This window comes from Streptomyces sp. NPDC058812 (genome assembly GCF_042744565.1).
In the GTDB taxonomy this organism is placed as follows: Bacteria; Actinomycetota; Actinomycetes; order Streptomycetales; family Streptomycetaceae; genus Streptomyces; species Streptomyces thinghirensis.
In genome coordinates this window covers 110,909-166,265 of record NZ_JBHYOB010000001.1, presented here as the reverse complement: position 1 = coordinate 166,265, position 55,357 = coordinate 110,909, and the positions used below count along the sequence as shown (strand labels likewise).

Sequence of the window (55,357 nt, the reverse complement as noted above, 5' to 3'; positions counted from 1 at the left end):
ATGCGCTCGCCCGCCGACGCCGGCCGGCTGGAGGAATTCGCCCGGGACATCGGCGCCCGCGTGGACCTGGTGACGGCCGCCTCGGGCACGGTCCGGCTGCCGGAGGGCGTACTGGAGAAGGGACAGGACCTGGTCGCCCGGTACGAGACGCGAACCGCCGAGCCGGGCCCGGCCCACCCGTCCGGCTCCGCCGCCGAGCCCAGCCCGGCCCGCCCGTCCGGTTCCGTCGCGCGCGTCGACCTGCGCTGGCCCGGCGGGCTTCCCGACGGTGGACGGCACGGGTTCACGGCCGCCCAGCGCCGCAGGCTGGAGATCGCCCTGCCCGGCATGGCCGAGCGGATCGCCGAGGCGCTGCCCACCGGCGCCCGCCGCGTGCTCGTCCTGGGCTTCGAGGAGCTGATGTACGCCCCGCTGCGCCTTGCCCACACGCTGGAGCAGACCACCGACGCCGACGTGCGGTACTCCACCACCACGCGCTCTCCCGTCCTCGCGGTCGACGACCCCGGCTACGCGATACGCACCCGCCTGGTCTTCCCCGCACACGACGACCCGGCCGACGGCCCCGGCGAGCGCTACGCCTACAACGTCGCGGGCGCCGGCTTCGACGCCGTCGTCGCGGTCGTCGACTCGGCCGCCGACACCCCCGCGCTGCACGCGCCCGACGGACTGCTGGCCCGGCTCGCCGCCCATGTCCCGCACGTCCTGCTGGCGGTCGTCCCGTCGTATGTCCCAGGGGACCCGCACGCCCCGCACGCCTCCGAAAGGCCCTCCATGCTGCCCGAGCCCCTGCGCGGCCCCGACTTCTCCTCGTACGCGCCCGACGAGGTCGGCTGGCTGCTCCAGGACCTCTCGGACGTGACGCTGGAAGCACCGACCGAGGAGCGCGAGGAGGCGATCCAGAGCGGCGGCGCGCACTACGCGGAGTCGCTCCCCGTGGAGTACCAGCCCAGCGAGCAGTACCAGGAGCTGTTCCACGCGGCGCTGGAGACGTCCGCGACCCGGCTGGCCCGCGCGGTCGGCGCCGTCACCGAGATCGTGCTCGCCGAGCGGTCGCCCCGCCCCGTCCTGGTCTCCCTCGCCCGCGCGGGCACACCCGTCGGTGTTCTCATGCGCCGCTGGGCGCAGTTCCGTCATGGTCTCGACCTCCCTCACTACGCCGTGTCGATCGTCCGCGGCCGCGGCATCGACGCCAACGCGCTGCGCTGGCTGGCCGACCGTCACGACCCCGCCGACGTCGTCTTCGTCGACGGCTGGACCGGCAAGGGCGCCATCACTCGCGAACTCGCCGCCGCCCTGAGCGACTTCGAGGTCTCCGACGGCGTCACCGGCTTCGACCCGGAGATCGCCGTGCTCGCCGACCCCGGTTCCTGTGTACGCACCTACGGCACCCGCGACGACTTCCTCATCCCTTCCGCCTGCCTCAACTCCACCGTCTCCGGCCTGATATCCCGTACCGTGCTCCGTGCCGACCTGGTCGGTCCGCACGACTTCCACGGCGCGAAGTTCTACCGCGAACTCGCCGGCGCCGATCTGTCGCCGGACTTCCTCGACGCCGTCTCCGCCCGCTTCCCGGACGTCACCGACACGGTCGACGCCCAGGCCAAGGAGCTACTCTCCGCCGACCGCACTCCCACCTGGGAGGGCTGGGCCGCCGTCGAGCGCATCAGCGAGGAGTACGGCATCCACGACGTGAACCTCGTCAAGCCCGGCGTCGGCGAGACCACTCGCGTGATGCTGCGCCGCGTGCCGTGGAAGGTCTTGGCCCGGGCAGGCGCCGGGGCCGATCTCGACCATGTACGCCTGCTGGCCGAACAGCGGGGCGTACCCGTCGAGGAGGTCGACGACCTCCCCTACACCTGTGTCGGACTGATCCACCCCAAATACACGCGGGGCGCGACCGGCGCCGACGGCAAGGCGGTGGCGCTCTGATGCCGGTTCTCGTCGCCAGCGACCTCGACCGCACGCTCATCTACTCGGCCGCCGCACTCGGACTGACCATGCCCGATCTGCGGGCACCCCGGCTGCTGTGCGTCGAGGTCTACGAGAGCAAACCCCTCTCCTACATGACCGAGACGGCGGCCGGGCTGCTGACCGACCTCGGTGACTCGGCGGTCTTCGTGCCGACCACGACCCGGACCCGCAAGCAGTACCAGCGCATCAACCTCCCCGGCCCTCCGTCGAAGTACGCGATCTGCGCCAACGGCGGTCACCTGCTCGTGGACGGCGTCTCCGACCCCGACTGGCACGCGCGGGTGACCGCACGGCTGGCCGACGAATGCGCCTCGCTGGCCGAGGTCCGCGATCACCTGATGAACACCGCCGACCCGCTGTGGGTGCGCAAGCACCGGGTCGCCGAGGACCTCTTCGCCTACCTCGTCGTCGAGCGCGAACTGCTGCCCGAGGACTGGGTGAAGGAACTCGCCGTGTGGGCCGAGAACCGCGGCTGGACCGTGTCACTCCAGGGCCGCAAGATCTACGCGGTCCCCAAGCCGCTCACCAAGAGCGCCGCCGTGTACGAGGTCGCCCGCCGCACGGGCGCCGATCTCACCCTCGCCGCCGGCGACTCCCTCCTCGACGCCGACCTGCTGCTCGCCGCCGACCGGGGATGGCGCCCCGGCCACGGGGAACTGGCCGACTCCGACTGGACGGCTCCGGCGATCAGCGCCTTGCCCGAGCGCGGCGTGCTGGCCGGTGAGCGGATCCTTCGGGAGTTCCTGCGCGCGGTGAGCCCGGCTCGCTGACCCCTCCGTCCGCGCCCCCGGCACCGGCCCCGCCCCGGGTGTCGGGGCGGTCGTCGCCATCGGCCGGCGGCCGTATGTCCTGTCCGCGGTCGCGGCCCCGGCCGCGCCTGCGCTGGCCGCCCCCCGGCCGCATCAGACGCATTCCGATGAAGACCAGCAGTGCCAGGGCGGCGATCGCGAGGATCACCTTCGAGTACGTGGAGGCGATGCCCGAGACCTCGGACCAGTTGTCCCCCAGCGCGTAGCCCGCGAGGACGAACACGGTGTTCCAGATGGCGCTGCCCAGCGTGGTCAGCGCGAGGAAGACGGGCAGCCGCATCCGCTCCACACCCGCCGGTACGGAGATCAGACTGCGGAAGATCGGGATCATCCGGCCGAAGAACACCGCCTTGGTCCCGTGCTTCAGGAACCAGGCCTCCGTCTTCTCTATGTCGGACACCTTCACCAGCGGCAGCCTCCCCGCTATCGCCACCGTGCGGTCCCGGCCGAGCAGCGCGCCGACCCCGTACAGCGCGAGGGCGCCGATCACCGAACCCGCCGTCGTGCACAGCAGGACGGCGATCAGGCTCATCCGGCCGGAACTCGCCGCGAACCCGGCGAGCGGCAGGATCACCTCGCTCGGCAGGGGAGGGAAGAGGTTCTCCATAGCGATGGCGAGGCCGGCGCCCGGTGCGCCGAGCGTGTCCATGAGGTCGTTGATCCACTGCGGTGCCGCACCGCTGTCCGCGGCCGTCTGCGCTGCGATGGCTGTCATGACGACCACGCTAGAAAATCGCAGCTGAAGGGAGACTGAGGAAGACCGCAGGATCGACTGCGGTGTACCGCAGGCGGGAATTGCGGTTTTCCGCAGTGTGCGCCGCTGCCGCGCCCGGCTAGCCTCGCGATCATGCGAGACATGGCGCGACGCGTAGTGCGGTGCGGGGTGGGCCTCATCATGGGGACCGCCGCGGCCGCCGTCGAGCTGCTCTTCGCCCTGCTGGCCGGCGCGGCCCTGCTGCCGGTGGCGGCCTGGCCGGCCGGGCGACGTGCCGTACTGCGCCCGGTCCTCGCGGGCGCGCGGAGACTGGCGGAGTTGGAACGGGGCAGGCTGGCGATGTGGCTGGACCTCCGTGTCACGCCCGCGTACGAGGACGTGCGGGCGCTGCGGTACGTGGCCTGCCACTGGGCCCTGGGCGTCCTGGGTGGGGTGGTGATGCTGACCGCCGCCATCGGCCTCGGGTACGGCACCTTCGGGATATACGGCTGGCTCCTGCTGGACGGCATACGCAACCCCGGTTCGTTCGTCCTCGGCAGTCTCGGAGGCTTCTTCCTCGTGTTCCTCGCCGTGCAGGGAATATTCGGCGTGGTCGGACTGGAAGGGCAGCTGGCGCGTCACTTCCTCGGCCCCCGCCACCAGGAGGAGCTGGAGCGGCGGATCGCCGAGCTGTCCGCCAGCCGCGCCGCCGTCGTCGACGCGGTGAACGACGAACGCCGCCGCATCGAGCGGGACCTGCACGACGGCGTTCAGCAGCGTCTCGTCGCCCTCGGCATGCTGCTCGGCCGGGCCCGGCGCAGTCAGGACGCCGATCGTCGGGACCGGCTGCTGGGCCAGGCACACGACGAGAGCCGTCGCGCCCTGGACGAGCTCCGTGAGGTGGCCTGGCGGATCTATCCGACCACGTTGGACGAGGCGGGGCTGCGCGCGGCACTGGAGACGGTCGCCGAGCGGGCGTCCGTGCCGGTGGGGGTGGAGTACGACCTGGCCGAGGAGCCCGAGCAGGCCGTGGCGACCGTCGCGTACTTCGTCGTCTGCGAGGCGGTCACGAACGCGGTCAAACACGCGGCGCCGACCCGGATAAGCGTCGCCGTCAGAGCGAAGGAGGAACGGATGTTCGTGAGCGTCCAGGACGACGGCTGCGGCGGGGCGAACGCCGCCGGCAGCGGACTGTTCGGGCTCGCCCGGCGAGTCGCGGCTCTCGACGGCAGCCTCAGTGTGGTCAGTCCGCCGGGCGGGCCCACCCTCGTGGCCGCGGAGCTGCCATGCGGGTGATCCTCGCCGAGGACTCGACCCTGCTGCGGGAGGGGCTGGTGCGGCTGCTGGCGGAGGAGGGGCACGAGGTGCTCGGAGCCGTCGGCAATGCCGAGCTGCTGCTGAAGGCGGTCGCGGAGGACCCGCCGGACGTGGTCGTCGCCGATGTCCGGATGCCGCCCACACACACGGACGAGGGCCTGCGCGCGGCCCTGGAGATACGCGAGCGCTGGCCGGAAGTCGGGGTGCTGGTGCTCTCGCAGTACGTCGAGAAGCGGTACGCGACGGAGTTGCTGACCGGTGAGACGGAAGGAGTGGGTTATCTGCTCAAGGACCGGGTGGTCCAGGTCGACGAGTTCCTGGACGCGCTGGAGCGGGTGGCCGCCGGGCGCGCGGCCTTCGATCCGGAGGTCGTCCGTCAGCTGCTCGGCCGCACGACACACACCGACCTGCTCGCCCGGCTCACCGCGCGCGAGCGGGACGTGCTGGCCGAGATGGCGCAGGGCCACACCAACGCGGCGATCGCGCGGCGGCTGCACATCTCCCAGAGCGCGGTGGAGAAGCACATCAACGCGATCTTCGACAAGCTGGAGCTGACCGGGGGTGAGGGCTATTCGCGCAGAGTGCTGGCGGTGCTGCGCTATCTGGGGAGCTGAGCGGGGATGAAGGGGCCGGAGGCAGCCGAGCGAGGCCGAAGCGCCGGCGCAGTCGCACCGGCGCGGGCAACCACCTGGGCCGGTGGGTCAGCCGCAGCAGCCTCCGCCGCAGCAGCCGCCTCCGCCACCCGATGAGGGTGCCGGGGCCGACGCGGAGGCCGACCCGCCGACCGCGACCGTCGACAGCAGCTTCACCGTGTCGTCGTGGCCCGCCGGACAGGCGGCGGGAGCGGAGGACTCGGCCATGGGGCGGCTCATTTCGAAGGTGTCGCCGCAGCTCCGGCAGCGGTACTCGTAGCGAGGCATGCGCACAGGTTAACCGGCCCGGCCCGGCGGCCCGGCGCGACGGCGAAAAACCGGTCGGGCCCAGAGCCTGATCACCGGCAGTCGCTCGGTGGTCAGTGGCCGGCCCCGCGCTCCTCCCGGATCCGGGTGACCACGCCGGCCACCGTCTGCCGGACCGCTTCGGTCTCCGTGAGGAAGTGCCAGTAGTCGGGGTGGCGGCCCTCCAGCGTGGTGATCGCCCGTTCCAGCCGGGCCACGGCGTCGTCCAGCGGACGCGCGTGACGGGGGTCGGGGGTGTTGCGGCCCGCCATGGCCAGGCGCTGGGCGTCACGGATGGCGAAACGGGTGCGCTGGATCTCCTGCTGGGGGTCCTTCTGCACGGCGTTCAGCTGCCGCAGCCGGTCTCCGGCGGCCGAGACGGCCTCGTCGGTGGAATTCAGCAGCGCTCGCACCGTCGACAGGAGGGTGGTGGCGTCGGGCCACCGCTGTTCGTCGCGGGCCGTCTGGGCCTCGGTCAGTTTCCGCTCGGCCTGCCGGACCGATTCCGTGGCCTGGTCCGGCACCTGCTGGAGGTCCTGCCAGCAGGCCGCGGTGAATCGCCGCCGCAGCTCGCTCAGTATCGGTTCGACCTGTTCGGTGCGGGTGGTCAGGGCCTGGGCGCGGGTACGCAGGGAGACCAGCCGGTGGTCGGTCTCGGCGGCGTGCTCGGGCAGCCGCTCGGCCTCGGCACGGACCGACTCGGCCTCTCGGGTGACCCGTTCGGCCCGCTCGAGGGTCTGTGGCACGCCGTGCTGTCCCGCGCCCTGGTTCAGCCGGGTCAGCTCCGGACCGAGGGCGGCGAGCCGGGCGGCGAGGTCGTCCGCCTTCAGCCCGGCTTCCCGCGCGGCGTCCAGGGCGTTGGAGGCGGCGAGCAGGGCCTGCCGGGCGCGTTCGACGGTGGGCGCCAGCCGGGCCAGCTGGGTCTCGGCCTTGCCGAGCAGGGGGCCGAGGCCGTCGGCGAAGCGGTCCAGTTCCTGCCTGACGCGGCCCAGCTCGTTCTTGGCGGCGGTCAGTTCGCTGCGGGCGCGGGAGGCGGCCGACGCCTCCAGGTCGTCCCGGTCCAGGTCGTGGGCGTCGACGGCGCCGATGTACTGGTGGCTGACCTCGTCGATCCGCCGGCCGAGCGCCTCGAAGTCGGTGACCGCGCGCCGGGCGGCGGGGGAGGCGTCGACGGCCGCGATCGTCTCTATCGAGATCCGCAGGTCGCGTTGAGCGGTGTCCAGGTCGTAGAAGGCGGCCGCCGCGTCGTCCTTCGCGGCCTGCGCCTCCGCCCGCTGGTTCTCGGCCCGCCCGCCGAACCAGCGCCGGGTGCCGCCCCCGGCGAACGCGGCGGGCAGCGCGAGCACGGCGAGGAGCGGTAGGCCCACGAGGAGGAGCACGTCACGGCCCGCGCCGGACGCGCGACGGCCGCGGGAGCGGTGCGGCAGGCGCTGCGCGCGCGCCACCATCGACGAGTACGGCTGCGATGGTGTCGCCGTCACATCCCTCTCCCGTGTCGTCCGTCCTGCCCGGGTTCATTCTCCCACCCGTAAGGGACGAACACACGGGCCGGTCAGTTCGCGGTTCGGACCGTGACTTTGCCGTCACCGGTCCGGGCGTTCACCACATGGCTGCTGGCGTCGTCCCGCGGCACGGACACGTCGACCCCGCCGTCACCGGTTTCGGTGGACACCTTGTACGTGGCCCGGGGCAGTGTGATCGTCACGGAACCGTCGCCGGTGCGGGACTCCACCAGGTCGGGCACGGTGCCGAGTGCGAGACGGACCGAGCCGTCGTTGGTGTGCGCGTTCACCCGGCGCGAGGAGACCTCCGCGCGTACGGACCCGTCTCCGGTGCGCAGCTCCAGAGGGCCGGTGGAGTCGGTGACGTGCACGGACCCGTCGCCGGTACGGATGTTCAGCGCGTCCCGGAACCCCCGCGCCCGTACGCTGCCGTCCCCGTCCTTCACCTTGACGGCGATGCCCCGCGGCACCTCGATGCGGTGCCTGGCCGCGCAGTCGGCGACCACGCCGGAGCAGTGCATGCGCAGTACCAGCCGGTCGGCGTCCATCTTCCAGGTCACCTCGGGATCCGAACCGACGGCTACCGATCCGGAGAACCACCGGGTGACCTCGACCTTCCCGGACGCGTGGTCGTCCGAGGCGACGATCTCCAGGGCGGAGTCGTCGGAGTCGACGGTGAGCGTGCGACCCTGAAGGGCGAAGGACCGGTGCTCGGGGTCCTTGTCGTCCGAGGCGGAGGCACAGGCGCCGAGACCCGCCACGAGAACGGCGACGGCGCCGACGGCGGCGAACGTGCGAGCGGAAACGGTGCGGGCGGCCATGGCGATCTCCCCCTGGGACGGCTACGAGGTGCCGCGTCCGGCCCTCCCGGAGCGGAAGAGGCCCTTGTCGACGAGGCTCTTCGACCGTACGGAGCACGGGCCCGCGCCGGGATCCGGGCCACTACCGGATCGGGGGTGGGGTTAACCCCCGGCCGAGGTGGTATCGGCGTCAACACGTTTGCCGGGCAGTGCCCCGGGCCATGTAGGCTGTCGACTCGTCCTGGGTGCGTAGCTCAGGGGTAGAGCGCCTGCCTTACAAGCAGGATGTCGGCGGTTCGAAACCGTCCGCGCCCACCAGGACCGGCGCCGCTGTCGTCGGTGCGCAGGCCCCCGGAGATCTTCCGGGGGCCTCTCGCGTGTGCTCGCCGGTGCTCTCCCCGCGGATGAACTCCACAGCCCCGAGATCACTGAGATGAAGGCGGGGCCTCCCCGGCCGGGGCCTCGTGGGCGCGTTTCAGCGCCGAGCGGGCGCTCACCTGGTCGGGGCCGGTGATCTCCGACCAGTAGCGATGGGTGCTGACGAACACGGCGAGTTCGCGCTCGCGCTGCCGGAGCTTCTCCACCTCGGCCTGCTCGTCCGCCGACCAGCCGGGGGAGGCCGGGCGCTCGACCTTGCGCCAGCCGTTCTTGTCGCTGAATCCGTCGAGCGGTTCGACGGACCAGGGAAGTCTTTTCAGCAGGGCCGACAACTCGGCCCGGACCTGATGCAGTTCCTCCTGACCGGCGAGGAGGTCACTGGGGAAATCATAGGTCGTAGCCACGTGCCAATGATACGCCTGTTCGATTTTGAGGCGCGCGTTCCCTTCGGTGGTTCACGCGAAAGAGTGGCCGTCGCCGCCCGGGCCGACTGTCAGACCCCTGCCCTACCGTGAAGAGCATGGATGGCGTGGACGAGCGGGCGGCAGCAGGCGGGGAGCGGGTGTGTCTGGTCCCCTGGGCGGAGGCGGATCTGTGGCTGCTGCGCAGGACCAACAGCCCCGAGATGACCGCGCACCTGGGCGGCCCGGAGACCGAGGAGCAGCTCGCGGCCCGGCATCGGCGGTACGCCGAGCTGGGCCGGGGCGGATGTACCGGGTCACCCTGGCGGACGGCGGTGAGACCGTCGGCTCGATCGGGTACTGGCAGCGGACCTGGCAGGGCGCGGAGGTCTGGGAGACCGGATGGGTGGTGCTGCCGGAGTTCCAGGGGCGGGGGCTCGCCGTGCGGGCGGCCCGTGCGGTGCGGGAGGCGGCCCGTACCGACGGGACGCACCGCTATCTGCACGCGTTCCCGAGCGTCGACCACGCCGCCTCCAACGCGGTCTGCCGCGGGGCCGGGTTCGCCCTGCTCGGACAGGCCGACTTCGAGTATCCGAAGGGCCACTGGATCAGATCGAACGACTGGCGGGTGGACCTGGTGAGGGGAGACTGACGTCATGTGCCGCAGCATCAAGACACTGCGTCCGCCCGTGCTGGCCGAGGAGGCCACCGAGGACGAGATCAGGGCCGCCGCCCTGCAGTACGTGCGCAAGGTCTCCGGGTTCCGTGCGCCCGCCGCGCACAACCGGGAGGTCTTCGAGCAGGCCGTGGAGGCCGTCGCAGGGGCCACGGCCGATCTGCTGGCCGGCCTGGAGGTACGGGGGGGTGCGCGGCGGGCCTCGTGACACCGGCACGGTGACACCTGTGGGGCCGCCGTGACCGGGCCTTCGCGCGGTTTGCGACTACGCGGGCCCGCGCGTGCCGCGTGCTGGGTGCCGTTGCTCGGGTTCGAGGCTCGGTGGGCCTGCGCGCGCCGGAGGCCCTTGCTCGGGTTCGAGGCTCGGCGCGGCCCGCGCGTGCCGGACGCCCTTGCTCGGTTTGCGGTTCCGCGGAGCCTGCGGGTGCCGGGTGCCGGGTGCCGTTGCACGGGTACGAGGCTCCGTGAGGCCTCGCGTGCCGGAGGCCTCCGCACGGTGCGCGCCTCCCCGCGTGCCGTTGCCGCGACGCCCGCGTGCGCGCCGTGCGGCGTGCGGCGGCCCGGCGTTTTACGAAGCCTCCGTCGCCCGGGGCTGGCGGCGCATCAGGTACGCGGCCCCCGCCCCTGCGCCGAAGAGCGCCACCAGCGATACCCCCGCCGCCAGCCAGGTCGCGCCCAGCCACTGGCCGCCGAAGTAGCCGAGGGCCACGCTGTAGGCGGCCCAGGCCAGTCCGGCGAGGGCGGACCAGGGGAGGAACTCGCGGATCCGGCGGTGAGCGGTGCCGGCGACGAGAGAGACGACCGAGCGGCCGGCGGGGGCGAAACGGGCCAGGACGACGAGGGCGCCGCCGCCTCGGGCGAGGGCTCCGCCGAGACGTTCCTGCGCCGTGGTCAGCCGACGGGAACGGGCGATCGCGCGGTCCAGGCGAGGCCCGCCGCGCCACGCGAGGCGGTAGACCGCCAGGTCACCGAGGACCGAGGCGGTCGCCGCGCACAGCGTCAGGACCAGGATGTCGGGGACGTCGTTCGGAACCCGCCCGGCGGCTGCCGCGCCCGAGCCCGCGGCCGCCGCCGTGGCCGCCGTGATCACAAGGACACCGCTCGGCAGCACCGGCAGGAAGATGTCGAGGAGCACCGAGACGGCCACCAGCGCATAGATCCATGGGCTACTGACCAGCGAACCGATACTGCCGAGACTCTCGACCACCACAACTCCCCGTTACTCCCCCGTGGGCCGGGCCATGCCGCGAGACGCGGGGACGGCAGGAGCGGCCGATGACAGCCATACAGCGTACGCCCGGGGTGTGACAGACGGTTCACAGGGGCCTCGTGTGTTCGCCACGGAGCGTTCACCCGCAAGTGGTCGTTCACGCCCACGGAACGCACGCGCGCCAGGAGTGGGGTGACCGTCGCCCAGGGAGAGCGTGAGCGGCGCCCCCCCGGTTCAGGAAAGGCGCCGCTCCGGTTCGGGTCAGGCCGCGACCGGTGTCTGCCGCTCCGCGGCGGCCCCCTCCTGCTCGGACGTGCGCCGGCCGAACAGCCGGTCCAGGCCGAAGGCGCCGGAGCCGGTGAAGGCCAGCAGCAGGAAGGCCCAGCAGAACATGGCGGAGGCCTCGCCGCCGTTCTCCATCGGCCACAGGGCGCCCGGCTGGTGCACCTTGAAGTACGCGTAGGCCATGGAGCCCGAGGAGACGACCGCGGCGGCGCGGGTGCCGAGGCCGAGCATGACGAGGCCGCCGCCGACCAACTGGATCACGGCCGCGTACCAGCCCGGCCAGGTGCCGGTCTCGATCGTGCCGCCGCTTCCCGACGCGCCGCCGAGGACGCCGAAGAGGGAGGCGGCGCCGTGGCAGGCGAAGAGGAGGCCGACGACTATGCGGAACAGGCCTAGGGCGTAGGGCTGGGCGCTGTTGAGGCGTCCGGACATGTGGGGGAGCTCCTTCGGTCGGGCCGGCCCGTCGAGGCCGGTGGGGGACGAAACCGAGTGGGCCGCCCACGTTAGGTGAGCCTAATGAGTACTTGCAAGTTCAACATTTGGCCATGGCTTGGCGCATGGTCACCCCTTTGTCCCGACGCCCACCGCAGGTGGGAGCGCTCCCAAACCCATGGCGGAGCCCGCCGGTGTGACTCGATTCATACCCGGCTCGGCCCCCCGCCTACGCCAGCTCCCTGTCCGTGACCATCCGCAGGACGGTCGTCCCGTCGCGCTCCGCCCGCGCCTGCTCCAGGCACAGCCGGGCCGATCTCCCCCGCAGCGTCAGCGTCATGAGCTGATTGCCGAACCAGGGTCCGCCGGTCTTGCGCCAGCCGACCGCCGGGGGCCCGCAGTGTCCGTGCCGGGCGATGCGCCGCCCGAGGGCACGCGCCGGGGCGCTCCAGCCGAAGCGGAAGCCGAGACGGATGGAGAGCGGCACGGAGTTGTGGACGGGGGAGCAGGTCAGCTGGGCCACCATGGCGTCGGGCGCGCGGCCGGGCCAGGACGGCTCGGCCACGTAGGCGTGGTGGACGTCGCCCGACAGCACGCTCACGGTCGCGGGCGCGCCGGGCCCCGTACCGGCCTCGGCGATCAGGTCCGCGAGGGAGTCGAAGGAGGACGGGAAGGCCGACCAGTGCTCCAGGTCGGCCCCGCGCCTGATCCGCTCCCCGAGCCGTGCCCAGCGCGCGCCCCGTTCGCCGACGCACATCGCGGCGCTCCACGCCTCCACGTCGTGCACGAGATGGGGCAGCAGCCAGGGCAGGGAGGTGCCGATCAGAAGGTGGTCGTAGGACTCCCGGTCCTTGAGGATCTGCTCGCGCAGCCAGGCGGCCTCGCCCGGGTCGAGCATCGTGCGGCGGTCCTCCTTGAGGACGCGGGCCGCGCGGGAGTCCACCATCACCAGCCGTACGCGGCCGAAGTCGCGCCGGTAGCTCCAGCGGACGGAGGCCGGGTCGGCGTCGGCCCGCGCGGCGAACGTACGGAGCACGTCGGTGCCGTCGGGGGCCTCGCGGACAGCCGCGTAGAGGGGGTCGGCGGCCAGCTCGTCCGGGGAGAGGTTGCCCAACTGCTGGTACACCCAGTAGGACATCAGCCCGCTCAGCAGCCGCTCGCGCCACCAGTCCGTGGCCCGCATGTCGGCGAGCCAGGCGGCGGAGGTGTTCCAGTCGTCGATGACGTCGTGGTCGTCGAAGATCATGCAGCTGGGCACGGTGGACAGCAGCCAGCGCACCTGGGGGTCGCTCCACGACTCGTCGTAGAGGCGGGTGTACTCCTCGTAGTCCGCGATCTGGTCGCCCGGAGGCTCCGCCAGGTCGCGGCGGCCGGCGATCCAGCGGCGCGTGGCGTCGGAGATCTCGTCGGCGTACACCTGGTCGCCGAGCAGGAGCAGCACGTCGGGCCGTGTGCCCTCCGGGTCGGCCGCGATGCGGGCGGAGAGGCTGTCCAGCGCGTCCGGGCCCACCGGGTCCTTCTCGCCGGCCGGCGGTGCTGCCCAGCGGCAGGAGCCGAAGGCGACGCGCATGCCCTCGTCCGCCGGGGGCGTGGCGATCAGCGAGGGAGGGAAGGGCGAGTCGGGCGGCGGCCATACGCGGGCGCCGTCGAGGAGCACCTCGTACTCGGTCGCCGTACCGGGTGTCAGGCCGGTCACCGGGACCAGGGCGTAGTGGTGGCCCGCGATCCGGAAGGTGCGGGTCGTGCCGCGGGAGCCGTCGGCGCAGCGCACCTCGGTGGTGCAGGGCCGGTTCGTCTCGACCCAGATGGTCGCCGACGAGCCGTCGGTGTATCTCAGCAGTGGTCCCAGGCGCAGTCCGGCCAAGGTGATCCCCTCCTCCGTCGCCCCGTACGGTACGGAACGACGGAGGCCGGCGGGGAGGCTCCGCGCCGAACACGCGGTGGACGGGACGTCAGCAGTTCGCGAGGTGGTTCTGCAGCGCCGACTTCTCGGCGGCGTCGACCGAGAGGTCGTAGTAGTACTTCACCTGGACCCAGGCGCGGACGTACGTGCAGCGGTAGGCGCTGCGCGAGGGCATCCAGGTGGCCGGGTCCTGGTCGCCCTTGGACTGGTTGACGTTGTCGGTGACCGCGAGGAGCTGGGGACGGGTCAGGTCGTTGGCGAAGGACTGGCGCCGGGAGGTGGTCCAGGAACCGGCGCCGGAGTCCCAGGCCTCGGCGAGCGGGACGAGGTGGTCGATGTCGACGTCGGAGGCGGCGGACCAGGTGGCGCCGTCGTAGGGGGAGTACCAGCTGCCCTTGGTGGCGGCGCAGGAGGAGTCGGTGACGACGCCCGAGCCGTCGCGCTTGAGGACGGTCTCGCGGGTGTTGCAGGTGCCGGACTGCGTGATCCAGTGCGGGAAGAGGTCACGGTCGTAGCCGGTGCGGTTCTCGGTCTCCACGGTGAGGGAGGCGAGGTAGGAGCGGGCGGTGGCGGCGCTGACCGGGGTGGGGAGGGCGGCGGAGGCGGCCGGGCCGTTGAGGAGCCCGGCGGAGGCTATGAGTCCGGTGAACGCGGCGAGGACACCGAGCCGTCGACGCGCGTAGAACTTCGACATGCGAACTCCCTTGGAGTGGGGGGGGGGGGGGGGTTGGGACGCGGGCAGGGGAATGCTCGCGACGCCGCATGGCGCACAGGTGTGCGGTCGGTAAGAAGTTAGTGACGTGTGCATGGCACGTCTATGGGTGCGGCGGGACTCGTGACGGAGCGCGCCGCGACTTTCGCCCTCGGGGACCCGGGACTCCCGCCCCTCGGGGACCCGGGACTCCCGCCCCTCGGGGACCCGGGACTCCCGCCCCTCGGGGACCCGGGACTCCCGCCCCTCGGGGGCTCGGGCTCCCGCCCCTCGGCGCCGGCCGGGACCTTCGACCCTCGGCGCCGCCCGGGGGCTCGCGTACTATGGACGGCGCAGAAGGGGAGTAGCTCTTCGCCGGACCGTCGACATACTGCTCAGCTCGTCTGAGCCGGCGCCCGGAGGCAGGCCTCGCGCGCGGGGCCGGCCAGCGAGACCTTCGGCAAGCAGTGCACGCCCGTGCCGTACGGCGGGGGCGACCGTGTGCTGCCGTGCCGAGGTGTCCGCAGCGCAGGACCAGCACTCTCGGTGGGGCGGCCCCGACCGATAGAGGATCCCTTGATCAGCCTGACCGTGACGGCAGTCGTCTTCGGCGTCGTCTTCCTCGCCGAACTGCCGGACAAGACCGCGCTCGCCGGCCTCGTCCTCGGCACCCGTTACCGGGCCTCGTACGTCTTCGCCGGCGTGGCCGCCGCCTTCCTGCTGCACGTCGTGCTCGCGGTCGCGGCCGGCAGCGTGCTGACCCTGCTGCCGCAGCAGATCGTGCACGCGATCACCGGCGTGCTGTTCCTGGGCGGCGCCGCCGTGCTGCTGATGAAGAAGGACGACGAGGACGAGGAGATCCGCAAGCCCGAGGACCAGTCCTTCTGGAAGGTCTCCGGGGCGGGATTCATGCTCATCCTGGTCGCCGAGTTCGGCGACCTCACGCAGATCATGACCGCGAACCTCGCGGCCCGCTACGACGACCCGCTCTCCGTCGGCCTCGGCGCGGTGCTCGCCCTGTGGGCGGTGGCCGGGCTCGGCATCGTCGGCGGAAAGGCCCTGATGAAGCGGGTGCCGCTGGCGCTGATCACGAAGGTCGCGGCGCTGCTCATGCTGGGCCTCGGGGTGTGGAGCCTGTGGGAGGCGGTCGCCGGCTGAGGGGCGGGCCCGGGGCGGGCCCCGGGTTCCGGTGTCGTGGCGAGCCCCATACCGACGGTGACGTGCGAACTGAACGGTTCGTGAACGTTCGGTCGGGGCGGTGGCGCGATGCCCGTTCTGTTTTGTACCGTGGATGAACAAAGTGGCTCCCGCCCGTTCTCCCTGACCGGCGGGCGGGGCCGCCTTGTTCCCGGGGACACGCCCTGCGCCCCTCTCCCGCGCCTTGGAGTCTGCCGATGACGGCCACCGCCACCACCGTTCTCACCGCCCGTGCCCTGCTGCTGGACATGGACGGCACCCTCGTCAACTCGGACGCCGCCGTCGAGCGCGTATGGCGGCGCTGGGCCGACCGGCACGGGCTGGACGGCGACGAGGTCATGAAGGTCGTCCACGGACGGCAGGGCTACGCCTCGATGGCGTTGCTGCTGCCGGACCGGCCCATGGAGCAGAACCACGCCGACAACGCCCGCATGCTCGCCGAGGAGACCGCCGACACCGAGGGTGTCGTCGCGATCCCCGGGGCGCCGGAGTTCCTCGCCTCGCTGCACGGGCTGCCGCACGCCCTGGTGACCTCGGCCGACGTGCCGCTGTCCACCGCGCGGATGGCCGCCGCCGGGCTCGCCCAGCCGGACGTCCGGGTCACCGCCGAGTCGGTCGGCGCGAGCAAGCCCGACCCCGAGGGCTTCCTCAAGGGCGCCGCCGAGCTGGGCATCGCCCCCGGCGACTGCATCGCCTTCGAGGACTCCGGCGCCGGCATCACGGCCGCGCGCGCCGCAGGAATGCAGGTCGTGGGCGTCGGCCCGCGGGCCGGTGCCCACGGGCCCGACGTGGTCGTGGAGGACCTGACGCGGGTACGTGTGGAGGCCGGCGCGGACGGGACGCTGCGGCTGCACATCGGCTGACGGCCGGTGCGGCGGGGGAGGGCGACGTGGCAACGCCCTGGTGGGCCGTGACGTCCTGGTGAGCCGTGACGTCTTGGCGGGCCGTGACCGTCCTGGCGGACCGTAACGCCCTGGCGGGCGTGCCCGTGAACGCCGCCTACGGCTCCCGCGTCTCCGACTCCAGCCGGCGCCGGGTGTCCTGCCCGTAGACGCCTAGCTCGTCGTCGCGGACGCCGCGGGCCCACTGGTAGGTGCGGACCGAGTCCTCGACCTGGCGGTTGTAGTTGCCGTTGATGTCGCCGGTGTAGAGATACAGCTGGGTCAGACGCTGCTGGAGCTCGACGACCTCGGGTCCCCGGTCGCCGCGTTGCAGCGTGCCGCCTCCGTCGGGTAGGCGGTCCTCGTCCTCGGCTTCCTGCGTGGGGCCGTCGGCCGGTGCGGTCGTCGTGCTCTGCGTCGGCTCGGCCGACCGGGACGGCGTGGGAGAGGCGCTCGACGCCGACGGGGACGGCGAGGACGACGGACTGGCGCTGGGGGACGCGGAGGCGGACGGGGACGGCGACGCGGAGGTCTCGGCGGCCGACGGCGCGCTCGACTCGGGGGTCGCGGAGGCCTCACTGGTCGACGGGTCCGGGACGCTCACCCGGACCTCGTCCGGCAGCGCCCCGTCCCGGGAGGGCGTCTCGTAGGAGAACAGCCCGCTCGCGTACCCGGCCGCGCCCACCACGACCACGACCGCCCCCGCGGCGCTCAACAGCACGCCCCGGCGCCGTCTGCGCGGCGGACGTCCGCCGGTACCGTCCGCACCGGGCCCCACGGGCCCCACGGGCGCGGAGGGGGTGTCGGACGTGGTCGCCGAGGTCTCGAACAAGCGCAGGTCGTGGGCGCTGGGCGCGCCGGCCGAGGGTGCCAGGGGCGTGGGCAGAACGGAGGTCGTCTCCGTGGTCGCGCCGGGCGGCTCGGCGCCGACGGCGCGCAGCGTCATGGTGGCGTCCGGGTCGAGCGGGGAGGGCGCCGCGGACGCGGACGGGGCCGCCGCGGACACCGGTTCGGAGGAGGGCGTTCCGGACGTGGTCGCTCCGGACGAGGAGGTCCCCGAAGGCGCCACCGTCCCGGGCGTCCCGGGCTCCCCGGCACTGCCGTCCAGTTCGACGTACGGCCGTATGCGCAGCGGGTCGAAGTCCTCCGCCGCTGCCGCCTGTGCCGTACGCACGTCGCGCAGGGCGTCGGACGCCCGCGACCCGCAGGCGCAGGCGGGCGTGTTGTCCGCCTCCCTGGGCGTTCCGCACTCCGGGCACGAGTGCCCCTCGGGCCGCTCCTGCGGCTCCTGCGGCGGCTCTTTCTGCTGTTCCACGCGTTCGTCCCTCCCCTCGCGACTCCCCTCGCGAACTCCAGAGATTATGCAGATCTTCTCCACACTCCCACGCGCACGCCCCCGGAACACCGGCTTCTCGCAGGACTGAACCGCCCATAACTGGTCACACCGACCGGGATGGAAGGTGAGACGTCCGTGGGAGGTCTTCATGGCGGGAGATGTACGCGCGGCGACGGACCCGGTACGGCCCCCAGGGCAGGGTGAGGGACAGGAGCAGGTCTCCAGCGGCGTTCTCGTATCGATCGGAGCCCTGCTGCTCGGCATGCTGCTCGCCGCCCTCGACCAGACCATCGTGGCCACGGCGCTGCCCACCATCGTCAGCGACCTGGGCGGTCTGGAGCACCTGTCCTGGGTGGTCACCGCGTACATGCTGGCCGCGACCGCCGCCACCCCGCTGTGGGGCAAACTCGGCGACCAGTACGGGCGCAAGAAGCTGTTCCAGACGGCGATCGTGATCTTCCTGGTCGGTTCCGCGCTGTGCGGCGTGGCGCAGAGCATGCCCGAACTGATCGCCTTCCGAGCCCTCCAGGGGCTGGGCGGCGGCGGTCTGATGGTGCTGTCGATGGCGATCGTCGGCGACCTGGTCTCGCCCCGTGAACGCGGCCGCTACCAGGGTCTGTTCGGCGCGGTCTTCGGCGCGACCAGCGTGCTCGGACCGCTGCTCGGCGGGGTCTTCACCGAGCACCTGAGCTGGCGCTGGGTCTTCTACATCAACCTGCCCGTCGGCATCGTCGCGCTCGCCGTGATCGCGGCGGTGCTGCACATCCCGCGCCGGAGCACCCGGCACGTCATCGACTACCTCGGCACCCTCCTCATCGCGTCCGTGGCCACCTGCCTGGTGCTGGTGGCCTCGCTGGGCGGCACCACCTGGGCGTGGGGTTCGCCGCAGATCATCGGTCTGGCGGTGCTGGGCGTCGTCCTGGCCGCCCTCTTCGTGGCCGTGGAGCGCAGGGCCGCCGAGCCCGTCCTCCCCCTCAAGCTCTTCCGGGTCCGCACCTTCACGCTCTCCGCCGTCATCAGCTTCGTCGTCGGCTTCGCGATGTTCGGCGCGATGACCTACCTGCCGACGTTCTTGCAGGTCGTACGGGGCGTCAGCCCGACCATGTCGGGCGTGCACATGCTGCCGATGGTCTTCGGCCTGCTGCTGTCCTCGACCGTCTCCGGGCAGATCGTCAGCCGCACCGGCCGCTGGAAGGTGTTCCCCGTCGCGGGCACCGCCGTCACCACCCTCGGCCTGCTCCTGCTGCACCAGCTCGACGAGAACAGCGCGACCGCCGAGATGAGCGCCTACTTCTTCGTCTTCGGCCTCGGCCTCGGCCTGGTGATGCAGGTCCTCGTCCTCATCGTGCAGAACGCCGTGGCGTACGAGGACCTGGGCGTCGCCACCTCCGGCGCGACCTTCTTCCGCTCCATCGGCGCGTCCTTCGGCGTGGCCGTCTTCGGCACGGTCTTCGCGGGCCGCCTCGGCGACAAACTCGCGGACGCCTTCCGGGGCGCCGAACTGCCGCCCGGCGTCTCGGTGGACACCCTGAAGGCCGACCCGCGCGGCATCGGCGCCCTGCCGCCCGCCCTGCGCCCCGAGGCACTGCACGCCTACGCCTCCGCGATCACCGACGTCTTCCTGTACGCCGCCCCCGTCGCCCTCCTCGGCTTCGTGCTGGCCTGGTTCCTCAAGGAGGACCGGCTGCGCGGCTCGGTCACGGCACCGGACGGCACGCAGACCCTCGCCAGCAACCCGGTGGAGCGGTCCTCGCACGACGAGGTGTGCCGTGCGCTGTCGGTGCTCGGCACCCGCGAGGGCCGCAGGGAGGTCTACCGGCGGATCACCGCGCGAGCGGGCTACGACCTGCTGCCCGCGTCGAGCTGGATGCTGCTGCGGGTCAGGCGGTACGGCCGGGTCGAACCGGCCCTCCTCGCCGAGCGCGGCCCCGTCCCGCTGACCACCGTCATGGCCGCCGCCCGCCAGGTGGAGGAACGGCACCTGGCCGTCCGCGAGGGACCCGACCTGGTCCTCACCGACCGGGGCCGCGAGGTGGCGGAACGGCTGGCGCTGGCCCGCGAGGAATCCCTGGCCGAACTGCTCGGCGACTGGTGGGGCCCGGACCGCCCGACCGACCTGGTGCGGCTCGTGAAGGAGCTGACCGGCGAGCTGTGCGGCTCGGAGCGGGAGCGCCCGCACGACCCGCGCACACCGGCGCGGGCCGGCTGAGCCCAACCCGCCCCGCCAGCCTCGCCTGCCCTGCCAGCCCCGCCAGCCCCGCCCGCCCCGTCAGGCGGGGCACGGGAGCTGCTTCACGAACCAGTGCTCGGCGTACGGGTCCTCCTTGTACGCCTCGGTCTCCGTGTAGCCGAGCCGGGCGTACAGGGCGCGGGCCTCGACGAGATCGCCGCGCGTGTCGAGGACCATGCGCTCGGCCCCGAGAGCCCGTGCGGCGTCCTCGGCGGCCCGTACGAGCAGAGCGGCGCCGCCCCGGCCGCGCATCCGCTCGTACAGGAACACCCGGGTCAGCTCGGCGGTGGCGTCGTCCCGCAGCCGTACGCCCGAGGTGCCGGCCGGTTCGCCCCCGTACCGCGCGACCAGCAACCGCCCCCGGGGCGGCACGAGGTCGGCGCCGGAGTGCGCGGCGATCTCCCGCTCCAGCTCGCCGGGGTCGGTGGGCCGCCCCTCGTGCAGCAGGTAATAGCGGTCGCTGACCTCCGTGTAGTACGCGCGCCAGAGGGCGGCGGCGACGGGGGAGTCGTACGGTTCCGGGGCGACGGTCCAGGTCATGACCGGCATTGTCGGGACGGGACCGGCCCCGGGCGCAAGCGTATTTTCGCACCGATGCGCCCTCCGCGCGCGCTGAGCGCCGTTTGAGGGCGGAGTCCGGGGCAACCCGAACAGCGAACCGGCCCGTTCGGAGAGCCGGTAGGGCCGAGAACCCGGAAGGCACTCATGTCCACAGGCGTGATCATCGCTTTGATCGTGATCGTGGCGGCCGTGCTCGTTGTCGCGGCCGTACTGGCCCTGCGCGCGCGGGGCCCCCAGCACGGCGGAAGCCTGAAGCGGCGCTTCGGGCCCGAATACGACCGGGCGCTGGCCCGGCACGACGGCGACACCAAGGCCGCCGAGCGCGAACTCGCCGAGCGCGTGGAACGGCACGGGTCACTGCACCAGAGGCCGCTGGACCCGGCCGAGCGCGAGAGCTTCGAGGCGCGCTGGACCGCGGCCCAGGAGCGCTTCGTCGACGCTCCGCGCGAGGCGGTCGGCGAGGCGGACCGGCTGCTCGCGGAGCTGGCCGGCGCCCGGGGCTTCCCGGACGGCGGGCAGTACGAGGAGCAGCTCGCGGCGCTGTCCGTGCACCACGCCCACCACGTCGACGGCTACCGGCGCGTGCACCGCGTGACGCACGCGCGCGTGGACGGCGCGCAGGACAGCGGCGCGGGCACGGAGGAGATGCGCGAGTCCATGGTCGAGGCCCGCGCGCTGTTCGAGGACCTGGTAGGCCCGGACCGCCACGACGCCGGCCGCCACCGGGCCGGTACGGGCGGCGACGGATCCGCGCCCGCCCACACCCGCCCGCACCACTCCTGGTCGCTCAGCAAGCGCCAGCCGAAGGAGAGTTGAGGCACATGTCCGATGTGACCCGGCAGCCCGGCGGCATCCCCGTCGAGCGGGACAGGCAGACACCCGACGTCCATGGTGAGACGGCCCCCGGCACCGACCGGACCGCCGACGCGCGGCCGGCCCCCGGCACCCGCGCCGACATCACCCCCGATCCGCGGACGGAGAGCACCACCACCCCGGCCGCCCGCGGGGGCGCGCTTCTCCCGCACGAGGAGTGCGACAAGCTCGGGCAGCGGCTGCAGCACGCGGTGGCCGACTTCGTCGACGCTCCCCGTGCCTCCGTCGAGGAGGCCGACCGCGTCCTGGAGGAGATCACCGCCCGCTTCACGGACGCCGTGACGCACCGCCGCCGCACGCTGCGCACGTCCTGGCAGGACACCGGCGGGGACGACCGCGCGACGAGCACCGACACCGAACAACTCCGCCTGGCCCTGCGGGACTACCGTGAGCTGGCGGACCGCCTGATGCGCCTGTGAATGACGGGCGTCACCGCTCCGCCCGGCGCTCCCGCCACTGCCGTACGACCTCTTCGACGTCGTAGGGCTTCAGACCCAGCGGGGGGCCGGGCGGTGGCTTGAGCATGATGTCGCGGATCTTGACGTTGATCTCCTCGACGATGCGGCGGACCACCCGCTCCGACGGGGCGCTCGCCGCCGCCTCCAGGGCGTCCTCCGCCTCCTTGCGCAGGGCCAGGGTGGGCGGCAGCACGGAGAAGCCCTCGCGGGCCATCTTCCGTTTGACCCACCACAGTTCGTCGTAGGTGCTGTCCACTTCGCTCGGCAGGGGTTTGCCCGCGCCGGGCAGTTCCGCGAACTCGCCGCGCGCGTCCGCGTCACGGATCTGTTTGTCGACCCAGGACTCGAAGTCGACGCCGGGTGGCTTCCGCTCGGTCATGACCCCATTGTGCCGGACACCGCGCCACCGGCCGATCTATCATTCGGCGGCGACGAGCCAACGACGGACGTCTTGAGGTCTGCGAAGGAGCGCACGTGCTCGAACTCACCATGGCCGCCGTCACCGCGGCCGACGCGGGTGCCACGGCCGGCATGCAGATGGCCGACGCGCCCACCGAGCCCGACGCGGTGCTGCGGATCGGCCGGGACAGGTCCGTGTGCCGGCTGTCGACGCCGGACGACTGGCTGTTCGTCTCCCGGGTCCATCTGGAGTTCCGGTGCGGTTCCGACGGCACGTGGCGGCTGACCTGGCTGCGAGGCTCGCAGCCGGACCCCTCCTCCGAGGTCCGGCTCACCGTCGGTGGCTCCGCGCAGCCCCTGGCCTACGGCGGCACCGTGCCGCTGCCGAGGGGCGGCAGCGGCGAGATAGTGGTCCAGGACCGTGCGGAGCCGCGCAGCGTCAACGTGGGCTTCTACCACGGGGTGTGAGGTTCGCGCGCTCGTCCTCGGGCCGGTCTGCCGACCGGTCCGCACTCAGGCCAGCACCCGGGCCAGCGCGAACCCGTCGTACCCCTTGCTGCCGACCGTCTGGACGGCCGTACCGCTGAGCCGCGGGTGGCTGCCGATCAGCTCGATGGCGGCGCGGGTGCCGCGTACGTCGTCGGCGGTGTCGTCGGCGTCGGCCACGCGGCCGCCGCGGACCACGTTGTCGAGGACGATCAGGCTGCCGGTGCTGGTGAGTTTGAGGGCCCACTCCAGGTAGTGGGGGTTGTTGCCCTTGTCGGCGTCGATGAAGACCAGGTCGAAGGGCGGCGGGTTCTCGTCGGCGAGCTTCGGCAGCGACTCCAGGGCGGGACCCACGCGGACGTCGACGAGGGAGTCGAGGCCGGCGCGGGCGATGTTGCGGGTGGCGACCTCGGCGTGCCGGGCGCTGTACTCCAGGGTGACCAGGCGGCCGTCGGCGGGCAGGGCGCGGGCCAGCCAGATGGTGCTGTAGCCGCCGAGGGTGCCGATCTCCAGGATGGTGCGGGCGCCCTGGATCTGGGCGAGGAGCTGGAGGAGTTTGCCCTGGCCGGCGGTGACGTTCACCTGCGGCAGCCGGGCGGCGTCGCTCTCCCGCAGGGCGGCCTCCAGGGCGTCGTCGCCGGGTGTGAGGTGGGTGGTGAAGTAGGCGTCGACGTCGTCCCAGAGCTGCGACTCGCTCATGCCGGGGCCTCCCGTGTGCGTCGTTAGCTTTTCTAAGTAGATGCGCTAACGAAGATAGCTGGGGGGTGGGGGTGTGGCGGGGCGTTTTCGTGGGCGTGTTTCGGCCGGGTGCGGGTGCGGTCAGTGGGCAGGCGTTCCCTGGTCGCCCGGCGTGTGGGCGAGCCGGGGGTGGGAGACGCGGCCCGGCGCCGACGGGGTGCCGCTGCGCCCACCCGTGCCGCCCCAGCGGCACGACTGCCCGCAGCTGGGCGCGCCCGACTGCCCGCAGCTGGGCGCGCTACGGGTGCCGCTGCGCCCGCCACGACTGCCCGCAGCGGCGGGCGGCTACGCGGACGGCGAGGAGGGGCGTGTCGGGGGGTGTTCGCCCGGGGCGGCGGCTGCGCGGACGGGTTGCGGCGGATGGCGAGGAGAGGCGTGTCGGGAGGGGCGCCCGGAGCGGCGGGCGGCTATGCGGACGGGAAGCCGCGTACGGCGAGAAGGGGCGTGTCGGGGGGTGTTCGCCCGCAGTGGTTGGCGCGTCGACACCCCGCGCCACTGCGGCCGACCGATTCCGCGCCGTTCCGAGGACGGACACCCCCCGGCGCGGCCCGACCCACAACGAAACAAGCCGCGCTACGCGCACCCCCACCGAACCCGCGCAGGCCGCCGCAGGCACCTGGCTAACGCCCGTCGACCGCCGGTGCCGAGCCCGGCAGCGGGCGTCCGGCCGACTCCGACATGAACCACACCGCCACGCCGCCGACCACGGCCGCGGCCATCATGTAGTACGCGGGCATCATCAGGTCGCCCGTCGCCCCGATCAGGGCCGTCACCACCAGCGGAGTCGTCCCGCCGAACAGGGACACGGACACGTTGAAGCCGATCGACAGGGAGCCGTACCGCACCCGCGTCGGGAACAGCGCCGGCAGCGCGGACGGCATCGACGCGGTGAAGCAGACCAGCAGCAGTCCGAGCGCGGCCATGCCCAGCCCCACGGCCAGCAGGCTGCCCTCGCGGATCAGCAGCAGCGCCGGGACGGAGAGGAGCAGGAACCCCGCACAGCCCGCCGCGATCACCGGCCGCCGCCCGACCCGGTCGGTCAGCGCGCCGGCGAACGGCTGGACGATCATCATCAGGGCCATCACGGCCAGCACCACGAGCAGGCCGTGCGTCTCGTCGTACTTCAGCTCGCTCGTCAGATAGCTCGGCATGTACGACAGCAGCATGTAGTCGGTGACGTTGAAGACCAGCACCAGGCCGACGCAGAGCAGCAGCGCCCGCCACTGACCGGTGATCATGTCCCGCAGCGGTACCTTCGGCCGCGTGGCCTCCGCCTTGTCGAGCTCGGCCGCGAACGCCGGCGTCTCCTCCAGCCGCATCCGCAGATACAGCCCGATGATGCCCATCGGCCCGGCGATCAGGAACGGGATCCGCCAACCCCAGGACGTCAGGTCGCCGTCGGACAGCAGCGCCGTCATCAGGGTCACCAGACCCGCGCCGCCGATGTACCCGGCCAGCGTGCCGAACTCCAGCCAGCTCCCCAGGAACCCGCGCCGCTTGTCCGGCGCGTACTCGGCGATGAAGGTGGACGCGCCCGCGTACTCACCCCCGGTGGAGAACCCCTGCACCAGCCGCGCGACCAGCAGCAGCACCGGCGCCCAGACACCGATCGTCGCGTACGAGGGGATGAGCCCGATGGCGAACGTACCCGCCGCCATCATGATCATCGTGAGGGCGAGGACCTTCTGCCGTCCGACCCGGTCGCCGAGCGGCCCGAAGACCATGCCGCCGAGCGGGCGGACCAGGAACGCCGCCGCGAAGGCGCCGAACGTGGAGAGCAGCTGGGCGGTCGGGTTGCCCGACGGGAAGAAGACCTTGCCCAGCGTCACGGCGATGTAGCTGTAGACGCCGAAGTCGAACCACTCCATCGCGTTGCCGAGCGCCGCCGCCTTCACGGCACGCCTGACGAGCGCGGGGTCGGTGACGGTGGGTGCGCCGGCGGCGCGTGACGGGGGCGCGGGGGGCGTGCGGGACGGGTGAGCGGCGACGGGGGCAGCCGACAAAGCTTCGCTCGCCTACCTTTCGACGGGAACAGGGACGCCACGACCCGCACGGCGGCACTGTCGCCGGGCCGGAAAGAAGCCCGCGGCACTCGACCACGGGCAGAAAAGCGACCATAGGCGCTGATGCGCCGTTTACGCCCGGTATGCTTTTCGTTGCGCAGTGCACCAAAACGGCGGACACGCAGGGACGTCCGCAGGCCACGGAGCGCGCTCCTCCCCCGTGACCTGTGATCCTTCTCGCTCCCACGGGAGGCGTCGACACCGCTCCCGCACTATCGTCGTCCGAACAAACGGCCGGGCGGTCGGGAAAAGACGGGGCAAAGAGCGGGCGGCGGTCAGGTTGAACGGGGGTTGCCTGCGTCTCCCCCCGGGGGTGGTGCGAGCCTCATAGGGTTCGCAAGGACAACACACCGCGTACACGGGCGCGGTACGAACGGGGCGGGAGGCCGACGAGGCGTGGCGAATGCGGAGCACAGTGGGCGACCGGCGGAGGCTTTCGGAGCCCCGGCCGTCGATGCGACCAGAGCACGGCTGCGTGTCGCGCGCCTCGGCCTGTGGCTGGTCGCCGCCGTCCTCGCCGTACGACAGCTGGCCACCGTCCTCGGCACCCCGAGCGGAGAACGGCTGACGGACCTGGAGACCTGGGTCGGGGAACACGGTGTCCTCCACGTGGAGGGGTCCCTCTACGAGTCCACGCAGTTCACCGGCACGCCCTTCGTCGGCCTGGTCCTCAAACCATTCACCCGCGCCGCCGAACAGGCCCTCGGCTGGGGCTGGACCTTCGGCTCGCTGCTGCTCGTCGTGGCCCTCGGCCTGGTCGCCGCCCGCGCCCTGCCCAAGCCGGTGGGCCGCCGTACGGCACTGCTGGCGGCGCCCGTGGCCGTCAGCCTGCTGATGGTGTCGCTGCCGGTGCGCAACGCGCTGTGGCTCGGCCAGACCAGCATCATCCCGGTCCTCCTCGTCCTGCTGGGCTGCTTCGCCGTACGCGGCGCACACGGAGACCGGATCGGCGGCGCGCTGATCGGCGTCGCCGCCGCCTTCCAGCCGACCGTCCTCCTCTTCGTCCCCCTGCTGTGGTTCACCGACCGCAGACGCGCGGCCGTGTCCACCGGCGTCACGTTCCTCGCCTGCACCGCCGTCGCCTGGGCGGCCATGGCGCAGGACTCCCACACCTACTGGGTCCACCACATGGCCGGCGTCGGCCTGGGCGGCGAGGCCGACGACCTCGCCAACCAGTCGCTGCACGGTGCCCTGCTGCGACTCGGCCTCTCCGGCCCCCTGGAGATCGCCCTCTTCCTCCTGCTCGGCGCGGCCGTCGCCGTCCTCGCCCTGCGCCGCGCCGTGCGCTACGCCCGCGACGGCCAGCTGCTGCTCGCGGTCGCCATCACCGGCTGCGCGGCGGTCGTGGTGTCGCCGGCCACCTGGCAGCACCAGCTGCTGTGGGTGCTGCCCGCGCTCGTCGGCCGGGTCGGCAAGCGGGCCTCCGACCGGCTGGTGTGGCCGGTCGCCGTCATCCTGGTGATGACGCTGCCCGCGAAGATGATCCTGCCGAACATGGCGGCCCTGTACCCCCTGCGCGACAACGTCGTGCTGCTCGCGGCGCTGGCCGCCGCCGTCGCCGTGCCGTTCCTGTCCCGCACCTCGCCGTACTTCGACACGCCGGTCCCGACGAGGTACGCGCCCCCGGTCCCGGCCCGCTTCAAGCACGTCCCCCTGCTGCCGTTCCTGCGCCGGGTCCTCACCCGCCCCAACCTCCTCCTGGAGCTTCTGCTCATCCGGGTCACCTACGCCGCCTACTCCCAGGTCCGCCTCGCGGCGACCGGCGGCAGCAACTCGGCGGGCCGGGCCCGAGCGGAGGAGCACGGCCGGCAGATCCTCGACATCGAACGCTTCCTGCACCTCGACATCGAGCACGCGATCAACCACGCCGTCGTCAAGGTCGGTTGGCTCCGCGACTTCTTCGACTTCTACTACACGTCGTTCCACTTCATCGTCCCGCTGACCGTCCTCGGCGTGCTGTACTGGCGCCGCCCGGTCGACTACCGCTGGGCCCGCGCGTCCCTCGGCTTCGCCACGCTGCTGGCCCTGGTCGGCTTCTGGCTCTACCCGCTGGCGCCGCCGCGTCTGATGCCGGGGTACGGGATCATCGACACGGTCCACGGCGTGCAGGACTTCTCGAAGCCGGACTACGGCACGCTGACGGCCCTCACCAACCAGTACGCGGCGATGCCGTCGCTGCACTTCGGCTGGTCGCTGTGGTGCGGGCTGGCGATCGCGATCGTCGCCCCGAAGATGTGGATGAAGGCCCTCGGCCTCCTCCACCCCCTCTTCACCGTCGCGGCGATCGTGGCGACCGGCAACCACTGGATCCTGGACGCGGTGGGCGGTGCGGCCGTGGTCGCGGCGGGCTTCGGCCTGGCGTACCTGTTCCAGGGGCCGAGGGCGCGGACGGTAACCGCGACCGCGACCAAGGACACCACCCCGGCCAAGGACACCACCCCGGCCACGAACGCCATCCCCGCTCCCGCCCCGTCCCCGGCCGAGGACAACGCCCCGCCCGCCGAGGAGATCAGCAGCGACCCTCCGGTCCCGGCGAAGGACCGTACCGGCCGCTGATCCGGTACTCGCCCGGCGCCCCGACGGTCAGGCGGGTGAACTCGCCGTCCCGGGCGAGGCACCCGCCGTCGGCCCGCAGCCAAGGCGACCAGGCGACCCGCACGGTCACCGGGCCGGGCCGGTCCACGCGGAGCACCAGGTCGGCGCTGGTGGCCGTGACGACGGTGCCGGGCTCGGAGACGAGCGGTACGGCGTCCCGCACCCGGTACACCCGCCAGTGCTCGTCCTGCCAGACGGGCTCCAGCCACTCGGGCCGCAGGTCGCCGTCCCGCACGAGCCGCGCCTCCTCCTCGGCGGGTCCGTCCGGCTTGCCGAGCGGCAGGACGACGAAGCCGACCGCCCAGCGGTCCAGCCAGTCCCGGTAGGTGGCCGCGGAGAAGGTGCCGTCGTAGAAGAGGCGGGCGCGTTCCACGTCGAGTTGCCGGTTCCAGCCACGGGCCAGATTGACGTGCGGCGCGAGCCCGGCCGCCTCGCGGTGGTCGCGGGCCGGCACCACCTCCACCCGCGTGCGATCGGCTCCGAGCCTGTCCAGTGCTCGCACGACACCGTCCGTCTCGGCGGCCCAGGCGGGCACCACCGTGTACTCCTTCAGGTCGTCGGCGGTCTTCTTCCCCGTCCATCCGACGGAGAAGACGAGAGCGACGATCAGCAGACCGCGAGCGATCCGCCGCGTCCGGTCCGTGCTGAGCAGGGCCGCGAGCAGCACGGGGGGTGCGAAGTACTCGGCGAACCGCTCGACGTTCGTGCCGACGGCGGAGGCTATGAGATACGTCAGTACGGTGCCGGCCGCGTACACGGCCCCGCTCCACCGGGCGACCCGCCAGGTACGCGGGGCCAGCGCGGTGACGGCGAGGCCGAGCACGACCGGCGGCCATATTCGGGCCGCCGGCATCGGCTGCTCCCCGGTGAAGGGGAACAGCAGCGTGGTCAGCCCGACGACCGCGGCGGGCGGCACGAGGAGGACCAGGGCGCGTCCCCAGTCCCGTACGAGCAGGTATCCGGCTCCCACGACGGCCAGGTACAGCCCGGCCACCGGCGACGCCATGGTGGCCAGGGCGGCGTACCCGGCGGCGAGGACGAGCCGCCGCTCCCGGACCAGCACCACGCAGGCGGCCAGCCCGAAGGCGACGCCCAGCGCGAAGGTGGTACGCCCCGAGGCGACGTTGCACCACAGGGCGAGGGACGCGAGCAGGGCGGGCCACAGCGGCCTGCGCACTCCGGCCCGCGTGATCAGCACCGCCGCCAGCCACGCAGCGGCCAGCCCGGACACCACGGTGACCGTGCGCACGCCGAGCCCGGCCATCAGGTACGGCGAGATCACGCTGTAGTTGGCGGTGTGCACCCCGCCGTACCAGAACAGCCCGTACGCCGAGGCGCCGTGCCGCGAGACGAAGTCGGCCCAGGCCTGCTGCGCGGCCAGGTCGCCCCCGCCGGTGGCGAGAAAGACCCACCACACCGCGTACAGCGGGATGGTGGGCAGTGTGGCAAGCAGGGGCACGCGATGCCGGCGCCCGAAGGCACGCAGGACATCGCCCGGGCGTCTCTCCCGACGCCGTTCGGGGCGGGGGACGGTCGTCAGTGCGGCAGGGACCACGGTCGGGGTTTCCGTTCGGCGTCATCGGGGTGCACGGCGGGGGCACGTGCGAAGACGATAATTCGAACAGAAACGTTGACCGGGTCCCGGCCGGATCATTCCACCAGGGCCCGTCGTCAGGCGGAGCCGGAACCAGCGCCCTTGCCGGGAGTCCAGTCCCAGTCGGCGATCTTCTCCGCCAGCTCCGGCAGCCTGCCGTCGCCGGGCTTGACGTCGATGTAGAACAGCGCTTCGTCCGGGTGCTTGTCGTCGCCGCCCCAGCGAACCACGCCCTCGCACTCGGCGAGGATGTCCCGGACCACCGCCAACTGCTGCGGGAAGTAGCCGCCTCGCACCCCGGACGGGTAGGAGCCGGGCCGGACCTGCACCGCCGTGCCGGACGCCTGGTTCGACTCGGCCATGCCCTTGCGCACCTTCGAGGGGTGGCGCCAGCCGGTCACGTCGTCCCGGCGCAGTGCGTCGATCTCGTAGTGGAAGCGACGGATCACGTGGACCAGCACGGTTTCGACTTCGCCCATGCGTACCTGGACGCCGTCGACCGGAATGCCCGGTACGGGTCTGGTGTAGATGTGCCCGTGATCGTCCGCGGTCTTCTCCATCTCCCATCCGTTGCGCGACGGGACGCCGCTCAGGACGCGCTTGTCGCGCTCCCGCGCCTTGCGCACCGACTCGCGGAGCTTCTCGGGCTCCGGGCCCTCGGGCCGCGCCAGGGCGGGAGAGGAGAGCAGTTGAGTGCCGACAACGGTGCCCGCGGCCAGGAAGGCGGCACGGCGCAGTACGAGTCGGCGGGACAGAGGGGTGGTCACGTGTGGGTGCCCTTCTTGTGGTGTGCGATGACGAGCCAGGTCAGGACGAGAGCGCAGATTCCGAGCAGTACGGTCGCCGGGTTGAGGTAGGACGGGATGACCGCCTCGACCACCCGTCCGTCACTGGTCCGGCAGCCGAAGTGCAGTGGTACGAAGGTCGGTTCGTAGCCGGTGATCCTGCCTTCGACGACCTGCTCGCAGGCCCGGGACTGGGCGTGGTCGTCGAGGAGGAACAGGTGGAGCAGCCCCCAGGTGTACATCCCGACCGTCGCGTCCCAGGCCAGCGCGGTCGCCGGGCCGAGGAGCGCCGTGCCGTTCCGCCGGGCGCGGACCAGGCCGGTGATCACACGGACCGTGAGCCACACCACGGTGACGAGACCGGCCAGGATCAGCAGGAGCAGGAGGGCACCATCGTGCTCGGCGTAGGGCTCGTCGCCTGACATGTGCCGTACTCCTGTCAGAGGTTGCGGGAGATGGAGTTGTACTTCTCCATCACGTAGTAGAGCCCCATTCTCTTCTTGGCTTCCTCGTACGCGACGTCACCTGGGCCCTGGTACCGGCGCAGGACCTCGTAGATCTCCTGGTCCGTGTAGCCCAGGGTGGGCTGGCGCAGGGCCGGTGAGTCGTCGTCACCGCCCGGCTTGCCGTCGATGTCCCAGCGGTGGATCAGGGCGACGCTGGTGAGGGCGTACGTCTCGCTGTCGTACGCCTGCTTCCACGCGTTGTACTTGTCCTCGTCGACGGACAGGTCCCGGCGTGGCTGGCCCGACCCGTAGCCCTTGTCGAGCGCGTGGTTCCACGCCCCGATCAGGGTGACCGCCCGCTGCTTGGCGATGCCCGTGGAGGTGTCCCTGATGTACTGCCTGGTCGTGACGAAGGCCGAGATGACCGCCGCCCAGGCCGCCTCGTCGGCCGGGTCGATGTGCCGCATCTCCCAGTAGGCGGTGGTCTGGATGAGCGCTTTGCGCATGTTGTGCCGGTGGGACAGCTCGGTGATCAGGTCGTCGTGCGCGGTGACGGTCCGCTCGAAGCACTTCCAGTGCTGGTAGGACCGCGTCCCGCCGTCGAGGGGGAAGCCGAGCGACTCCATGTACTTGCCGACGTCGGTCTCCATGGCGGCGGTGACGTCGGGGCTGAGGCGGGTGTCGGGCTTGACACCGCGGGGCGCGTTGAAGGACCCCTGCCCGGAGTCCCGCCCGGAGGCGATGTTGACGTCGATGTTGATCGCTCCGCTGCCGGAGCCGACGGTCTTGGTGACGATCTGGTCGTAGGCCCAGTTCGCGGGCAGCGGGTAACCGAAGTTCCCGGAGAACCCGGAGGACATGTCGGACACGAACGACGCCGAGGCGTGGCCGGCGTCGGAGACGCGGGTGCACACGTTGCGCGGACCGTAGACGCCGACCGTGTACCGGTTGCCGTCGTCGCGCATCGCGTCCTCGATGCCCTTGAAGTGCGGCAGGATGCTGTCGGTGACCTCGTAGTCGTAGGCGTCGAAGTCGACGGCGAAGAAGATCCTGGTCCCCGATTTGAACCCGTGGTCGAGGGCTGCGTTGATCGCGGCCTGGCCCGCGGCGCGCCCCAGGGGGTAGCTGAAGTCGGCCGCGCCCCGGCCGAAGGTCTGGTAGATGGGGAAGCAGCGCATGCCCTGGTCGGCGATGGTCTGCAGCTCCCCGGACTGGATCTCCTTCTCGGGCACCTTGCCGCCACCGGGGATCGGATTGGTGAGGTAACGCCCGATGATGCTGATCCCCTCCGCCTTGAGGGCCTTGGCCCGGTCGGGGGTGATCCTGGTGACGCCGTCGCAGGCGGTGCCCTTGCGCTCCTGGTCGCCGTAGGAGACCAGCAACGAGGCCCAGGTGGAGAAGTCGCCCTGCCCCGTCACCGGGAGCTTGGCGAACGACTGGAAGGAGCGGACCGCGTCGGCCAGGGCGGAGGTGAAGGTGCCGCCGAACGACACGGACCGCTGGTTGAGCAGCATCCCGGCGGTGAACAGCTGCACCCAGGTGCCGGACGACCCCACCGACAGCGTGTGCGCCTTGATACCGGACTTCGTACCGGGTCCGAAGTTGCCGTTGGCGACGCCGTCGGCCATGCCGATCGTGTACTGGACCGCGTAGAGCATCGCCGTGGCGACGGTCCGGGAGTGGTGGCCGTCGCACGGGACGATGTAGAAGTCGCGGCGGTTGACGAACTCGCCGTTCATCCACTGCTGGACGGCCCTGATCTGCTCGGAGCCGCCGTTGACGGTGACGTACGGGTCCATGTTCAGCAGGCCCTTGAAGACCTTCGGGACCACGTCGCTGCCGGGGTAGGCGAAGTCGACGCCCATGTCCGACTTCAGCGAGAGCACCGAGTCCTTGACCCGGTCGCTGTACGTACCGTCGATCCCGCCGCCGTCGTACCCCTTGCAGTACAACCCCGCCTGAACGATGCGGACGATGTTCCCGGGGGCGCCCGAGGCGTGGATGTTCGGATACTTCGACTGGAGTGTGGAGAGCGTCCCGGGGCCGAAGTTGTTCGACAGGCCGGATATGCCGAGTTCGTACTGGAGGGCCCGGGTGAGGGCGTACATGACGGTCCAGCTGGTCTGGCCGTTCTCGTCGAGCTTCGATATGCCCAGCTTGGCGCCGTTGTCATAGGTGGTGTTGATGAACTGCTGCGCCGCGCGCACCATTTCGTCAGCCATGGGCCGGCTTCCTCTCGGTCGGAGGGCGGCCGTCACCGAGCCCGAGGCCGCACTCGACCGGGCGCCGGTCGGGCAGGGGTGATGACTGCCCGCCGCGGTCGTGTGTCAGGGGATTGGCCTGATCCAAGTGCCTTGAGGCCCGCACACTTTAGACACACAGGCATCACACGTTGCAGAGATCAGCGCATGGTTGGCGCAAAAACGCTGGTCACCGGCTGAGTGGCAGCGCCGGCGGCGCGGTCATCGCGTCCCGGCGGAGGCCCAGCCGACGAAGGCGGCGAAGGTGGCGGGGGCGAGGGTGAGGACCGGTCCCGCCGGGGTCTTGGAGTCGCGGACGGCGACGGTGGCGTGACGGGGGAGTTCGGCGACTTCGAGGCAGTTGCCGCCCTGGTCGCCGCTGTACGAGGACTTGCGCCACGCCAGCGGGCCGAGCGGCGCGCACTCGACGCACTGGCCGCCTTGGTCGCCGCTATAGCTGGACTTACGCCACTGGGCCCCCGTCAGAAGCGTGTTGCTCTCCATAGCGTTCCTCCATCAAGCGCCGGATCAGCTCCGCCGAATCTCTGAGGGAGAGTGCGGATGCCTGGAGATGATCGTATCGGAGTGAGCAGTCCACGACGGTGTCCGGATTGGCGGTCGGGTGCCCGCTGCCGTAGCCCTCGGTGTAGATGATGGGCGGGTCGCCCTCGAAGCGGTAGACGTCGAACGAGCCTTGCAGCCCCGCGTGTGCTCCCGCCGAGAAGGGCAGGATCTGAATGTTGATCCGCGGGTTGTCCTGAAAGGCCAACAAGTGGGCGAGTTGCTCCCGCATGGTCCTCCGGTCGCCCATCTCCTGGTACAGCGCGGACTCGCTGAGCACAGCCCAGAAGATCGGCACCTTCTCCTTCTCGAAGATCTTCTGGCGCGCGACCCGGACGGCGGTGCGGTCGTCGAGTCTGCTCTGGTCCAGCGCCCCCAGGACGGCACGCGCGTACGCCCTGGTCTGCAGGAGGCCATGGATCATGTGCGTATCGAACGAGTGGATCTCAGTGGCCCGCGCCTGCAACTCGGCCACCTGTTGGAACCAGGCCGGTTGCTGGCTGCGCATCACCAGGTCGACCAGCCGCGACAGCAACCCGCCCGTCCCCAGCGCCGCGTCGACACGCTCGCTGAACTCCGGCGTCGGCAGCTTCCGCGCCGTCTCGATCTGGCCGACCAGCGAGCCGGTGTAGTTGACGATGTCGCCGAGCTGGCGTTGTGTCAGCCCGGCCGCTTCCCGATGGCGGCGCAGCTCGAAGCCGTAGTAGTCGAGCGGCGAGGCGCCCGGGTCGAGGACGTTGACGTGGGTCATGCGGAGAGCCCCTCTCGCGCCAACTCGGTCCACTGCGGGACCGGTTGTATCCGTTCCGTAGCCCACGGTAGTCGTCCGACGTCAGGCTCGTGCCGTGAACGAATACTTTCCCTCGGTCCTCGTGGGCCACCGCCCGGATCAGTACCGGATGAGCTTCACCGCCGGCGCCCACTCGGCGCGGCACGTCCGGCGGATCGTCCGCTCGTACCTGCGCGAGTGGGACCTCACCGAGCTGGCCGACGCGGTCGAACTCGGCGTCACCGAGCTGTTGGCCAACGTCGTACGCCACGTCCCGGACCGCCGCTGCACGCTGCTGTTGCTGCGGCAGGCCGGAGGGGGCGGGGTCCGGGTGGAGGTGACGGACGGCTGCCCTCGGCTCCCCGTCCTGGCCGGCGAGGCGCCTGACGACGCCGAAGGCGGGCGGGGGCTGGTGCTGCTGGACGCGGTGGTGGGCAAGTGGGGCGTGGGGCCCGGGCCCGGGGACGGCAAGACGGTGTGGTTCGAGTGCGAGGACGCTGCCGGGCAGCCCGGAGGGGCATCCCCCGCCCCGGAAGCGGGGGATGCCCGGTGATCACACCGCCGCGGTGTGACCGGTGATCGGGCAGGCGCCGGCCGTCGCCGTCGCCGTCGTGCCGAAGGCGGCGGTCTTGGCGGTGGGCGCCGTTCCGCCGATCTGCTGGAGGATCTCGTCGGAGAGCAGGTCCTCCTTGCCCTTGAGGGCGTCGGCGACCTTGAGGTCGGTGTTGAAGACCATCTCGGCGGCGACGTTGTCCTGGACGATGCGCGCCAGGTTGTCCAGGGCCACGAAGATCGGGTCCGAGGGGGTCTCGACGGTCGGCAGGTCGATCAGGTGGGTGTCCACCTTCGCCTGGTTCATGGTGCGGCGGATGATGATGGACGCCTGGTTCAGCTCGGCCGTGGTCCAGATCGACAGCACGGTGACGTAGAGGTCGCTCCACGCCTTCTCGCCGATCAGCGTGCGCCAGCGCTTCATGAGCCCTTCGATGCCGGTGATCTGCGCGGTGGCGGCGAAGGTCATGTTGACGCGGATGGACGGGTAGACGGTGGCCGCGAACCGGTTGAACGACACCATGTCGAACGACTGGGCGGTGACGGAGGCGTCGATGAACTTGACGGCCTCACTCAGGATCTTGTCGCAGGAATTCTCCAGGTCCAGGGGGAGATTCGCGGTGCCGAGCTTCGTGTGCGCCGTCTGGAGCGTGGTCTTGAAGGCGTTCAGCGGGGTGATCCAGCCCTTGTCGCCCGGTGCCTTGGTGACGACCATGTCGAGGTCGTGCGGGTCGATCCGGTCCGCGTTGGGGATGTTGGGGACCTGGTCGCTGAGGTAGGCGGCGAGTACCGAGAAGAGGCCCAGGGGGACGTGGGCGATCGACTTGGCCAGTTCGAAGTACTCCGGGACCGGGTCGACGGTCTCGACCTGCTTGCCGCCGTTGATGAGGGTGAAGCGTCCGCCGACCGCGTTGTTCGAGACGACGATGACCGGACTGAGTTGCGTCGTCAGTTCACTCTTGAGGGTCGCGTAGTTCGCGCGCATTCTGGTGTTGACCGCGCGTATCGCGTCGCGTGCCGCCTTCTCGTCGGTCGCGGTGATCCCCGCGGTCGCCGCCGAGGCGGTGGAGGCCGACTGGCCGGTGAAGAGAGTCGCCGCCCCGACGGCCGACGCGGTACCCAGAAAACCTCTACGTGTTGCCATGCCCCGTTGTCTGCTTTCTTTGGTGAGCGGAAGTGCCTTTTGGCGATGTGGGGGGACAGCGTGGGGGGAAATCAGGGTGGGGGGACTTCAGTGTGGGGTGGGGTCGGCGGGGTGGGGGCCCGCCGGTCTCAGGTCAGGGACTTCTGCGACGGGACCACGACTCCGTAGAGGTCCTGGACCGTGGCGAGGGCGGCCTCGTGGACCTGCTGCGCGGGAATGCCGTTCGGGTTGCCCTTCAGGGGCAGCGGCCGGGTCGCCGAGGCGTCGGCGACGACGGTCGGCGCGTTGCCGTTGAGGAACGCGCCCTGGGCGGTGAACAGGGTGCACATGTTGGTCATGAACCCGGCGACGATGACGTTCTTGTTCCCGGCCTTCTTGACCTGCTCGGCGAGATCGGTGCCGTGGAAGGCGTTGGGGACGCTCTTCTCGACGACGGGCTCGCCCTTGGCCGGCTTGAGCGCCGGAATGATCTGGCCTGCCTTCGACTTCAGGTCGTAGCCCTTGTCGACGATGTGGATGACCGGCGTGCCCGCCTCGCGGGCCCGCTTCAGCAGGGCTTCGGCGTTGTCCACCGCCGGCTTCCACCCGTCGAGCTCCATCACGCCCTCGGTGTAGGTGTTCTGGTAGTCGACCAGGATGAGGGTGGCGTCGGAGAGCGTGGCCGGGGTCTCGCCGAGACCGTTGAGCTTGCGCAGAGTCGTCGTGTCCTTCGCGACGTTCTTCTGGGCGGTGGCGGCGGCCGACGGCTTGTCCTCGGAGGTGGCGGCCTCGGAACTCCCACCGCACGCGGCGACGGTGGCCGAGAGGACGGCGGCGGTGGCGAGGGCGACGGCCGGGCGGAGCAGCTTCATCAGGAGATCTCCTTCTGGGACGGGACGACGACTCCGTAGAGGTCGGCGATGGTGGCGAGGGCGCTGTAGTGCACCTGGTGGGCGTCCAGTTCGAGTTCCGCGACCGGCAGGGCGCGGGTGGCGCAGGCGTCGGCCACGACGGTGGGGCGGTTGCCGCGCAGGAAGGCGCCCTGGGCGGTGAAGGCCACGCACATGTGCGTCATGAATCCGGCGATGACCACGTCGCCGTTGCCCGCGGCGTCGACGTGCTCGGCCAGGTCCGTACCGACGAAGGCGTTCGGCACCTTCTTGACGACGACCGGCTCGCCGTCGACCGGTGCGACGCTCGGGTGGATGGCGCCGATCTCGGCGCGGATGTCGTACGGGGTGCCCTCGCCGCCGTCGTTGACGACGTGGACGACCTTCGTGCCCTCCTCGCGGGCCCGTGCCAGCAGTCCGGCGGCGGCGTCGAGGGCGGCCTGCCAGCCGTCCAGCTCCATGACGCCGGTCGTGTAGGTGTTCTGGTAGTCGACCAGGATCAGGGTGGACTCGGCGAGCTTCGCGGGGGTGTCGTCGAAGCCGTTGAGCCGGCGCAGCGTCGTTCTGGGCATGGGAAGTCGCCTAACGTGCTTGTCGGGGGAGGCGGTTCACCGGTGCGGTGGCCTGTGCCCATGACGCTATGGCCCACCGCCGGGTGTCGGCAATGTCGTCTAACATGCAGATACCGACATGGCTGTTGCCGAGCGTGGGGGGTCACTTGAGCACCGTCGGACGACTGATCGCCATAGTCCTCTTCGAAGGCGTCGACCTGCTCGACGTCACCGGCCCACCGGAGGTGTTCTCCCTCGCCCGGCGCGAGACGGACGAGGCGGCGGGCTACGACGTGGTCCTCGTCGCCGAGACCATGGCACCGGTCACCACCGGCGCCGGGGTCCGGGTCCTGCCCGACACGACCTTCGACGAGCTGTCCGCACCCTCGGCGAGGAGCATCGACACCCTGATCGTGCCCGGCGCCGTGGAGGTGGACGACCAGCGCCGTGTGCACCCGCTCACCGACCCCGCGGTGGTGGAGCGGGTGCGGCAGCTCGCCGGCCGGACCCGCCGGGTCACGTCCGTCTGCGTCGGCGCGCACATCCTCGCCGCCGCCGGACTCCTCGACGGCAAGCGCGCCACCACCCACTGGTCGACCGCGCGGCAACTCGCCGAGGACCATCCGGCCGTCGAGGTCGACGCCGACCCGATCTTCATCCGCGAAGGCGACGTGTGGACCGGCGCGGGCATCAGCGCCTGCCTCGACCTCTCACTCGCCCTCATCGCCGACGACCTGGGCGAGGACGTCGCACTGCGCGTCGCCCGGCAACTCGTGATGTACCTGAAGCGGCCGAGCGGACAGAGTCAGTTCAGTGTCCCCCTGGAGCAGGTCTCCACGACACGGCGCATCGAGGATCTCCGCCACCACATCATGCGCAACATCGCCGAACCGCTCACCGTCGCCGACCTCGCCGCGTGCGCCCACGTCAGCGACCGGCAGCTCACCCGGATCTTCAAGACCGAACTCGGCACGACCCCGCACGCCTACATCGAGTCGGCCCGCGTCGAGGTGGCTCGCCACCAGCTCGAATCCACCGACGCCACGCTGGAACGGGTCGCCTCCGCGTGCGGGTTCGGCACCGTGGACACCCTGGTCAGGGCGTTCCGCCGCCGACTCGACACGACACCGACGGAGTACCGGCGCCGGTTTCGGACGGGCCCCGGCTGAGGGTGGCCCAAAGCGGCGCCGGAGTCGTATACACAGACGTATACTCCCGGCATGAGTGATGCGATGATTCGGGTTCCCGCCGAGGTGCGGGACCGCCTGGCGGTGATCGCTGAGGCTCGGGGGACGTCGATTCGGTCCTTGGTGCAGGAGTTCGCGGAGTCGACGCTGACCGAGGAGGAGCGCCGGGAGAGGGCCGAGCGGGCCCGTGCGTACCTGGCCGAGCACTTCGGGGTCGAGGTCGACGACGAGGAGAGCGCGGCGATGGGGCGCAGGCTCCGGGAGGCGTTCGCCCAGCAACAGGGTGAGGCGGCGTGATCCTGCACCATCTGGTCCTCGACGCGCCCACGCTGTTGGCGCTGTCGGGTAACCGGCAAGTGTCCGCGCTGGTCCACCGGGCCCACTTCGAGACGGAGACCCGCCTGTGGGCCCCGACGCTCTCTCTCCTGGAGGCGGACCGCGCGTTTCTCGGAATCGCTGAACACGTCGGGCAACTTGACGTCATTCACACGGTCGACCTCGACTATCCAGCCGCGCTGGCGGTCGCCCGGTTGAGTCGCGACGGTGTGCCGCCGGGTATCGGGGCCGCGATCCACGCTGCCCGCCACCTGCCGGAGTGGGGCACGGACGCGCTCGTCGCCACCGTGGAGCCGAAGGCGTACGAGGGGCGCGGTCTGCCCGTGCTCGACCTCGACCGCTGACGCGCGAGCACCTGGACGCACGGAGGCGGCGGCCCCGGGGATCAGAGGGCCGCCGCCTCCGGTAATGGGGGAGCGGGGTGCGGGCCGGGTCAGTACCAGCCGTTGGCCTGCCAGAAGCTCCACGCGTCGCAGGCGCCGCCGTAGCGGTCCTTCATGTAGTCGAGGCCCCACTCGATCTGGGTGGCCGCGTTGGTCTTCCAGTCGGCGCCGGCCGAGGCCATCTTCGAGCCCGGCAGGGCCTGGACCAGGCCGTAGGCGCCGCTGGAGGAGTTGGTGGCGCTGACGTTCCAGTCGCTCTCGTGGTCGACGATCTTGGCGAAGCACCGGTACTCGGCCGAGTCACCGATCATCTTCTTCGCGGTCGCCTGCGCCGAGGAGGCCGGCGTCGCGGCCTGCGCGGGCGCGGCGGCGATCAGCGTGCCGCAGGTGGCCGCGGCCAGGGCGGCACCGGCGAGGGCCTTCTTCGGGGTGGCGGCACTGCGGAGGAGGGAGGCGGCGGTCAACGGAGGGCCTTTCTTCGGGGACAGGGGCGTCGGCGCACACCCGCCGGGCATGCGTCGGCGCCGCTGCCCGGGAGGGCGTCGGCGCCTGGCGACTGGTTCAGGGAAACAGGCCGCCCACTCGTCCGCAATCATCCCTTTTGCTAACCGTGGTCGTAGGCGACGGGGTGGGCGGCCGGCCGACGGCCGGGTGTTCCGTCCGTCGGCTACGGCCCCGCTTCGTAGGTGACCCGGGTCACGTGGGGCGGCTCACCTCGTCGGCCTTCTCGAACGTGACCGGGGTCTCGAACGCCGCCCGGCGGGTGGCGCGGCGCAGTGCCTTCAGGACCGGGGTGCCGAGCGCGAGGGTCAGTACGACCGTCACGGCGGCGCGGCCGCCGTCCCAGCCGAGGGACGTGGCCAGGCAGTAGGCGAGGAAGCGGGCCAGGTTGTCGGGGATCGACGCGTCCGGGGCGAAGGCGATGTTCGAGGCGAGCGTGTTCATGAAGGTCCAGCCCGCCAGGTTCATCACCGTGCCGTAGGCGAAGGCCGCCAGGAAGCCGTACGCGGCGAGCATGAGCAGTTCCGGGCGCCCGCGCAGGCGGTCGGGGAAGGGCAGCAGGCCCGCCCCCATCGTGAACCAGCCCATCGACAGCATCTGGAACGGCATCCACGGGCCCACCCCGCCCGTGAGCAGCGCGGACGCGAACATCGTGACCGAGCCGAGGACGAAGCCGAAGCCGGGGCCCAGGACCCGGCCGCTGAGGACCATGAGGAAGAACATCGGCTCCAGGCCGGCGGTCCCCGCGCCGATCGGACGCAGCGCCGCACCCGCCGCCGCCAGCACACCGAGCATCGCCACCGCCTTGGGGCCGAGGCCCGACTCCGAGATCGTCGCCGCCACCACGGCCACCAGCAGCACCAGCAGGCCGGCGAACAGCCACGGCGCGTCCTGGGCGTGCGCGTTCAGCGAGGCGTCCGGCGGGGCCAGGAAGGGCCAGCCGAAGCCCGCCACGCCCACCGCGCCGACCAGCACGAGTGCGGCGACGGAACGGGGGCCGAGGCGGACGGCGCGGGCCTGGCGATCACGTCGGGGGCCGGTCATGCCAGCGCCTCCCGGACCTGCGCGACCGTCAGCCACTTCCGCGGGGCCAGCACCTTGGCGACCTGCGGTGCGAAGGAAGGCGAGGCCACCACCACGTCCGCCGCCGGTCCGTCGGCGATCACCTCGCCCTCGGCCAGCAGCACGACCCGGTGGGCCAGCTCGGCGGCCAGCTCCACGTCGTGCGTCGCCAGCACGATCGCGTGGCCCTCGGCGGCCAGCCCGCGCAGGATGCCCGCCAGCCGGGCCTTCGCCGCGTAGTCCAGGCCGCGCGTCGGCTCGTCCAGGAGGAGCAGGGGCGGGCGGGCGGTCAGGACGACGGAGAGAGCGAGGGTGAGGCGCTGGCCCTCGGACAGGTCGCGGGGGTGGGTGTCGTCGGTGACGCCGGGGAGCAGTTCGGTGAGCAGGGCGCGGCAGGTGCCCGGGTCCGCCTCCGCGTCCCGGTCGGCGGCCGCGCACTCGGCGGCGACCGTGTCGGCGTACAGCAGGTCGCGCGGCTCCTGCGGGACCAGGCCGACCCGGCGGACCAGGTCGCGGGGGGCCGTGCGGTGCGGCACGGCGTCGCCGGCGCGGACCGAACCCGCGGACGGTTCGACGAGGCCGACGAGCGCGGAGAGGAGGGTGGACTTTCCGGCGCCGTTGCGGCCCATCAGGGCGACGGTCTCGCCGGGCGAGACGGTCAGGTCGACATCGCGCAGCGCCTGGATCCGGTCGCGGCGGACGGTGAGGGAGCGGACCTCGGCGGCGTGGCGGGAGGGAGCGGCGGCCGTCTCCGGGGACTTCCCGCGCCACCGCCAACGGGAGGAGGCGGGCCGCAGGGCGGGGAGGGGCGGGAGCGTGGCGGTCGTCGGCGTGTGGTCCGGGATCTCCCGGTCGGCCAGCCGGTCCCGCAGCGGGGCCGCGCGGCGGCGGGCGTCGCGGACCGTCAGCGGCAGCGGGGACCAGTCCGCCAGCCTGCCCAGACCCACCACCGGCGGGTACACCGGGGACACGGCCATCACGTCCGCCGGGGGGCCGAGGAGCGGCGCCGCGCCCGGGGACGGGAGCAGGACGACCTGGTCGGCGTACTGGATGACGCGTTCCAGGCGGTGCTCGGCCATCAGGACCGTCGTACCGAGGTCGTGGACGAGGCGCTGGAGGACGGCCAGGACCTCCTCCGCGGCGGCGGGGTCGAGCGCGGAGGTGGGTTCGTCCAGGACCAGTACCCGCGGGTGCGGGGTGAGGACCGAGCCGATCGCGACCCGCTGCTGCTGGCCGCCGGAGAGGGTGGCGATGGGGCGGCCGCGCAGGTCGGACAGGCCCAGCAGGTCGAGGGTCTCCTCGACGCGGCGGCGCATCACGTCCGGGGCCAGGCCGAGGGACTCCATGCCGTAGGCCAGCTCGTCCTCGACGGTGTCCGTCACGAAGTGGGAGAGCGGGTCCTGGCCGACCGTGCCGACGACGTCGGCGAGTTCGCGCGGCTTGTGGGTGCGGGTGTCGCGGCCGGCCACGGTGACCCGGCCGCTCAGTGTGCCGCCGGTGAAGTGCGGCACGAGGCCGCTGACCGCGCCGAGGACCGTGGACTTGCCGACGCCGGACGGGCCGGCGAGGAGGACGAGTTCGCCCTCGGGGACCTCGAAGTCGATGCCCCGGACGGTGGGCCGGGCCGCTCCGTCGTACGTCACGGAGACATCCTCGAAGCGGATCACGACGGCTCCTTGACGGGTACGGGGCGGGGGGCGGGGGTGATGAACGCCGGGAGCAGGCCCCCGAGTACGGCCGCCGCCGGCCACAGGGGCAGGGTGGGGGCGACCAGCGGGACCACGCCCGGGTGCAGCGCCGCCGGGTCGCGGGCGGCGGCGAGGAACAGCAGCGCCGCCACCGCCACGCCCGAGGCGGTGACCAGCCAGGCGCGGGCGTCCCAACGGTCCGGGCGGTAGCGGGTGCGGACCGTCCGGCGACCGCCGAGCCACAGCCCCGCGAGCGCGGCGGCGACGCCGGCCAGGAGGACGGGGATGCCGTACGTGCCGCCCGCGGCGGTCAGCAGCCCGTACGTCCCCGCGCAGACGCCGAGCAGGCCGCCCAGGGTGAGGGCGGCGGTGGTACGGCGTACGGGGGCGGGGACCTGGGCGGTACGGCCGTAGCCGCGGGCGTCCATCGCGGCGGCGAGGGCGACGGAGCGCTCCAGAGCGCCCTCCAGCACCGGGAGCCCGACCTGGAGCAGGCCCCGTACGCCCTTGTCGGGACGGCCGCGCAGACGGCGGGCGGCGCGCAGGCGCTGGACGTCGGCGATGAGGTTCGGGGCGAAGGTGAGGGCGACGACGACGGCCACGCCCATCTCGTACAGGGCGCCGGGGAGGGACTTGAGGAGGCGGGAGGGGTTGGCGAGGGCGTTCGCGGCGCCGACGCAGATGAGGAGGGTGGCCAGCTTCATCGCGTCGTACAGGGCGAAGGTGAGGCCCTCGGCGGTGACCCGGCCGCCGAGGCGGATGCCCTGCGCCCAGTCGGGGAGGGGGACTTCGGGGAGGGTGACGAGGGTGTGGGTGCCGGGGATGGGGGAGCCGAGGATCGTGGTGAAGAGGAGGCGGATGAGGAGGACGGCGAGGGCGAGCTTGACGAAGGCGCCGTAGGAGCGGGACCAGGGGGCGTGGGGGCGGCGGGTGGTCACCACGTAGGCGGAGACGGCTATGAGGAGGGCGAGGAGGAGGGGGTTGGTGGTGCGGGTGGCCGCGGTGCCGAGGGCCAGCGCCCAGAGCCACCAGGCGCCGGGGTGGAGGGCCTCGGGGCGGTGGCGGGGGGTGGGTGTGCTCGCCCGCGCTGGCGGGGTGCCTCCCCCAGAGGGGGTACCCCCAGCGCCCACCCGTGCCGCCCCAGCGGCACGACTGCCCGCAGGCGGCGCGGGTTGCCCGTTACGGGGCATTCCTGCGCCGCCTCGCCTGCCACGTTGCCGCTCCGGCCAGGGCTGCCACGATGGCGATGCCCGCGTAGAGGCCGACCGAGGGGCCGTCGTCGTCCGACGTGTCCTTCTGGTCCGGAGCCGCGGTGGGCGCCGTCGAGTCCTCCTCCTTCTGCGCGACCTGCTCCCCGCACCCCGACTCCGGATACCCCGCGATCCCGCACAGCAGGGCGTTGGTGTTGTAGCGCAGCGGGTCCGCCACGGCGGCCAGGGCGTCGGCGGTCGTCGCGTCGGGGGAGACCTGGGCGCAGGCCGTGCGCGGGGCCGGCGGGTTCTCGCCGGACGGGGCGTCGGACGCGGTGCCGAAGTCGAGGACGAGGGCGACGCGCTTGCTGCCGTCCTCGGCCGGTGTCTTCGCGCAGATCGACGCGAAGTCCGCGGCGCCGCGCGGCTGGGCGGCGTCGCCGGAGTTCTCGCTCACCGCGAAGCGGAAGCCCTGGACGTCGCCGTCGGAGGGGCGGACGAGGGACGGGCCCTGGGTGGCGTAGACCCAGCGGTCACCGTCGCGGTCCCAGAAGGACCAGTAGCGGTAACCGGCGGCCTGCGCCTGGCCCGCGCTCCCGATCAGCAGGAACGCGGCCAGGAAGAGGAGAAGAACGCGGCGGGTCACGGCTGCTGCTTCTTGTTGCGGCCGCTCAGTAGGAAACCGATGCCGATACCGAAGACCAGGCAGACGCCGACGAACCACCAGACGCCGAAGCCGGAGTCGTCCTTGCCGTCGTTCTCCTGCGCGGCGTCTTCGGCGCTCACGGTCGCGCTGTCCTTCAACTCGCCCCCCTGCGGGCTCGGCCCCGTCGCGTTCAGCCGCGCGACCAGGTCCGTGCCGCCGAAGGCGCGCGGGTCGGTGCCCGTGGCGTGGGCGGCGAAGATCAGCTGGGCGTAGGCGGCGGGGCCGCTCTGCTCGGCCCACTTCGCGGCGTTCTTCTGCAGCCAGGCCAGCGGCTTGGCGGCCTGCTCCGCGCCGCCCTGCGCGGCGAGCGCGACGACCGCGTCGGCGGTGTTGCCGTAGTCGGGCTGGTCGGCGGAGCCGCCGAGGGCGGACTTGAGGTGGCCGTCCCCGGCGACGGCGTCGGCGAGGTGGGCGGCACCGTTCGCGGCGGCCTGCTCGCGGGTCGGCTTCTTCGCGTCGGTGCAGGTGGCGTCGCCCGCAGCCTTGCCGGCCTCGGTGACCAGGCCCTTGCCGAGCGCCCCGAGGACACCGGCCGCGGTCGCGTCCGCGTTGGCGAGCAGCTTGCCGTCCTCGTCGGGCTGGAAGGCGAAGGCGCCCGCGCCCTTGTCCTTGGCGCAGGGCAGGGCGAACGTCAGCAGGGCGTCGTACGGGGACTTGCCGTCCTTCTCGACCTGCTCGGGCTTGCTGTCCGTGGCGGTCAGGGCGCCGATGACGATGGCGGTGGAGTTGGCGTCGCTGGGGCCGCCGGGGGTGTAGCCCCAGCCACCGTCCTTGTTCTGTACGGACTTCAGCCAGGTGAGGGCGGACTCGACGACGTCCCCGTGCCCGCCGATGGCCCACAGGGCCTGAACGGCGGCGGCTGTGTTGTTGGTGTCGACCATGGTCTTGGCGTCGCACGCCTTGGCGGGGTCGGCGCGGTACGGGGCGAAGGCGCCGTTGTCGCACTGCTGGCCGGTGAGCCAGCGCACGGCCTGCGACGAGGGGACCACGCCCACCGTGTCCTGCGCGAGCAGGGCGAGGGACTGGCGCCAGACACCGTCGTACTGGGGGTCGGCGGTGCCGTACAGCCCGGAGGACTTGGGTGCGGACGGGGCGGGCGCGGACGGGGAGGACGACGGATCGGCGGCGGCCGCGGGCGCGGCGGCGGCGCCGATCACGGCTATGGCGGCGAGGGCCGCGGCGCTGCTGCGACGGCGGACGTTCATGAGCGGCGGGTGCCTTTCCCTGTGCGGGGCCGGGCAGCACGGGGCACCCCCGGCGGCTCGGCCCCGTATGCCTCGACGGTGCCCGTGCGCCGGCGGGTGCCGGGCACGTGAGCCGGTCACGTCCGCGCGGGGCAGTCCGGCTCACCGTCCGGGCAGGTCCTCAAGGGGCCTCGGTGGGCGGCTCACGGTTGCGGGTCAGCGCCGGAATTGCACCGGCTTCCCCCCGTACGGGTGTGATGACGACGCCGCCACTTTACCCGGAGGCAACGGGGCCGGACCGGGGCGCCCGCCCGCGGGCCCCGGCCTCCGTCACGTCGATCAGCCGGCACACCGTCTCGATGTCCACCCGCACCTGGGCGATGGAGGCGCGGCCGGCGAGCCAGGTGATCAGGGTCGAGAGCCAGGTGTGCTCGATGACGCGGATCGCGGAGAGCTGCTCGGGGGTGGGGTTCTCCAGGCCGCCCACCGCGTCCAGGATGATCGCCGTGGTCTGGCGGGAGACCTGGTCGACCTCCGGGGAGACGCTGCGGTCGGCGAAGGTCAGGGCGCGGGCCATCGCCTCGGCCAGCCGGGGTTCGCGCTGCAGCGCGCGGAAGGCCCGCATCAGGGTCTGCGCGACCCGGTCGGCGGCCGTCTCGCCGGCCGGCGGGCTCTTGCGCAGTGTGCCGTGCAGCCGCTCCAACTGGTCGTGCATGGTCGCCACCAGCAGATGGACCTTGGACGGGAAGTAGCGGTACAAGGTGCCGAGGGCGACCTGCGACGACTCGGCGACCTCGCGCATCTGCACCGCCTCGAAGCCGCCCCGGCAGGCCAGCCGGGCGGTCGCGTGCAGGATGCGGCGGCGGCGCTCCCGCTGCCGCTCGGTGAGGGGCGGCGCGGCGGAGCGGCGCTCGGGGCCGGTGGTACCGGAAGTACACGCGGGGCCGGTGGTACCGGAAGCAGCGGCACCGGAGGTACCGGAGGCTTCCATTCCCGGGTTGTCCACCTTGGTCACCTTCTCCCCGTTGCCGTGGCGTGAATCACCTGATCCACTCGTCACAGCGCTCCTACCTGCCGGTAGATTCGGAGCCTCCGGACGATCAAGTCTGAAACTTGTTCTAGATTAACGTCCCGGCGTAATGTCGCGGGACAGCGCAGTGAGAAGGGGGCCCGGAGTGACCGCTGAGGCCAGTCAGACGGGTCCCCGTCCGGAGCCCGCCGCCGACGGCTTGCGACCGCTCCGCATCGCACTCCTCACCTACAAGGGAAACCCGTTCTGCGGCGGCCAGGGCGTCTACGTCCGCCACCTCTCCCGCGAACTGGCCCGCCTCGGCCACCGCGTCGAGGTCATCGGCGCCCAGCCCTACCCCGTCCTCGACGAGGGCCACGACGAGCGGCTCTCGCTCACCGAGCTGCCCAGCCTCGACCTCTACCGCCAGCCCGATCCCTTCCGCACCCCGAAGCGCGGCGAGTACCGCGACTGGATCGACGCGCTCGAGGTCGGCACGATGTGGACCGGCGGCTTCCCGGAACCCCTGACGTTCTCACTGCGCGCCCGCCGCCATCTCCGCGCCCGCCGCGGCGACTTCGACGTCGTCCACGACAACCAGACCCTCGGCTACGGGCTGCTCGGCGACGTGGGCGCACCCCTCGTCACCACCATCCACCACCCCATCACCGTCGACCGGCAACTGGAACTCGACGCCGCGGACAGCCGCAAGCGGCGGTACTCCGTGCGCCGCTGGTATGCCTTCACCCGCATGCAGAAGCGCGTCGCGCGCCGCCTGCCGTCCGTGCTCACCGTCTCCGGCACCTCCCGCCAGGAGATCATCGACCACCTCGGCGTACGGGACGACCGCATCCACGTCGTGCACATCGGCGCCGACACCGACCTGTTCTCGCCCGACCCGTCGGTGCCGCGGGTGCCGGGCCGGATCGTGACCACGTCCAGCGCGGACGTGCCGCTCAAGGGCCTGGTCTTCCTCGTCGAGGCGCTGGCGAAGGCGCGCACCGAGCACCCCCGGGCCCACCTCGTCGTCGTCGGCAAGCGGCCCGCCGAAGGTCCCGTCGCCCAGGCGATCGAGCGGTACGGCCTCGAAGGCGCCGTCGAGTTCGTCAAGGGCATCTCGGACGCCGAACTGGTCGACCTCGTGCGTTCGGCCGAGGTCGCGTGCGTGCCGTCGCTGTACGAGGGATTCTCGCTGCCGGCCGCCGAGGCCATGGCGACGGGCACGGCGCTGCTCGCCACGACCGGCGGTGCCGTCCCGGAGGTCGCCGGACCCGACGGGGAGACCTGCCTCGCGGTGCCGCCGGGCGACGCGGGAGCGCTGGCCGCCGGCCTGAACCGACTGCTCGGCGACCGTGAACTGAGGGCCCGGCTCGGCGCGGCCGGACGCGAGCGCGTGCTGCGGCACTTCACCTGGGCCCGGGCCGCCGAGGGGACGGCCGCCCGCTACCGCGAGGCCATCGGCCGCCCCCTTGAGACCACCCCGGGGGCCGTCCCCGCGACCCCGACCAGTGCGACCAGTGACACCGGCGTCTACCCCGAAAGCAGGGCCACGTGCTGACCGTCGACTTCTCCCGGTTCCCGCTCGCCCCGGGCGACCGCGTGCTGGACCTCGGCTGCGGCGCCGGCCGGCACGCGTTCGAGTGCTACCGGCGCGGCGCCCGGGTCGTCGCGCTGGACCAGAACGCCGAGGAGATCCGCGAGGTCGCCAAGTGGTTCGCGGCGATGAAGGAGGCCGGTGAGGCCCCGGCCGGCGCCACCGCCACCGCCATGGAGGGCGACGCGCTGGCCCTGCCCTTCCCCGACGAGTCCTTCGACGTCGTCATCATCTCCGAGGTGATGGAGCACATCCCCGACGACAAGGGCGTCCTCGCCGAGATGGTCCGCGTCCTCAAGCCCGGCGGGCGCATCGCGATCACCGTGCCGCGCTACGGCCCCGAGAAGGTCTGCTGGACCCTCTCCGACGCCTACCACGAGGTCGAGGGCGGCCACATCCGCATCTACCGGGCGGACCAGCTCCTCGACCGTATCCGCGAGGCCGGACTCAAGCCCTACGGCACCCACCACGCGCACGCGCTGCACTCGCCGTACTGGTGGCTGAAGTGCGCGTTCGGCGTCGACAACGACAAGGCGCTGCCGGTGCGGGCGTACCACAAGCTGCTGGTCTGGGACATCATGAAGAAGCCGCTGGCGACGAGGGTCGCCGAGCAGGCGCTGAACCCGCTGATCGGCAAGAGTTTCGTGGCGTACGCCACCAAGCCGCACCTCCCGTCGGTGGACGCCGCGTGACGTCGCCCCGGAGTCCTCGCACGCCCCGCACGGAACACCTGGTCCTGCCCGGCGTCCTCACCGACGCCGAGGCGGCCGCCACCGTCCGCGGCATCCTCGCCGTGCAGCGGGAGGACGGCGCGATCCCGTGGTTCCGCGGGCACCACCTCGACCCGTGGGACCACGTCGAGGCGGCGATGGCCCTGGACGCGGCCGGCGAGCACGACGCCGCCGAGCGGGCGTACGAGTGGCTGGCCCGGCACCAGAACCGGGACGGCTCCTGGTACGCCGCCTACGCCGACGGCGACTTCGCCGACGTCACCGACCGCGGCCGGGAGACCAATTTCGTCGCCTACGTCGCCGTGGGCGTCTGGCACCACCACCTCGCCACCGGCGACGACACGTTCCTCGACCGGATGTGGCCCGTCGTCCGCGCGGCGGTCGAGTTCGTACTGCGCCTCCAGCAGCCCGGCGGGCAGATCGGCTGGCGGCGCGACGACGACGGCACGGACACCACGGACGCGCTGCTCACCGGCAGCTCCTCGATCCACCACGCGCTGCGCTGCGCGCTCGCCATCGCCGAGCAGCGCGAAGAACCGCAACCCGACTGGGAGCTGGCGGCGGGCGCGCTGCGGCACGCCATCCGCCGCCACCCGGAGCGGTTCCTGGACAAGGGCCGCTACTCGATGGACTGGTACTACCCCGTGCTGGGCGGCGCGCTGACCGGCACCGAGGCCAGGTCCCGCATCGCCGAGAGCTGGGACCGCTTCGTCGTCCCCGGCCTCGGCGTGCGTTGCGTCGTCCCCAACCCGTGGGTGACCGGCGGCGAGTCGGCCGAACTCGCCCTCGCCCTGTGGGCGGTGGGCGAGTCCGACCACGCCCTGGAGATCCTCCAGTCGATCCAGCACCTGCGGGACCCGGACAGCGGCCTGTACTGGACGGGCTACGTCTTCGAGGACGAGGCGATCTGGCCGCGCGAGCTGACCACCTGGACGGCCGGCTCGCTGCTCCTCGCCGTCGCCGCGCTCGGCGGCCACGAGGCCACCTGCCAGGTCTTCTCCGGCGACCGCCTGCCGAGGGGGCTCGACCCGGACTGCTGCGTCTGAACGCCGCGCCGCCCGGCGCCGCTCAGTGGCGGTGGAGGCGGTTGGCGATGGCGTGGCCGACGAAGAGGTAGACCACGGCTGCCAGTCCGTAACCGGCCACCACCCGGGCCCAGGCCTCGTCGAACGTGAACAGGTCTCGCGACCAGCCGGCCAGCCAGTTGGCCGCGTCATGGACGAACCGCACCAGGTCATTGGCCCGGTTCGCGTCCAACAGGTACATCAGGATCCACAGTCCGAGGATGACGGCCATGATGTCCGCGATCACCGCGACGGCCGTCCCGGCGGAGTTGGAGCCACTGCGACTTCGAGGGGACATGCCTTCCGTCTGGCCCCGGATGTCTGTTTGAAACCTACGCCTGATGCGTACGACGACGGCCCCTCGCCCCCGGAAGTTCCGGTGCGCGAGGGGCCGTTGACGTGGAACGGGCGGGCGGGCGCGGTCAGCCGCGCTGGATGCCCGAGGTGTCCTGTAGCACGCCGCGGCGGCCGTCCTGTGTCTGGGCGACCAGGTTGGCGCCGCGCTGCTCGACGGCCAGGTACCAGGTGCCCGGCGCCAGCTCGGCGATCGGCGTGGGGGAGCCGTCCTCCGCGAACAGCGGACGCGGCACCGGCACGGCGAACCAGAACGGCGAGAAGTCCCCGGCCGGCTGAGCCTGCGCCTGCTGCGCCTGCTGCGGCTGCGGGGCCTGCGGCTGCGGCTGACCCGGCTGCGGCTGACCGCCGAAGGACGGACCCGGCTGCCCCGGCTGACCGGGCTGGCCGGGGCCGGGCTGACCCGGCTGACCGGGCTGTCCGCCGTACGGCTGCTGCTGGGCGCCGGGGTAGCCGTAACCACCCTGCGGCTGGCCGCCGTAGGGCTGCGGCGCGGCCGGACGGGCGGCCGGGATCAGGGAGCCCTTGAGGGCCGGGACCAGCGGGGTGGCGATGGCCGCGGCGGCCATGACGAGCGTGGCGACGAGCGCGAGGATCAGGCCCATGCCCGCACCGAGGTCATTGGTGAGGCCCCCGTCGCCGTCGAAGGCGCCGGCGGGGTCGAAGATGTTGCCGAGCGCGCTCCAGGCGGCGAAGACCGTGAACGCGACGCCGAACTGGCCGAGGTCGAGGCCCGCCACCTTCTTGGGCTGCGGCAGAGCGCGGGCCACGATGACGAGCGCGGCGCCGATGATGCCCGCCAGGACCACACCGAGCACGACCGGCCCACTGCCCCACAGGCTGGGGATTTCGGCGTCGTCCGGTGCGCCATCGAACGAGTAGATGTCGAGGAACGACGCGATCAACAGCAACACCGCTGCTCCGATCACCACGCCGTCGCCTCGAGTGAGGGAGCGGATATTCACTTCAGGTCCTTCGTAAGTCGTCTCGTCGTCAGTAGAGGCGTCGCTGTCACCATGTCGCCGTCAGGTTCCGGAGTGAAGCGCGGGGGTGGCCCCTCATCGTACGGGTGACCTTATCGTTGCTCCGATGAGGCTGTCCGCTGGGATCAGCCGCGGATCGCCACACGCGCAGGAAACTCACGATTCCGTTACTCGAAGTCGCGGTGACTCTCGGCATTCCAGGCGTTTCCGCCTGGAAGGTCCGTGACGGTCTCACCTCAGTGCGGGTAGCACTCCAGTGTCCTGACGACGGTCTCCCGTTTCCTTCCACCGCTGGTGCGGCAGGCTTGCGCCACCTGCCCGCCCGCCCCCGCCGGTGTTGCGGCCGGGGCGTTGACGGCGGGTCTTACGGTCGGCTCCACGGGGTTTCGACACGCGGGGCGTGTCCTGGTCTCCGGCCACTCCGGTACCAGTGGTGCAGGCCACCGCGAGGGCGACCAGGTTGCGGGCTGCGTTCTCGTCCCGGTCCAGGACGAGGCCGCAGGTGTCACAGGTGAAGACTCGTACATGCAGCGGCAGCTTGGCTTTCACCGCGCCGCAGTGCGAGCAGCTCTTTGAGGTGGGGTTCCAGCGGTTGGCCACGATGGTGGGGCAGGAGTTGCGCCGGCCCTTGTAGGTGAGCTGGCGGCGGATCTCTCCGAACCCGGCATCGGCCACCCGGCGAGCAAGTCGCTTGTTGCGGAGCATGCCGGCGACGTTGAGGTCTTCGAGCACTACCGTGCCGTACTCGGCGCGCACGCGGGTGGTGAGCTTGTGCAGCGCGTCGGTCCGCAGGCTCGCTACCCGGTAGTGGATCTTGTTGCGTTGATGGTTGGCCTTCTCCCACCGTTTTGACGGCTTCTGGCCGGTCCCGCGGTCCGGCCCCCGCCGCCGAGAGACGCGACGGGAACGGAACCTCAGCAGCTTGAGGGCACCGTCCAGGTGCCTCGGGTTCGGCTCGTACCGTGTCTGTCCGGAACTGTCGGCCAGGACCGCGAGGTGTTTCACGCCCAGGTCGATGCCGATTGCCGCGTCCGGATGGTCGACGTGGGTAATCTCCCGGGCTGTTTCTACCTGGAAGGAGACGAACCAGCGCCCGCGCTCATACCGGACGGTCGCGGACAGGATGCGCGCTCTGTCGGCCTGGATACGGGCCAGGAGCTTGATGGTGGGTTCGTGGGTGCGGATCCTGCCCAGCCGGGGCAGGGTGACATGCCGGCTGTCGGGTTCGACGCGGATCGTGCCGGTGGTGAACCGGCACGCCAGGCGGGCCTTCTGCTTGGTCTTACGGTGCGGGACGCCCACCCTGGCGCCCTTGCGTTTGCCCTGCTTGGACTTGGCGTAGTTGTCGAACGCAGCGGCTGCGTTCGACAGGCCGGTGTTGTAGGCCTCCTTGGAATTCTCCTGCCACCAGTCGGCGAATCTCGGGTCGGTGGTCTTGACCCGGTTGAACTCCTTACGCAGTGAGGGAAGCGACCACGGCCGCCACTGCGTCAACTCCTCATCAGCGATGCCGTAGGAGGCTTCGGCCTTGCGCTGCCACCACGAGGCGGTCACCCATGACACGGCCCAGTTGTAGGCGGCGCGGGCGGCACCGCAGTGCGAGCGCAGCGCCTGCTCATGTCCGGCGTTCGGGTCGAGCGCGAACTTGTAGGCCTGCACCACGCAGCCGGGTCGCGGCTTGAACTTCCGGCTCATTCGGCAGCCTCCCCCCACTTCGACGATCCCCTCGTTGCATCCAACGAGGACGGACAGCGAACGGTCACGCATTCGATGAGGGAACGCCAGTTCCGGTCCGAGGAGTCAAAGACTCCAACTCGCGCTGTATCAGGCGCGCGATCCTGGTCGGAGGTCTCCACCCCGTCACGACACAGGTCGCGAGAGGCTGAGGTGCACTGACGGATTGCCCAGCGGCGCCGTTGGCTACTTTCTCAGGAAGCTTGCAAGGCCATCCGACATCCCTTGCGCCGCTTTCTGCCGCCAGGCACCACTGGTCAGCAGCGCCGCGTCCTTGCTGTCGCGCATGTTGCCGCACTCGATGAACACCTTGGGAACCGTTGACAGATTGAGACCGCCCAGGTCCGTGCGCGTGACGAGGCCGGTGCCGCCACCGACGTAGTTGGAGGGCGCGCTGCCCGTGGCGCGGACGAAGTTGCCCGCGATGCGCTGCCCCAGCTCGGCGGACGGGGCGACGATGGCGCGGGTGTCGGCCTCGCCGTCGTGCACCGACCCCGGCAGGATCACGTGGAAGCCGCGGTTGCCGGTGCCCGACCCGTCGGCGTGGATCGAGATCGCGGCGTCGGCCTCCGCCTCGTTGCCGATCCGGGCCCGCTCGTCCACGCAGGGCCCGTACGAACGGTCGTCGTCCTGCGTCAGCTTCACCGTGGCGCCCTGCTCCTCCAGGAGCGTGCGCAGCCGGTGGGCCACGTCCAGGGTGAACTTCGCCTCGGGCCAGCCCGCGTTGGTGGCCGTGCCCGTCGTGTCGCACTCCTTCCAGTGCGTGCCGACGTTCACCTTGCGGTTGATCTCGGAGGCGTGCTGGAAGTTGCCCGGGTTGTGGCCCGGGTCGATGACGACGACCTTGCCCTTGAGGGGGCCGGACGCCGCGACGGGTGCGGACTTCGAGTTCGAGGGGGAGGGCTTGGTCGTCGTCGCCGACGGGGAGGTGCCCGTGGGCCTCTTGGCGTCGTCGGTGGGCGACGCGGGGCCACTGGAGGACGGAGCCGACGATGACGTACCCACGCTGCCGGCGCGGTCCGCACCGCCCCCGCTGCCGCCGTCGTCCGAGCCGCCGACGGCCGCGTACACCCCCCACCCGAGCAGCGCCCCGGGCACGAGCGCGGCGATCGCCACGGTCAGCGGGCGGCGCAGCGGGGAACGGCGGGGCTGGGGAGGATCGAAGTCCGGGCCTGTGTACGACACGCAGCGACTCTAAACCGCGCCCTCAGATCCCCGCGCCCGTTCGCCGCAGGACGCGCAGCGAGTCGGTCACGGAGACCTCGGTGAACGCGCCGGACGCGAGAGCCCGGAGGTAGACGCGGTACGGGGCCTGGCCGGTGAACTCGTCGGCCGGGTCCGGGAAGACGTCGTGGACGACCAGGAGGCCGCCGTCGGCCACGTGCGGTGCCCAGCCCTCGTAGTCGGCGGTCGCGTGCTCGTCGGTGTGGCCGCCGTCGACGAAGACGAGGCCGAGGGGCGCGTTCCAGACCGACGCGACCTGGGGCGAGCGGCCGACGAGGGCCACCACGTGCTCCTCCAGACCGGCCCGGTGGAGGGTGCGGCGGAAGGTGGGCAGGGTGTCCATCACGCCCAGTTCCGGGTCGACCGTCTGCGGGTCGTGGTACTCCCAGCCCGGTTGCTGCTCCTCGCTGCCCCGGTGGTGGTCGACGGTGAGCGCGGTCACCCCGGCCCGGCGGGCCGCGTCGGCGAGCAGGACCGTGGAGCGCCCGCAGTACGTGCCGACCTCCAGCAACGGCAGCCCGAGCCCGCCGGCCTCCACGGCCGCCGCGTACAGGGCGAGGCCCTCGTGCGCGGGCATGAACCCCTTCGCGGCCTCGAAGGCGGCGAGGACGTCGGGGGCGGGTGCCGCGGACATGAGGGGTCCTTTCGGTGGTGCGGGTGTGCTGGTGGTGCGGGTGTGCCGGTGGCGCGGGTGTGTCGGCGCCCCATGCTGCCGCACCCCCCGTCGCGCGGTGCGACAGGGGGTGCGGGAGCTGGGACGGTACGGGTCAGGCGGAGACCGTCTCACCCGGCAGGGCCAGGTCCAGGTCGACCGGGCCCTCGCCGCCGGTGTGGGTGGCCGAGTGGGCGAGCGGGCCGTGGCCGGCGGCACGGGCGGCCAGGACGTACGGGCCCTCGGCGGGGACGGCGAGGGCGTAGCTGCCGTCCCCGGCGGAGAGGGTCGCGCCCGCCTGGCGGCCGTGCCGGTCGATCAGCGTGACCTTGGCGCGGGCGACGGGTGCCCCGTCGGCGGCCAGCACCCGGCCGCGGAAACCGCGCGGCGCCTCCCCGGCCAGGCCCTCGCCGGCCAGTGCCTGCTCGGCGCGGGCCAGG

The 55,357-nt window shown here is 72.2% G+C and carries 55 protein-coding genes, 1 tRNA gene, 1 pseudogene and 1 riboswitch (2 of these 58 cut by a window edge); of the genes and pseudogenes, 21 read left to right on the top strand and 36 right to left on the bottom strand.

The genetic code is table 11. The annotated features are described in order from the left end of the window. Positions 1-1,929: the 3' portion of a phosphoribosyltransferase gene (locus tag ACFW48_RS00835; RefSeq protein WP_386310222.1), read on the top strand. Its footprint begins 582 nt before the window's first position; only the last 1,929 of its 2,511 coding nucleotides appear in the window; its start codon lies beyond the left edge, outside the window; its stop codon occupies positions 1,927-1,929. Continuing rightward, complete coding sequence (locus ACFW48_RS00830) at positions 1,929-2,741, top strand: HAD family hydrolase (RefSeq protein ID WP_386309110.1); 813 nt, start codon at positions 1,929-1,931, stop codon at positions 2,739-2,741. Before ACFW48_RS00835 ends, ACFW48_RS00830 begins: the two co-directional genes overlap by 1 nt. Here the strand turns inward: ACFW48_RS00830 and ACFW48_RS00825 are convergent. Next, positions 2,659-3,495 (bottom strand): DedA family protein, encoded by an 837-nt coding sequence (locus tag ACFW48_RS00825; protein ID WP_386309108.1) that lies wholly within the window; start codon positions 3,493-3,495, stop codon positions 2,659-2,661. The genes ACFW48_RS00830 and ACFW48_RS00825 overlap by 83 nt on opposite strands. Before the next feature lie 132 nt (positions 3,496-3,627). Here ACFW48_RS00825 and ACFW48_RS00820 point away from each other — a divergent pair, with 132 nt between their 5' ends. Both ACFW48_RS00820 and ACFW48_RS00815 read left to right on the top strand, forming a co-directional pair. Further along, entirely contained in the window at positions 3,628-4,770 is a 1,143-nt protein-coding gene (locus ACFW48_RS00820; protein ID WP_386309106.1) for a histidine kinase, read from the top strand. Continuing rightward, entirely contained in the window at positions 4,761-5,405 is a 645-nt protein-coding gene (locus ACFW48_RS00815; RefSeq protein ID WP_193776226.1) for a response regulator transcription factor, read from the top strand. The genes ACFW48_RS00820 and ACFW48_RS00815 overlap by 10 nt, the downstream gene beginning before the upstream one ends. Positions 5,406-5,492: 87 nt before the next feature. Here ACFW48_RS00815 and ACFW48_RS00810 read toward each other — a convergent pair whose 3' ends face one another. From ACFW48_RS00810 to ACFW48_RS00800, 3 genes are all read right to left on the bottom strand, one after another. Further along, positions 5,493-5,711, bottom strand: coding sequence for a zinc ribbon domain-containing protein (locus ACFW48_RS00810; protein ID WP_386309103.1), 219 nt, complete (start codon positions 5,709-5,711; stop codon positions 5,493-5,495). Positions 5,712-5,803: 92 nt separating this feature from the next. After that, complete coding sequence (locus ACFW48_RS00805) at positions 5,804-7,210, bottom strand: hypothetical protein (protein WP_386309102.1); 1,407 nt, start codon at positions 7,208-7,210, stop codon at positions 5,804-5,806. Between the two features lie 71 nt (positions 7,211-7,281). Next, a complete protein-coding gene (locus tag ACFW48_RS00800; RefSeq protein ID WP_386309101.1) occupies positions 7,282-8,052 on the bottom strand; it encodes a DUF4097 family beta strand repeat-containing protein in 771 nt (256 codons plus the stop codon). Between the two features lie 222 nt (positions 8,053-8,274). On the opposite strand from ACFW48_RS00800, the gene ACFW48_RS00795 reads away from it, so the two are divergent. After that, positions 8,275-8,349 (top strand) — tRNA-Val (locus tag ACFW48_RS00795). Between the two features lie 107 nt (positions 8,350-8,456). On the opposite strand, the gene ACFW48_RS00790 is transcribed toward ACFW48_RS00795, so the two are convergent. Continuing rightward, on the bottom strand, positions 8,457-8,813 hold the full coding sequence (locus ACFW48_RS00790) for a hypothetical protein (RefSeq protein WP_386309099.1): 357 nt from the start codon (positions 8,811-8,813) through the stop codon (positions 8,457-8,459). A 116-nt stretch (positions 8,814-8,929) separates the two neighbouring features. On the opposite strand from ACFW48_RS00790, the pseudogene ACFW48_RS00785 reads away from it, so the two are divergent. Both ACFW48_RS00785 and ACFW48_RS00780 read left to right on the top strand, forming a co-directional pair. After that, positions 8,930-9,462, top strand: a pseudogene (locus tag ACFW48_RS00785) (GNAT family N-acetyltransferase). Between the two features lie 4 nt (positions 9,463-9,466). Beyond that, positions 9,467-9,694 carry a DUF2277 domain-containing protein gene (locus tag ACFW48_RS00780; RefSeq protein WP_386309098.1) on the top strand — a complete coding sequence of 76 codons (228 nt, stop codon included), beginning with the start codon at positions 9,467-9,469 and terminating at the stop codon, positions 9,692-9,694. 360 nt (positions 9,695-10,054) lie between these two features. On the opposite strand, the gene ACFW48_RS00775 is transcribed toward ACFW48_RS00780, so the two are convergent. The 4 genes from ACFW48_RS00775 to ACFW48_RS00760 all read right to left on the bottom strand — a co-directional run bounded on the left by ACFW48_RS00775 (position 10,055) and on the right by ACFW48_RS00760 (position 14,010). Then, positions 10,055-10,693 carry a DedA family protein gene (locus ACFW48_RS00775; protein ID WP_386309095.1) on the bottom strand — a complete coding sequence of 213 codons (639 nt, stop codon included), beginning with the start codon at positions 10,691-10,693 and terminating at the stop codon, positions 10,055-10,057. 264 nt (positions 10,694-10,957) lie between these two features. After that, positions 10,958-11,413 carry a DoxX family protein gene (locus tag ACFW48_RS00770; RefSeq protein ID WP_386309093.1) on the bottom strand — a complete coding sequence of 152 codons (456 nt, stop codon included), beginning with the start codon at positions 11,411-11,413 and terminating at the stop codon, positions 10,958-10,960. Positions 11,414-11,642: 229 nt separating this feature from the next. Beyond that, positions 11,643-13,277 carry an alkaline phosphatase D family protein gene (locus tag ACFW48_RS00765; protein ID WP_386309092.1) on the bottom strand — a complete coding sequence of 545 codons (1,635 nt, stop codon included), beginning with the start codon at positions 13,275-13,277 and terminating at the stop codon, positions 11,643-11,645. An 88-nt stretch (positions 13,278-13,365) separates the two neighbouring features. After that, on the bottom strand, positions 13,366-14,010 hold the full coding sequence (locus tag ACFW48_RS00760; RefSeq protein ID WP_386309091.1) for an HNH endonuclease family protein: 645 nt from the start codon (positions 14,008-14,010) through the stop codon (positions 13,366-13,368). Between the two features lie 573 nt (positions 14,011-14,583). Between ACFW48_RS00760 and ACFW48_RS00755 the strand changes: the two genes are divergently transcribed. Continuing rightward, positions 14,584-15,165, top strand: coding sequence for a TMEM165/GDT1 family protein (locus ACFW48_RS00755; protein WP_210958621.1), 582 nt, complete (start codon positions 14,584-14,586; stop codon positions 15,163-15,165). Between the two features lie 236 nt (positions 15,166-15,401). Then, complete coding sequence (locus tag ACFW48_RS00750) at positions 15,402-16,067, top strand: HAD family hydrolase (RefSeq protein ID WP_386309089.1); 666 nt, start codon at positions 15,402-15,404, stop codon at positions 16,065-16,067. A 136-nt stretch (positions 16,068-16,203) separates the two neighbouring features. On the opposite strand, the gene ACFW48_RS00745 is transcribed toward ACFW48_RS00750, so the two are convergent. Beyond that, positions 16,204-17,400 carry a peptidoglycan-binding protein gene (locus ACFW48_RS00745; protein WP_386309087.1) on the bottom strand — a complete coding sequence of 399 codons (1,197 nt, stop codon included), beginning with the start codon at positions 17,398-17,400 and terminating at the stop codon, positions 16,204-16,206. 169 nt (positions 17,401-17,569) lie between these two features. On the opposite strand from ACFW48_RS00745, the gene ACFW48_RS00740 reads away from it, so the two are divergent. Then, entirely contained in the window at positions 17,570-19,630 is a 2,061-nt protein-coding gene (locus ACFW48_RS00740) for a DHA2 family efflux MFS transporter permease subunit (RefSeq protein ID WP_386309085.1), read from the top strand. A gap of 60 nt (positions 19,631-19,690) precedes the next feature. On the opposite strand, the gene ACFW48_RS00735 is transcribed toward ACFW48_RS00740, so the two are convergent. Continuing rightward, positions 19,691-20,191, bottom strand: a complete 501-nt coding sequence (locus ACFW48_RS00735) for a GNAT family N-acetyltransferase (RefSeq protein WP_386309083.1) — start codon at positions 20,189-20,191, stop codon at positions 19,691-19,693. 165 nt (positions 20,192-20,356) lie between these two features. Between ACFW48_RS00735 and ACFW48_RS00730 the strand changes: the two genes are divergently transcribed. Together ACFW48_RS00730 and ACFW48_RS00725 are read left to right on the top strand one after the other, a co-directional pair. Continuing rightward, positions 20,357-21,028 (top strand): hypothetical protein, encoded by a 672-nt coding sequence (locus ACFW48_RS00730; protein WP_386309081.1) that lies wholly within the window; start codon positions 20,357-20,359, stop codon positions 21,026-21,028. 5 nt (positions 21,029-21,033) lie between these two features. Beyond that, the gene (locus ACFW48_RS00725) at positions 21,034-21,504 is read left to right on the top strand and encodes a hypothetical protein (RefSeq protein ID WP_386309078.1); all 471 of its coding nucleotides are present in this window, start codon (positions 21,034-21,036) and stop codon (positions 21,502-21,504) included. A gap of 10 nt (positions 21,505-21,514) precedes the next feature. On the opposite strand, the gene ACFW48_RS00720 is transcribed toward ACFW48_RS00725, so the two are convergent. Then, on the bottom strand, positions 21,515-21,922 hold the full coding sequence (locus ACFW48_RS00720; RefSeq protein WP_386309076.1) for a DUF1992 domain-containing protein: 408 nt from the start codon (positions 21,920-21,922) through the stop codon (positions 21,515-21,517). Positions 21,923-22,017: 95 nt separating this feature from the next. Between ACFW48_RS00720 and ACFW48_RS00715 the strand changes: the two genes are divergently transcribed. Then, positions 22,018-22,410, top strand: a complete 393-nt coding sequence (locus ACFW48_RS00715; RefSeq protein ID WP_386309074.1) for a hypothetical protein — start codon at positions 22,018-22,020, stop codon at positions 22,408-22,410. 45 nt (positions 22,411-22,455) lie between these two features. Here ACFW48_RS00715 and ACFW48_RS00710 read toward each other — a convergent pair whose 3' ends face one another. Both ACFW48_RS00710 and proP read right to left on the bottom strand, forming a co-directional pair. Beyond that, positions 22,456-23,127, bottom strand: a complete 672-nt coding sequence (locus ACFW48_RS00710) for an O-methyltransferase (RefSeq protein WP_386309071.1) — start codon at positions 23,125-23,127, stop codon at positions 22,456-22,458. A gap of 659 nt (positions 23,128-23,786) precedes the next feature. Beyond that, positions 23,787-25,169: a glycine betaine/L-proline transporter ProP gene (gene proP, locus ACFW48_RS00705; RefSeq protein WP_386309069.1), complete on the bottom strand. Its 1,383-nt coding sequence runs from the start codon at positions 25,167-25,169 to the stop codon at positions 23,787-23,789. Between the two features lie 456 nt (positions 25,170-25,625). Here proP and ACFW48_RS00700 point away from each other — a divergent pair, with 456 nt between their 5' ends. Beyond that, the gene (locus tag ACFW48_RS00700; RefSeq protein WP_386309067.1) at positions 25,626-27,785 is read left to right on the top strand and encodes a phosphatase PAP2 family protein; all 2,160 of its coding nucleotides are present in this window, start codon (positions 25,626-25,628) and stop codon (positions 27,783-27,785) included. Here ACFW48_RS00700 and ACFW48_RS00695 read toward each other — a convergent pair. The 6 genes from ACFW48_RS00695 to ACFW48_RS00670 all read right to left on the bottom strand — a co-directional run bounded on the left by ACFW48_RS00695 (position 27,739) and on the right by ACFW48_RS00670 (position 34,201). Beyond that, entirely contained in the window at positions 27,739-29,379 is a 1,641-nt protein-coding gene (locus tag ACFW48_RS00695; RefSeq protein WP_386309065.1) for a hypothetical protein, read from the bottom strand. The two genes, ACFW48_RS00700 and ACFW48_RS00695, sit on opposite strands and share 47 nt — an antisense overlap. A 116-nt stretch (positions 29,380-29,495) precedes the next feature. Beyond that, positions 29,496-30,185, bottom strand: a complete 690-nt coding sequence (locus tag ACFW48_RS00690; protein WP_386309063.1) for a hypothetical protein — start codon at positions 30,183-30,185, stop codon at positions 29,496-29,498. Beyond that, a complete protein-coding gene (locus ACFW48_RS00685; RefSeq protein ID WP_386309060.1) occupies positions 30,182-30,628 on the bottom strand; it encodes a hypothetical protein in 447 nt (148 codons plus the stop codon). Before ACFW48_RS00685 ends, ACFW48_RS00690 begins: the two co-directional genes overlap by 4 nt. Positions 30,629-30,642: 14 nt before the next feature. Continuing rightward, positions 30,643-32,871 carry a glycoside hydrolase domain-containing protein gene (locus tag ACFW48_RS00680; protein ID WP_386309058.1) on the bottom strand — a complete coding sequence of 743 codons (2,229 nt, stop codon included), beginning with the start codon at positions 32,869-32,871 and terminating at the stop codon, positions 30,643-30,645. Positions 32,872-33,111: 240 nt separating this feature from the next. Next, positions 33,112-33,393: a DUF397 domain-containing protein gene (locus ACFW48_RS00675; RefSeq protein WP_386309056.1), complete on the bottom strand. Its 282-nt coding sequence runs from the start codon at positions 33,391-33,393 to the stop codon at positions 33,112-33,114. Then, a complete protein-coding gene (locus ACFW48_RS00670; RefSeq protein ID WP_386309054.1) occupies positions 33,353-34,201 on the bottom strand; it encodes a helix-turn-helix domain-containing protein in 849 nt (282 codons plus the stop codon). The genes ACFW48_RS00675 and ACFW48_RS00670 overlap by 41 nt, the downstream gene beginning before the upstream one ends. A 94-nt stretch (positions 34,202-34,295) precedes the next feature. On the opposite strand from ACFW48_RS00670, the gene ACFW48_RS00665 reads away from it, so the two are divergent. Continuing rightward, complete coding sequence (locus tag ACFW48_RS00665) at positions 34,296-34,772, top strand: ATP-binding protein (protein ID WP_386309052.1); 477 nt, start codon at positions 34,296-34,298, stop codon at positions 34,770-34,772. Here the strand turns inward: ACFW48_RS00665 and ACFW48_RS00660 are convergent, their stop codons facing one another. The 3 genes from ACFW48_RS00660 to ACFW48_RS00650 form a co-directional block, all read right to left on the bottom strand. Beyond that, positions 34,773-35,915 carry a hypothetical protein gene (locus ACFW48_RS00660; RefSeq protein WP_386309049.1) on the bottom strand — a complete coding sequence of 381 codons (1,143 nt, stop codon included), beginning with the start codon at positions 35,913-35,915 and terminating at the stop codon, positions 34,773-34,775. 128 nt (positions 35,916-36,043) lie between these two features. Then, positions 36,044-36,766, bottom strand: coding sequence for a cysteine hydrolase family protein (locus ACFW48_RS00655; RefSeq protein ID WP_121746734.1), 723 nt, complete (start codon positions 36,764-36,766; stop codon positions 36,044-36,046). Continuing rightward, entirely contained in the window at positions 36,766-37,356 is a 591-nt protein-coding gene (locus ACFW48_RS00650) for a cysteine hydrolase family protein (RefSeq protein ID WP_386309047.1), read from the bottom strand. Before ACFW48_RS00650 ends, ACFW48_RS00655 begins: the two co-directional genes overlap by 1 nt. A 146-nt stretch (positions 37,357-37,502) precedes the next feature. On the opposite strand from ACFW48_RS00650, the gene ACFW48_RS00645 reads away from it, so the two are divergent. Genes ACFW48_RS00645 through ACFW48_RS00635 form a run of 3 tightly spaced genes read left to right on the top strand, consistent with a single transcriptional unit; the run spans position 37,503 to position 39,202 of the window. Continuing rightward, a complete protein-coding gene (locus ACFW48_RS00645) occupies positions 37,503-38,504 on the top strand; it encodes a GlxA family transcriptional regulator (RefSeq protein WP_386309045.1) in 1,002 nt (333 codons plus the stop codon). Positions 38,505-38,555: 51 nt separating this feature from the next. Then, positions 38,556-38,819, top strand: a complete 264-nt coding sequence (locus tag ACFW48_RS00640) for a hypothetical protein (RefSeq protein ID WP_386309043.1) — start codon at positions 38,556-38,558, stop codon at positions 38,817-38,819. Beyond that, entirely contained in the window at positions 38,816-39,202 is a 387-nt protein-coding gene (locus ACFW48_RS00635) for a hypothetical protein (protein ID WP_386309041.1), read from the top strand. Before ACFW48_RS00640 ends, ACFW48_RS00635 begins: the two co-directional genes overlap by 4 nt. 89 nt (positions 39,203-39,291) lie before the next feature. Here the strand turns inward: ACFW48_RS00635 and ACFW48_RS00630 are convergent, their stop codons facing one another. The 7 genes from ACFW48_RS00630 to ACFW48_RS00600 form a co-directional block, all read right to left on the bottom strand. Further along, a complete protein-coding gene (locus ACFW48_RS00630; protein ID WP_386309039.1) occupies positions 39,292-39,705 on the bottom strand; it encodes a transglycosylase SLT domain-containing protein in 414 nt (137 codons plus the stop codon). Between the two features lie 232 nt (positions 39,706-39,937). Beyond that, entirely contained in the window at positions 39,938-40,786 is an 849-nt protein-coding gene (locus ACFW48_RS00625) for an ECF transporter S component (protein WP_386309038.1), read from the bottom strand. Beyond that, entirely contained in the window at positions 40,783-42,471 is a 1,689-nt protein-coding gene (locus ACFW48_RS00620; protein WP_386309036.1) for an ABC transporter ATP-binding protein, read from the bottom strand. The genes ACFW48_RS00625 and ACFW48_RS00620 overlap by 4 nt, the downstream gene beginning before the upstream one ends. After that, positions 42,468-43,622 carry an energy-coupling factor transporter transmembrane component T gene (locus tag ACFW48_RS00615; protein ID WP_386309034.1) on the bottom strand — a complete coding sequence of 385 codons (1,155 nt, stop codon included), beginning with the start codon at positions 43,620-43,622 and terminating at the stop codon, positions 42,468-42,470. The genes ACFW48_RS00620 and ACFW48_RS00615 overlap by 4 nt, the downstream gene beginning before the upstream one ends. A 49-nt stretch (positions 43,623-43,671) precedes the next feature. After that, positions 43,672-44,328, bottom strand: a complete 657-nt coding sequence (locus ACFW48_RS00610) for an SCO2322 family protein (protein WP_386309032.1) — start codon at positions 44,326-44,328, stop codon at positions 43,672-43,674. Further along, the gene (locus ACFW48_RS00605; RefSeq protein WP_386309031.1) at positions 44,325-45,593 is read right to left on the bottom strand and encodes a prenyltransferase/squalene oxidase repeat-containing protein; all 1,269 of its coding nucleotides are present in this window, start codon (positions 45,591-45,593) and stop codon (positions 44,325-44,327) included. Before ACFW48_RS00605 ends, ACFW48_RS00610 begins: the two co-directional genes overlap by 4 nt. Positions 45,594-45,722: 129 nt before the next feature. Beyond that, positions 45,723-45,816: riboswitch (cobalamin riboswitch) on the bottom strand. Between the two features lie 30 nt (positions 45,817-45,846). Continuing rightward, positions 45,847-46,578, bottom strand: coding sequence for a TetR family transcriptional regulator (locus tag ACFW48_RS00600; RefSeq protein ID WP_386309029.1), 732 nt, complete (start codon positions 46,576-46,578; stop codon positions 45,847-45,849). A gap of 169 nt (positions 46,579-46,747) precedes the next feature. Here ACFW48_RS00600 and ACFW48_RS00595 point away from each other — a divergent pair, with 169 nt between their 5' ends. Genes ACFW48_RS00595 through ACFW48_RS00585 form a run of 3 tightly spaced genes read left to right on the top strand, consistent with a single transcriptional unit; the run spans position 46,748 to position 49,952 of the window. Next, positions 46,748-48,139, top strand: coding sequence for a glycosyltransferase family 4 protein (locus ACFW48_RS00595; protein ID WP_386309026.1), 1,392 nt, complete (start codon positions 46,748-46,750; stop codon positions 48,137-48,139). Continuing rightward, the gene (locus ACFW48_RS00590; RefSeq protein ID WP_386309024.1) at positions 48,133-48,867 is read left to right on the top strand and encodes a methyltransferase domain-containing protein; all 735 of its coding nucleotides are present in this window, start codon (positions 48,133-48,135) and stop codon (positions 48,865-48,867) included. Before ACFW48_RS00595 ends, ACFW48_RS00590 begins: the two co-directional genes overlap by 7 nt. Further along, the gene (locus tag ACFW48_RS00585) at positions 48,864-49,952 is read left to right on the top strand and encodes a prenyltransferase (protein ID WP_386309022.1); all 1,089 of its coding nucleotides are present in this window, start codon (positions 48,864-48,866) and stop codon (positions 49,950-49,952) included. Before ACFW48_RS00590 ends, ACFW48_RS00585 begins: the two co-directional genes overlap by 4 nt. A 22-nt stretch (positions 49,953-49,974) precedes the next feature. On the opposite strand, the gene ACFW48_RS00580 is transcribed toward ACFW48_RS00585, so the two are convergent. The 6 genes from ACFW48_RS00580 to ACFW48_RS00555 all read right to left on the bottom strand — a co-directional run. Further along, on the bottom strand, positions 49,975-50,268 hold the full coding sequence (locus tag ACFW48_RS00580; protein ID WP_107479119.1) for a hypothetical protein: 294 nt from the start codon (positions 50,266-50,268) through the stop codon (positions 49,975-49,977). A gap of 124 nt (positions 50,269-50,392) precedes the next feature. Beyond that, positions 50,393-51,289 carry a hypothetical protein gene (locus tag ACFW48_RS00575; protein ID WP_386309021.1) on the bottom strand — a complete coding sequence of 299 codons (897 nt, stop codon included), beginning with the start codon at positions 51,287-51,289 and terminating at the stop codon, positions 50,393-50,395. 249 nt (positions 51,290-51,538) lie between these two features. Beyond that, the gene (gene tnpB / locus ACFW48_RS00570; protein WP_386309019.1) at positions 51,539-53,074 is read right to left on the bottom strand and encodes an IS607 family element RNA-guided endonuclease TnpB; all 1,536 of its coding nucleotides are present in this window, start codon (positions 53,072-53,074) and stop codon (positions 51,539-51,541) included. Between the two features lie 153 nt (positions 53,075-53,227). Continuing rightward, a complete protein-coding gene (locus ACFW48_RS00565; RefSeq protein ID WP_386309018.1) occupies positions 53,228-54,226 on the bottom strand; it encodes an N-acetylmuramoyl-L-alanine amidase in 999 nt (332 codons plus the stop codon). Between the two features lie 22 nt (positions 54,227-54,248). Next, positions 54,249-54,899 carry a class I SAM-dependent methyltransferase gene (locus tag ACFW48_RS00560; RefSeq protein WP_386309016.1) on the bottom strand — a complete coding sequence of 217 codons (651 nt, stop codon included), beginning with the start codon at positions 54,897-54,899 and terminating at the stop codon, positions 54,249-54,251. Between the two features lie 133 nt (positions 54,900-55,032). Further along, positions 55,033-55,357 carry the 3' end of an MFS transporter gene (locus ACFW48_RS00555; RefSeq protein WP_386309014.1) on the bottom strand. The gene runs 1,445 nt beyond the window's last position, so the window shows 325 of its 1,770 coding nt (coding positions 1,446-1,770); its start codon lies beyond the right edge, outside the window — the gene reads right to left on this strand; it ends in the stop codon at positions 55,033-55,035.

What these genes read in the sequence shown, in the direction of transcription:
- ACFW48_RS00760 (WP_386309091.1), bottom strand. Translation starts at nt 14,010, where the DNA reads ATGTCGAAGTTCTACGCGCGTCGACGGCTCGGTGTCCTCGCCGCGTTC.
- ACFW48_RS00730 (WP_386309081.1), top strand. Translation starts at nt 20,357, where the DNA reads ATGTCCACAGGCGTGATCATCGCTTTGATCGTGATCGTGGCGGCCGTG.
- ACFW48_RS00670 (WP_386309054.1), bottom strand. Translation starts at nt 34,201, where the DNA reads ATGACCCACGTCAACGTCCTCGACCCGGGCGCCTCGCCGCTCGACTAC.
- ACFW48_RS00750 (WP_386309089.1), top strand. Translation starts at nt 15,402, where the DNA reads ATGACGGCCACCGCCACCACCGTTCTCACCGCCCGTGCCCTGCTGCTG.
- ACFW48_RS00780 (WP_386309098.1), top strand. Translation starts at nt 9,467, where the DNA reads ATGTGCCGCAGCATCAAGACACTGCGTCCGCCCGTGCTGGCCGAGGAG.
- ACFW48_RS00735 (WP_386309083.1), bottom strand. Translation starts at nt 20,191, where the DNA reads ATGACCTGGACCGTCGCCCCGGAACCGTACGACTCCCCCGTCGCCGCC.
- ACFW48_RS00580 (WP_107479119.1), bottom strand. Translation starts at nt 50,268, where the DNA reads ATGTCCCCTCGAAGTCGCAGTGGCTCCAACTCCGCCGGGACGGCCGTC.
- tnpB (WP_386309019.1), bottom strand. Translation starts at nt 53,074, where the DNA reads ATGCGTGACCGTTCGCTGTCCGTCCTCGTTGGATGCAACGAGGGGATC.
- ACFW48_RS00815 (WP_193776226.1), top strand. Translation starts at nt 4,761, where the DNA reads ATGCGGGTGATCCTCGCCGAGGACTCGACCCTGCTGCGGGAGGGGCTG.
- ACFW48_RS00820 (WP_386309106.1), top strand. Translation starts at nt 3,628, where the DNA reads ATGCGAGACATGGCGCGACGCGTAGTGCGGTGCGGGGTGGGCCTCATC.
- ACFW48_RS00740 (WP_386309085.1), top strand. Translation starts at nt 17,570, where the DNA reads ATGGCGGGAGATGTACGCGCGGCGACGGACCCGGTACGGCCCCCAGGG.
- ACFW48_RS00725 (WP_386309078.1), top strand. Translation starts at nt 21,034, where the DNA reads ATGTCCGATGTGACCCGGCAGCCCGGCGGCATCCCCGTCGAGCGGGAC.
- ACFW48_RS00625 (WP_386309038.1), bottom strand. Translation starts at nt 40,786, where the DNA reads ATGACCGGCCCCCGACGTGATCGCCAGGCCCGCGCCGTCCGCCTCGGC.
- ACFW48_RS00675 (WP_386309056.1), bottom strand. Translation starts at nt 33,393, where the DNA reads ATGGAGAGCAACACGCTTCTGACGGGGGCCCAGTGGCGTAAGTCCAGC.
- ACFW48_RS00660 (WP_386309049.1), bottom strand. Translation starts at nt 35,915, where the DNA reads ATGGCAACACGTAGAGGTTTTCTGGGTACCGCGTCGGCCGTCGGGGCG.
- ACFW48_RS00560 (WP_386309016.1), bottom strand. Translation starts at nt 54,899, where the DNA reads ATGTCCGCGGCACCCGCCCCCGACGTCCTCGCCGCCTTCGAGGCCGCG.
- ACFW48_RS00830 (WP_386309110.1), top strand. Translation starts at nt 1,929, where the DNA reads ATGCCGGTTCTCGTCGCCAGCGACCTCGACCGCACGCTCATCTACTCG.
- ACFW48_RS00640 (WP_386309043.1), top strand. Translation starts at nt 38,556, where the DNA reads ATGAGTGATGCGATGATTCGGGTTCCCGCCGAGGTGCGGGACCGCCTG.
- ACFW48_RS00655 (WP_121746734.1), bottom strand. Translation starts at nt 36,766, where the DNA reads ATGAAGCTGCTCCGCCCGGCCGTCGCCCTCGCCACCGCCGCCGTCCTC.
- ACFW48_RS00605 (WP_386309031.1), bottom strand. Translation starts at nt 45,593, where the DNA reads ATGAACGTCCGCCGTCGCAGCAGCGCCGCGGCCCTCGCCGCCATAGCC.
- ACFW48_RS00710 (WP_386309071.1), bottom strand. Translation starts at nt 23,127, where the DNA reads ATGAGCGAGTCGCAGCTCTGGGACGACGTCGACGCCTACTTCACCACC.
- ACFW48_RS00825 (WP_386309108.1), bottom strand. Translation starts at nt 3,495, where the DNA reads ATGACAGCCATCGCAGCGCAGACGGCCGCGGACAGCGGTGCGGCACCG.
- ACFW48_RS00650 (WP_386309047.1), bottom strand. Translation starts at nt 37,356, where the DNA reads ATGCCCAGAACGACGCTGCGCCGGCTCAACGGCTTCGACGACACCCCC.
- ACFW48_RS00685 (WP_386309060.1), bottom strand. Translation starts at nt 30,628, where the DNA reads ATGTCAGGCGACGAGCCCTACGCCGAGCACGATGGTGCCCTCCTGCTC.
- ACFW48_RS00800 (WP_386309101.1), bottom strand. Translation starts at nt 8,052, where the DNA reads ATGGCCGCCCGCACCGTTTCCGCTCGCACGTTCGCCGCCGTCGGCGCC.
- ACFW48_RS00810 (WP_386309103.1), bottom strand. Translation starts at nt 5,711, where the DNA reads ATGCCTCGCTACGAGTACCGCTGCCGGAGCTGCGGCGACACCTTCGAA.
- ACFW48_RS00720 (WP_386309076.1), bottom strand. Translation starts at nt 21,922, where the DNA reads ATGACCGAGCGGAAGCCACCCGGCGTCGACTTCGAGTCCTGGGTCGAC.
- ACFW48_RS00770 (WP_386309093.1), bottom strand. Translation starts at nt 11,413, where the DNA reads ATGTCCGGACGCCTCAACAGCGCCCAGCCCTACGCCCTAGGCCTGTTC.
- ACFW48_RS00680 (WP_386309058.1), bottom strand. Translation starts at nt 32,871, where the DNA reads ATGGCTGACGAAATGGTGCGCGCGGCGCAGCAGTTCATCAACACCACC.